This is a genomic window from Aeromonas sp. Marseille-Q5825 (assembly GCF_946892685.1).
GTDB lineage: Bacteria > Pseudomonadota > Gammaproteobacteria > Enterobacterales > Aeromonadaceae > Aeromonas > Aeromonas rivipollensis.
Map to the genome: position 1 here is coordinate 1 of NZ_CAMPOU010000005.1, position 57,671 is coordinate 57,671.

General features: G+C 51.4%; 49 protein-coding genes and 1 pseudogene (1 of these 50 running past the window's edge). 24 read left to right on the top strand and 26 right to left on the bottom strand.

The genetic code is table 11. The features are described from left to right. Positions 1-477: 477 nt before the first annotated feature. Positions 478-1,671 (top strand): NnrS family protein, encoded by a 1,194-nt coding sequence (locus OC537_RS14425; protein ID WP_262112256.1) that lies wholly within the window; start codon positions 478-480, stop codon positions 1,669-1,671. A gap of 3 nt (positions 1,672-1,674) precedes the next feature. Here the strand turns inward: OC537_RS14425 and OC537_RS14430 are convergent, their stop codons facing one another. Next, complete coding sequence (locus tag OC537_RS14430) at positions 1,675-2,244, bottom strand: helix-turn-helix domain-containing protein (protein ID WP_262112258.1); 570 nt, start codon at positions 2,242-2,244, stop codon at positions 1,675-1,677. Positions 2,245-2,360: 116 nt separating this feature from the next. Between OC537_RS14430 and OC537_RS14435 the strand changes: the two genes are divergently transcribed. Then, positions 2,361-3,512, top strand: a complete 1,152-nt coding sequence (locus tag OC537_RS14435) for a benzoate/H(+) symporter BenE family transporter (protein ID WP_163149467.1) — start codon at positions 2,361-2,363, stop codon at positions 3,510-3,512. A 147-nt stretch (positions 3,513-3,659) separates the two neighbouring features. Next, entirely contained in the window at positions 3,660-4,724 is a 1,065-nt protein-coding gene (locus tag OC537_RS14440) for a DUF3103 domain-containing protein (protein WP_262112264.1), read from the top strand. 66 nt (positions 4,725-4,790) lie between these two features. Here OC537_RS14440 and metF read toward each other — a convergent pair whose 3' ends face one another. Next, positions 4,791-5,687 (bottom strand): methylenetetrahydrofolate reductase, encoded by an 897-nt coding sequence (gene metF / locus OC537_RS14445; protein ID WP_025328549.1) that lies wholly within the window; start codon positions 5,685-5,687, stop codon positions 4,791-4,793. Positions 5,688-6,014: 327 nt separating this feature from the next. Here metF and OC537_RS14450 point away from each other — a divergent pair, with 327 nt between their 5' ends. Next, entirely contained in the window at positions 6,015-6,809 is a 795-nt protein-coding gene (locus OC537_RS14450; RefSeq protein ID WP_171276969.1) for a GNAT family N-acetyltransferase, read from the top strand. 77 nt (positions 6,810-6,886) lie between these two features. On the opposite strand, the gene OC537_RS14455 is transcribed toward OC537_RS14450, so the two are convergent. The 3 genes from OC537_RS14455 to OC537_RS14465 form a co-directional block, all read right to left on the bottom strand. Further along, entirely contained in the window at positions 6,887-8,332 is a 1,446-nt protein-coding gene (locus OC537_RS14455) for an ABC transporter substrate-binding protein (RefSeq protein WP_171276970.1), read from the bottom strand. Positions 8,333-8,340: 8 nt separating this feature from the next. Next, positions 8,341-10,320, bottom strand: a complete 1,980-nt coding sequence (locus OC537_RS14460; RefSeq protein ID WP_171276971.1) for a methyl-accepting chemotaxis protein — start codon at positions 10,318-10,320, stop codon at positions 8,341-8,343. 200 nt (positions 10,321-10,520) lie between these two features. Beyond that, on the bottom strand, positions 10,521-11,132 hold the full coding sequence (locus OC537_RS14465) for an OmpW family outer membrane protein (protein ID WP_025328553.1): 612 nt from the start codon (positions 11,130-11,132) through the stop codon (positions 10,521-10,523). A gap of 324 nt (positions 11,133-11,456) precedes the next feature. On the opposite strand from OC537_RS14465, the gene OC537_RS14470 reads away from it, so the two are divergent. Then, a complete protein-coding gene (locus OC537_RS14470; RefSeq protein WP_005328766.1) occupies positions 11,457-11,582 on the top strand; it encodes a hypothetical protein in 126 nt (41 codons plus the stop codon). 171 nt (positions 11,583-11,753) lie between these two features. Here the strand turns inward: OC537_RS14470 and uvrA are convergent, their stop codons facing one another. Then, positions 11,754-14,582, bottom strand: a complete 2,829-nt coding sequence (gene uvrA / locus OC537_RS14475; RefSeq protein ID WP_111911710.1) for an excinuclease ABC subunit UvrA — start codon at positions 14,580-14,582, stop codon at positions 11,754-11,756. 94 nt (positions 14,583-14,676) lie between these two features. Beyond that, the gene (locus OC537_RS14480; protein ID WP_162472085.1) at positions 14,677-15,315 is read right to left on the bottom strand and encodes a LuxR C-terminal-related transcriptional regulator; all 639 of its coding nucleotides are present in this window, start codon (positions 15,313-15,315) and stop codon (positions 14,677-14,679) included. 518 nt (positions 15,316-15,833) lie between these two features. On the opposite strand from OC537_RS14480, the gene OC537_RS14485 reads away from it, so the two are divergent. From OC537_RS14485 to OC537_RS14515, 7 genes are all read left to right on the top strand, one after another. Then, positions 15,834-16,409: a single-stranded DNA-binding protein gene (locus tag OC537_RS14485; protein WP_139744800.1), complete on the top strand. Its 576-nt coding sequence runs from the start codon at positions 15,834-15,836 to the stop codon at positions 16,407-16,409. 160 nt (positions 16,410-16,569) lie between these two features. After that, on the top strand, positions 16,570-17,763 hold the full coding sequence (locus OC537_RS14490; RefSeq protein ID WP_262112279.1) for a site-specific integrase: 1,194 nt from the start codon (positions 16,570-16,572) through the stop codon (positions 17,761-17,763). Positions 17,764-17,784: 21 nt separating this feature from the next. Next, positions 17,785-19,266, top strand: a complete 1,482-nt coding sequence (locus OC537_RS14495) for a tyrosine-type recombinase/integrase (RefSeq protein ID WP_262112281.1) — start codon at positions 17,785-17,787, stop codon at positions 19,264-19,266. Continuing rightward, the gene (locus tag OC537_RS14500) at positions 19,263-21,326 is read left to right on the top strand and encodes an integrase (protein ID WP_232038140.1); all 2,064 of its coding nucleotides are present in this window, start codon (positions 19,263-19,265) and stop codon (positions 21,324-21,326) included. The genes OC537_RS14495 and OC537_RS14500 overlap by 4 nt, the downstream gene beginning before the upstream one ends. Next, positions 21,323-21,742, top strand: a complete 420-nt coding sequence (locus tag OC537_RS14505) for a hypothetical protein (protein ID WP_005895563.1) — start codon at positions 21,323-21,325, stop codon at positions 21,740-21,742. The genes OC537_RS14500 and OC537_RS14505 overlap by 4 nt, the downstream gene beginning before the upstream one ends. Next, a complete protein-coding gene (locus tag OC537_RS14510) occupies positions 21,739-22,245 on the top strand; it encodes a hypothetical protein (RefSeq protein WP_262112284.1) in 507 nt (168 codons plus the stop codon). Before OC537_RS14505 ends, OC537_RS14510 begins: the two co-directional genes overlap by 4 nt. Then, positions 22,242-24,491 carry an ATP-dependent RecD-like DNA helicase gene (locus OC537_RS14515; protein ID WP_262112286.1) on the top strand — a complete coding sequence of 750 codons (2,250 nt, stop codon included), beginning with the start codon at positions 22,242-22,244 and terminating at the stop codon, positions 24,489-24,491. Before OC537_RS14510 ends, OC537_RS14515 begins: the two co-directional genes overlap by 4 nt. A 58-nt stretch (positions 24,492-24,549) precedes the next feature. Here OC537_RS14515 and OC537_RS14520 read toward each other — a convergent pair whose 3' ends face one another. Further along, positions 24,550-25,122 (bottom strand): hypothetical protein, encoded by a 573-nt coding sequence (locus tag OC537_RS14520; RefSeq protein ID WP_005895555.1) that lies wholly within the window; start codon positions 25,120-25,122, stop codon positions 24,550-24,552. Between the two features lie 118 nt (positions 25,123-25,240). On the opposite strand from OC537_RS14520, the gene OC537_RS14525 reads away from it, so the two are divergent. The 3 genes and pseudogenes from OC537_RS14525 (at position 25,241) to OC537_RS14535 (ending at position 26,976) form a co-directional block, all read left to right on the top strand. Further along, positions 25,241-25,447, top strand: coding sequence for a helix-turn-helix domain-containing protein (locus tag OC537_RS14525; protein ID WP_005895552.1), 207 nt, complete (start codon positions 25,241-25,243; stop codon positions 25,445-25,447). A gap of 401 nt (positions 25,448-25,848) precedes the next feature. Then, positions 25,849-26,082: pseudogene (locus tag OC537_RS14530) on the top strand (DUF4172 domain-containing protein); the annotation flags it as partial. Between the two features lie 66 nt (positions 26,083-26,148). Further along, positions 26,149-26,976 carry a Fic family protein gene (locus tag OC537_RS14535; RefSeq protein ID WP_262112404.1) on the top strand — a complete coding sequence of 276 codons (828 nt, stop codon included), beginning with the start codon at positions 26,149-26,151 and terminating at the stop codon, positions 26,974-26,976. A gap of 397 nt (positions 26,977-27,373) precedes the next feature. Here the strand turns inward: OC537_RS14535 and OC537_RS14540 are convergent, their stop codons facing one another. Next, entirely contained in the window at positions 27,374-27,784 is a 411-nt protein-coding gene (locus tag OC537_RS14540) for an H-NS family nucleoid-associated regulatory protein (RefSeq protein WP_262110628.1), read from the bottom strand. Positions 27,785-28,135: 351 nt separating this feature from the next. Next, on the bottom strand, positions 28,136-28,435 hold the full coding sequence (locus OC537_RS14545) for a hypothetical protein (RefSeq protein WP_005303889.1): 300 nt from the start codon (positions 28,433-28,435) through the stop codon (positions 28,136-28,138). A gap of 514 nt (positions 28,436-28,949) precedes the next feature. Between OC537_RS14545 and OC537_RS14550 the strand changes: the two genes are divergently transcribed. Next, on the top strand, positions 28,950-29,402 hold the full coding sequence (locus tag OC537_RS14550) for an antitoxin Xre/MbcA/ParS toxin-binding domain-containing protein (protein WP_262112288.1): 453 nt from the start codon (positions 28,950-28,952) through the stop codon (positions 29,400-29,402). A gap of 791 nt (positions 29,403-30,193) precedes the next feature. After that, on the top strand, positions 30,194-30,691 hold the full coding sequence (locus tag OC537_RS14555; protein WP_262112290.1) for a universal stress protein: 498 nt from the start codon (positions 30,194-30,196) through the stop codon (positions 30,689-30,691). 173 nt (positions 30,692-30,864) lie between these two features. On the opposite strand, the gene OC537_RS14560 is transcribed toward OC537_RS14555, so the two are convergent. From OC537_RS14560 to OC537_RS14600, 9 genes are all read right to left on the bottom strand, one after another. Continuing rightward, positions 30,865-31,539 (bottom strand): DUF3313 domain-containing protein, encoded by a 675-nt coding sequence (locus OC537_RS14560; protein WP_262112292.1) that lies wholly within the window; start codon positions 31,537-31,539, stop codon positions 30,865-30,867. A gap of 38 nt (positions 31,540-31,577) precedes the next feature. Beyond that, positions 31,578-33,806 carry a patatin-like phospholipase family protein gene (locus OC537_RS14565; RefSeq protein WP_262112294.1) on the bottom strand — a complete coding sequence of 743 codons (2,229 nt, stop codon included), beginning with the start codon at positions 33,804-33,806 and terminating at the stop codon, positions 31,578-31,580. Positions 33,807-33,835: 29 nt separating this feature from the next. After that, on the bottom strand, positions 33,836-35,095 hold the full coding sequence (locus tag OC537_RS14570; protein WP_262112296.1) for an anaerobic sulfatase maturase: 1,260 nt from the start codon (positions 35,093-35,095) through the stop codon (positions 33,836-33,838). Between the two features lie 116 nt (positions 35,096-35,211). Then, entirely contained in the window at positions 35,212-36,195 is a 984-nt protein-coding gene (locus tag OC537_RS14575; RefSeq protein ID WP_262112298.1) for a transporter, read from the bottom strand. 59 nt (positions 36,196-36,254) lie between these two features. After that, entirely contained in the window at positions 36,255-38,078 is a 1,824-nt protein-coding gene (locus OC537_RS14580; RefSeq protein ID WP_262112300.1) for an arylsulfatase, read from the bottom strand. Positions 38,079-38,162: 84 nt separating this feature from the next. Beyond that, on the bottom strand, positions 38,163-38,978 hold the full coding sequence (locus OC537_RS14585; RefSeq protein WP_262112303.1) for a hypothetical protein: 816 nt from the start codon (positions 38,976-38,978) through the stop codon (positions 38,163-38,165). A 294-nt stretch (positions 38,979-39,272) separates the two neighbouring features. Continuing rightward, on the bottom strand, positions 39,273-40,478 hold the full coding sequence (locus OC537_RS14590; protein ID WP_262112306.1) for a hypothetical protein: 1,206 nt from the start codon (positions 40,476-40,478) through the stop codon (positions 39,273-39,275). A 328-nt stretch (positions 40,479-40,806) separates the two neighbouring features. Continuing rightward, complete coding sequence (locus OC537_RS14595) at positions 40,807-42,132, bottom strand: hypothetical protein (protein ID WP_262112308.1); 1,326 nt, start codon at positions 42,130-42,132, stop codon at positions 40,807-40,809. Between the two features lie 60 nt (positions 42,133-42,192). Further along, complete coding sequence (locus tag OC537_RS14600; RefSeq protein WP_262112310.1) at positions 42,193-42,936, bottom strand: metallophosphoesterase; 744 nt, start codon at positions 42,934-42,936, stop codon at positions 42,193-42,195. Between the two features lie 92 nt (positions 42,937-43,028). On the opposite strand from OC537_RS14600, the gene OC537_RS14605 reads away from it, so the two are divergent. Beyond that, positions 43,029-43,736, top strand: coding sequence for a hypothetical protein (locus OC537_RS14605; RefSeq protein ID WP_262112312.1), 708 nt, complete (start codon positions 43,029-43,031; stop codon positions 43,734-43,736). Here the strand turns inward: OC537_RS14605 and OC537_RS14610 are convergent. Then, on the bottom strand, positions 43,728-44,924 hold the full coding sequence (locus tag OC537_RS14610; protein WP_262112315.1) for a hypothetical protein: 1,197 nt from the start codon (positions 44,922-44,924) through the stop codon (positions 43,728-43,730). The genes OC537_RS14605 and OC537_RS14610 overlap by 9 nt on opposite strands. Further along, positions 44,921-45,841, bottom strand: coding sequence for a serine/threonine-protein kinase (locus OC537_RS14615; RefSeq protein WP_262112317.1), 921 nt, complete (start codon positions 45,839-45,841; stop codon positions 44,921-44,923). The genes OC537_RS14610 and OC537_RS14615 overlap by 4 nt, the downstream gene beginning before the upstream one ends. Positions 45,842-46,736: 895 nt before the next feature. Here OC537_RS14615 and OC537_RS14620 point away from each other — a divergent pair. Further along, positions 46,737-47,507 carry a substrate-binding periplasmic protein gene (locus tag OC537_RS14620; RefSeq protein ID WP_262112319.1) on the top strand — a complete coding sequence of 257 codons (771 nt, stop codon included), beginning with the start codon at positions 46,737-46,739 and terminating at the stop codon, positions 47,505-47,507. A 48-nt stretch (positions 47,508-47,555) separates the two neighbouring features. Here OC537_RS14620 and OC537_RS14625 read toward each other — a convergent pair whose 3' ends face one another. Next, on the bottom strand, positions 47,556-47,678 hold the full coding sequence (locus OC537_RS14625; RefSeq protein WP_080675244.1) for a hypothetical protein: 123 nt from the start codon (positions 47,676-47,678) through the stop codon (positions 47,556-47,558). 351 nt (positions 47,679-48,029) lie between these two features. Here OC537_RS14625 and yjbD point away from each other — a divergent pair, with 351 nt between their 5' ends. From yjbD to OC537_RS14640, 3 genes are all read left to right on the top strand, one after another. Then, on the top strand, positions 48,030-48,314 hold the full coding sequence (gene yjbD / locus OC537_RS14630) for a DUF3811 domain-containing protein (RefSeq protein ID WP_162519186.1): 285 nt from the start codon (positions 48,030-48,032) through the stop codon (positions 48,312-48,314). Positions 48,315-48,707: 393 nt separating this feature from the next. Then, complete coding sequence (cspA, locus tag OC537_RS14635) at positions 48,708-48,920, top strand: RNA chaperone/antiterminator CspA (protein ID WP_025328559.1); 213 nt, start codon at positions 48,708-48,710, stop codon at positions 48,918-48,920. A gap of 307 nt (positions 48,921-49,227) precedes the next feature. Beyond that, positions 49,228-51,183 (top strand): ligand-gated channel protein, encoded by a 1,956-nt coding sequence (locus OC537_RS14640; RefSeq protein ID WP_262112324.1) that lies wholly within the window; start codon positions 49,228-49,230, stop codon positions 51,181-51,183. 72 nt (positions 51,184-51,255) lie between these two features. Here the strand turns inward: OC537_RS14640 and OC537_RS14645 are convergent, their stop codons facing one another. Continuing rightward, positions 51,256-52,641: an ATP-binding protein gene (locus OC537_RS14645; RefSeq protein WP_041204391.1), complete on the bottom strand. Its 1,386-nt coding sequence runs from the start codon at positions 52,639-52,641 to the stop codon at positions 51,256-51,258. A gap of 7 nt (positions 52,642-52,648) precedes the next feature. After that, the gene (locus OC537_RS14650; RefSeq protein WP_234570127.1) at positions 52,649-53,371 is read right to left on the bottom strand and encodes a response regulator; all 723 of its coding nucleotides are present in this window, start codon (positions 53,369-53,371) and stop codon (positions 52,649-52,651) included. A 200-nt stretch (positions 53,372-53,571) separates the two neighbouring features. Here OC537_RS14650 and OC537_RS14655 point away from each other — a divergent pair, with 200 nt between their 5' ends. Beyond that, positions 53,572-53,928: a hypothetical protein gene (locus tag OC537_RS14655; protein WP_106885609.1), complete on the top strand. Its 357-nt coding sequence runs from the start codon at positions 53,572-53,574 to the stop codon at positions 53,926-53,928. Positions 53,929-54,200: 272 nt separating this feature from the next. Continuing rightward, the gene (locus OC537_RS14660) at positions 54,201-56,195 is read left to right on the top strand and encodes a methyl-accepting chemotaxis protein (protein WP_262112327.1); all 1,995 of its coding nucleotides are present in this window, start codon (positions 54,201-54,203) and stop codon (positions 56,193-56,195) included. Between the two features lie 62 nt (positions 56,196-56,257). Here OC537_RS14660 and OC537_RS14665 read toward each other — a convergent pair whose 3' ends face one another. Together OC537_RS14665 and OC537_RS14670 are read right to left on the bottom strand one after the other, a co-directional pair. Then, complete coding sequence (locus OC537_RS14665) at positions 56,258-56,677, bottom strand: hypothetical protein (protein WP_106885607.1); 420 nt, start codon at positions 56,675-56,677, stop codon at positions 56,258-56,260. Between the two features lie 144 nt (positions 56,678-56,821). Further along, positions 56,822-57,671: the 3' portion of a sensor domain-containing diguanylate cyclase gene (locus OC537_RS14670; RefSeq protein WP_262112329.1), read on the bottom strand. It continues 152 nt past the right edge of the window; the window shows 850 of its 1,002 coding nt (coding positions 153-1,002); its start codon lies off the right edge, out of view; the stop codon is at positions 56,822-56,824.

Below are 57,671 nucleotides of genomic sequence, written 5' to 3' on the forward strand. Positions count from 1 at the left end.
TTCAGCGGCTCAATGAATTGCTGAAATAAACTGTGACAACCGAAGTTGTCTTGGTCACTTCACCAGACATTGAAAATCAACAAAATTGTTTGATGTTCGATGCTGTGAGTGCCCACACAGATTGCTTGATTCAAATTGTTAAAGAGCGTCACGCTTATCGCGTTGAGGAGGCGCATATTACGCCCCTCACTTCGAAAGTCAAGCGGTTGTTTTCGCTTTTCTTTCGGCGCCCACTTCGCTAGGAAGCTGGCTCATCAGTTCGGCGTGTTCCGCCGTGCTGGTAGGGGCGCATTATAGGGAGCCGCGCCGGGATGACAAGGGCTTTTTCACCTTCATCGCTCGTTCGCTCAGTTCTGCAGCAAGACGTTCTTTTTTTGCCCACAGCCCCGCCCGAAACACCATTCCCTGGATTTAAATTGAACATTTGAAAAGCCATTTTATAATTGGCTTTTCAAATGTTCAATTAAGGTTGCTCTCATGCACCAGATCCTCGATAGCCACAAGGAAGAGCAGATAGTCCCGCTGTTCCGCTTGGGGTTCCGCCCCTTCTTCCTGCTCGGAGCCCTGTTTTCCTGCCTGGCCATGCTGGGTTGGCTAGGACAGCTTAATAACTGGTTCGCCCTGCCCGGTATTGGCAATCCCATCTGGTGGCACGCTCATGAGATGTTGTTCGGCTTTGGCGCCGCCATAGTTGCGGGGTTTCTGCTGACTGCCGTCCAGAACTGGACGGCTCATCCCGGCGTTCGCAGCTGGCCATTGGCGCTGATCGTGGGATTGTGGGTGCTGCCAAGGTGCCTGCTCCCCTGGCTTGGAGAAGACAATCTCATCCTGATGGCACTGGATCTGGCCTGGTTGCCGCTCTGTGCCTGGTTCCTCGCCAAGCCCGTCATCATGACGCGCCAATGGCGCAACCTCTTCTTTGTCCCCCTGCTCCTCATATTGACTCTGCTCAATGGCGCCAGCTGGTTATGGCGAGATGAGTGGAGCGCAGTGGAACATCTGCTCATCACGACGGTACTGCTGTTCACCACCCTGATCGCCGTGATGGGCGGACGTGTCATTCCCTTCTTTACCGCCAGAGGCACGGGTCAGGAGAAGGCGCCTCCCAGCCCTTGGCTGGAGCGCGGGGCCTTGGCCTCTCTCTGGTTGATCCTGCTGCTATGGCTGCTGCCTGACTCATGGATCAACTCTCTATATATGGTGCCTCTATATATAGTGGCGGCCGGCTTGCACCTGGGCAGGCAACTGCGCTGGCGACCCGGCACCACCCTGGCACAGCCCCTGCTATGGTCGCTGCACCTGGCTTATCTGTTTATTCCCCTTGGCCTGCTCGCCCTTGCGGCCCAGGCTGCGGGGCTGTCCCTCAGCTTGTCGCTCGCCAGTCACCTGCTCAGTGCTGGCTGCATGGGGACCATGATCCTCGGGATGATTGCCAGGGTGTCACTCGGTCACAGCGGCAGGGCCCTGCACGTCGGGCGCAGGATAACCCTGGCATTCGCGCTGGTGATCTTCTCTGCCTTCGTGCGGGTCTTGCTCCCTCTGTATTGGCCCAGCTTGACGCTGACGGGATGGAACCTGAGCGGCTGGAGCTGGATAGCGGCCTATGGCCTGTTTGTCTGGGTTTACACCCCCATCCTGACCCGCCCCAGAGCGGACGGTCGTCCGGGTTAGCCATCAGGGGCGAGTGGCGGGATAGTGGATCAGGTTGTGGAAAACGGCCGGGGCTATTCCCAGATTGCGGTAACCGTGGGGACGGTCGGCGGCGAAGCGAACGGCTTCCCCCTGATCCAGTGAACGCCACTGCCCATCGACCAGCAGCTCCATCGCCCCGCTGATGACGATGACATGTTCGGTCACCCCGGGCTCATGGGGTTCAGATTCCCGCTGATAGCCGGGTAGCAGGGTCAACTCGAACAGCTCGAAACCGAACCGGCCTTCATAGGGAAACAACGGCGCCACCTGCATGCCTTCGCCCGCCGGTTGCTGGCGAATGTCATCGGCGATGCGATAGAGCGTCTCCCCCGTCACTGCCGGGGTCGGCTCGATAAAGCTGGAGAAGGAGACCCGAAATCCGGTGGCTATCTTCCACAGGGTCGCCACCGTCGGACTGGATTCCCCCCGCTCTATCTGCCCCAGCATGGCCTTGCTCACCCCGGTCTCGCGGGCAGCCACATCCAGACTCCACCCCAGTTCGGCGCGCAGCCCTTTCAATCGCTGAGCCAGATGCCGATTCATCTCCTGCATACGCCCTCTCCCGAATGCTGCATCTTCACCTTGTGCGCTATAACGCACGACGCTATAGTCAAAGCCATATTGTACGCAATAACGCACAAGCTATCAGCATACACAAGGATGTCGCTATGCCCTTTGCTCTCCCTCACCTGGTCGCAGGCCTTATCGCCGTCCTGGTTGGCTATACCAGTTCGGTCGTACTGATCATTCAGGCGGCTACCGCCGCCGGCGCCGATGCAGCCCAGGTATCCTCTTGGCTATGGACGCTGGGTATCGGCATGGGCGTGAGCTGCATCGGCCTCTCTCTCTATTACCGCATCCCCGTGCTGACCGCCTGGTCAACACCGGGGGCCGCCCTGCTTATCACCAGCCTGGGCAATTTCAGCCTGGCGGAGGCCATAGGCGCCTTCATTATCTCCTCATTGCTGATCACCCTGTGCGGCATCAGCGGCTGGTTCGACAGGCTGATGCGCCACATCCCGGCCCCCCTGGCCGCCGCCATGCTGGCCGGGGTGTTGCTCAGATTCGGGCTGGACCTGTTCAAGGTGGCCCCCCAGGATCCCCTGCTGCTTGGCGCCTTGCTGCTGGCTTTCTTGCTCGGCCGCCACCTCTGGCCCCGCTATACCATGGTGCTGGTGCTGGCCACTGGCATGCTGCTCTGCGCCCTGAGGGGTGAGTTGCAGCTGACTGAGATCCACTGGCAGCTCTCCAGCCCGGTGTGGATCTCCCCAACCTTTTCCATCAACGCCATGTTGGGGATAGCGCTGCCGCTGTTCCTGGTCACCATGACGTCGCAAAACATGCCCGGCATCGCGATCCTCCGTGCCCATGGTTATCAACCGGCCACCTCCTCCCTGATCGGCTGGACCGGCCTTACCGGTCTGCTGCTGGCCCCGTTCGGTGGTTACGCCTTCAACCTGGCCGCCATCACGGCCGCCATCTGCATGGGCAAGGAGGTGGATCCCGACGCCGCTCGCCGCTGGCCCGCCGCCGTGTGGGCGGGTTGCTTCTACCTGCTGACCGGTTGCTTCGGGGCGACTGTGGTCGCCTTGTTCAGCGCCTTTCCCACTGCGCTGGTGACCTGCGTGGCCGGGCTGGCACTGCTCGGCACCATAGGCAGCAGCCTGCACGGGGCGCTGCAGCAGGATGAAGAGCGGGAAGCCGCGCTGCTCACCTTCCTCATCACGGCCTCGGGGATCAGCCTGCTCGGTGTCGGTTCCGCCTGCTGGGGATTGCTGGTCGGCGTGGCGCTGCATCAAGTCAACCGACTCCGCGCCTGACCTGACCATCTGGGGAGACCCCAGTGAGACACAGCACATAATTCGGCAAGAATGGTTCACAGGCGAACCCCATTCCCGTCTAGTGAGGAGGAGGCGCAGATTCTTCCCGATACGCGCCTCTGTCAGACTCAATACTGGAGAAGAAGAATGAGGAATCAGGCTGTCATTTTATTGCTGACCCTGCTGGGCACCGCCAGTGCCCATGCCGCCGACACTGACAGGGAGCTGGCACGCCAGCTCGCACTGCAGCAGAAGAATCTGTTGCCCCTGCTCGCCAATCAGGAGTACCAGAGTCCGCTGCCCAACCTGCTGCAAAAGGCGAGCCCACGCCTCAAACGGCAGGCCACCGATGCCAATCAGGCCGCCATCAACCGGCAAGGACTGGAGGGTGAAGTCAAACAACTGATGCAGTTGCGACTGGCCAACCCCGAGCAGGCCAATGCGCTCAAGCAGGGAACAGAGCCGCTGATTGCCTACGTGCCGAGCGGCGATGAGAAGAGCTGGAGCGCCATCGAAGCCTTCGATGGCGCCGGCAATCCGGTCTACCTCGATGTGAACCAGCCACCGGCGCGACCCGTGCTGGTAGTGGAGGCCGATCCCGTCAAGGCCAAGAATGCCGGTCTGAAGGTGATGCGCAAGGCGCTGGCTGCCGCCGACATGCAAGTAGCCCCCCGTGCTGCCGGCAACACGGCGCCCCTCAAGACCAGCATTCTCAAGAAGATCAGGCTCAGCGATGATCAGGAGCCCTGGTTGCTCGGCACCGCCGAGGTCTACGCCGTCGTGGCCGGGGTCAATCCCGGCCGGGACGAACCCGTGGTGGACATAGTCGACATGCCCTACCTCGACTATGACAACACGGATTACAACCCGAACCAGATCCTGGTGTACTGGGATCGCTATCGCTGGGGCGCAGTCGACCTCGTCATGATGGAGCAGGATGACAACGTCAACTACAAGGAGCTGAGCGCCCTGCTGATCGAGGCGCTGAAGCTCGGCTTCACCGCCGGCGGCGTGCCGGAGGCCCTCCCCTTCCTCGATCTCGGCGGCCGCATCGTCAAGGCGCTGCCCGACTCCTGGATGACCAACAACGACGACTACCTGGACACCTTCTACACCCTGGAGCAGGACCAGAGCTACCACCAGTATCCCGGCGCCGCCGGCAATGCGGTCATCACGCTGGAGCCCAAGGAGATCCAGCCGACCAGACCCTGATCATCACCCATAGCAAAAAGCCAATGAGGCAACTCATTGGCTTTTCTCGTTTCTGACTGATGGGGATCAGGCCTGGCCTTTCGGCCTGACTCCCAGGGTATGGCAGATGGCGTAGGTCAGTTCGGAGCGGTTCAGGGTGTAGAAGTGGAAGTCCTTCACCCCTTCCTGACTCAGCACCCGCACCTGGTCGATGGCGATGCTGGCCCCCACCATGTTGCGGGTCATCTGATCGTTATCCAGCCCCTCGAACCGCTGGTGCATCCAGCGCGGGATCTTCACGTTGGTAAAGCCGGCAAACTTGTTGAGGGTCTGGAAATTGGAGACCGGCAGTATCCCCGGCACTATCTCGGCATCGATGCCGATGGCGGCGCAGCGATCACGAAAGCGCAGATAGGTCTCCACATCGAAGAAGAACTGGGTAATGGCACGGTTGGCGCCGGCATCTATCTTGCGCTTGAGGTTGAGCAGGTCGGACTGCGCGCTCCTGGCTTCGGGGTGGCCCTCCGGATAGGCGGCCACCGAGATGTCGAAGTCGGCCTCGGACTTGAGCAGGGCGACCAGATCGGTGGCATACATGTCCGGCTTGTCGAGTCCGGGGGGCAGGTCACCGCGCAGTGCCACTATGTGACGAATGCCGCTGTTCCAGTAGTCACGGGCAATGGTTCTCAGCTCGTCGCGGCTGGCATCGATACAGGTCAGGTGCGGTGCGGCGATAAGACCGGTGCGCTCCTTGATGTCCTTGATCACCTTGTGCGTACGATCCCGGGTGCCCGAGTTGGCGCCATAGGTCACGGAGACAAACTTGGGTTCCAGCACCTGCAGTCGTTCGATGGATTGCCAGAGGGTATTCTCCATCCCTTCACTGTTGGGGGGAAAAAACTCGAAGCTGACCGAAATGTTGTTACCCAAGTCAGCCAGACTCTGGTTGAGTGCCTCGACCTGACGCGCGCTGTGAAATCCCATCTGCTCTCTCCCTGTCCTACAACCGATTCCTGTACGTCAAAACGGATGTTTGGACGTCTAAACGTCTTTCTATCTTTATGAGAAAACGGATCAAAGTCAACATCGATTTGCCCACGAAGGCGGGATAAACGATTTTTTTTATTTTGCAATTCGACCCAAGTAACGGCGGGCCCCATCCCAAAATGGCCTCAGGCACGCTATGATGCGGGCGGATCGTCCTGGACGTTCTGAATCTGCGTGTGATTGTTTGGCCGGGTTTCCCGGCCTTTTTTTAACTTCTCTCCCTCCCTGCCGATAATCAATTCAAGCATTTGCAGGAGCCTTGTCATGGAAGATCACCCCGGTTTTGCCACCGATTTGCTGTTCGATCGCTATCAGGGCGAGGTGACGGACCATGAAGGGTTCTGGGCCGTGCGCACCCCGACAGCCCCGGATTACTACTTCGGCAACTATCTGCTGCTCCCCACTCCGCCCAGCGACCGCGACAAGGGTTGGCTCGAAGCCAGCTTCGACAAACTGATCGGCCAGGATCCCAAGATCCGCCATCGCACCTTCCAGTGGCCGCTGGCCGAGGGACAGAACAGCCGGGTCGCCGGCTTCGTGGCGGCGGGATACCAGTACATGGAGTGCGTGGTGCTGGCGCTGGGGGCGGTCGATTGGCAGGCCCCGAGCGACCAGGATCTCGCTCCGGCCCGCCCCTTCACCCCCGCCGACTGGGATGACTGGCTGACCCTGGAGCTCGATGACAGGGACTCGGGCCATGGGGAGGCGAGCTACCTTGCCTACCTTCAGTCGCGGCGCGACCTCTATCAGGCCATGATCGCCGATGGATTGGGACAATGGTGGGGGATCTGGCAGGGGGAGCGTCTGGTGGCCAGCTGCGGCCTCTTCTTCACCGGCACCATGGGGCGCTTTCAGCTGGTACGCACCCATCAGGATTGGCGCAACCGGGGCCTTTGCCGTCAACTGCTGAGCCAGGTCGCCCGCCAGGGGTTCGAGCGGGCCAGGCAGCTCATCATAGTGGCCGACGAGCACTACCACGCCCAACGGGTCTACCGCGCCCTGGGCTTCGTTCCGGTGGCGCGCATCGGCAGCCTGTGCCGCTGGGCTCAGCAGCCGTAGGTGTCTGACACAGTAGGCGTCTGGCGCAAATAAAAACGGGAGGCTGATGCCTCCCGTTTTTTTCATGGTACAGCCCTTCAGGGCTGCGGCGCTTCCAGCTCGCTGGCCAGCGCCTGCTCGACGTCGGTCGAGGCCGCCGCTGAGGGGGCAACAGCCGCGGGCACGGGGGACGCATTCAGCTCGGTCGAGATGGCCGCGGATGGCGCAGCGATGACAGACTCAACCGTGGCGGGAGCGGCAGAGACGGCGGCGGGAACCGCGCATTGGCAGTCCAGGGCCTTGGCCTGCTGGCCCTGATGAGGGGCGTACCAACCCTTCAATCCCTGCTCCAGCCGATCGGCGGCGGCTTGCGGCGCCATGGTGCCGAGCAGCACCCCCTGGCTCACCTCGGCCAGCTCATCCCCCAGCTTGGGGGTGCCGCGAGAGAGGATCTGGGTGGCGACCCGGATGGTGGAGTCACACTGATCCCGCCACTCCATCATCTCTTTGGCCGCCGGGTTGGTGGCCTCGAAGAAGTGGTTTGAGAGGGAGAAGAACCCCGGCAGCGAGTTGGTATAGAGCTCGGCAAACTGGGAGGTGGTCAGCCACTGCAGGAAGGTCATGGCGGCCTCCTTGTTCTTGCTGGCCGGGTTCATCCCCATGCCGATGTCGGTGTGATCGGTAAAGAAGCAACCATCACCCTGTTTGGCCACAGGGGGGCGCATGACACCGAAGTCCACCTTGCCGGTGAAGGGGGCTATCTCCCAGGAGCCGGCCGCATAGAAGGCGGCCTTGCCGGAGGTGAACAGCTCGTTGGTGGTGGCGTAGTCACGACCCTCGCCCCCCTCGCCGAGATAGGCACGCCAGCGGGCCAGTTCCTCGAACACCTTGACGTATTGCGGGTTGTCGAGCCGCTCCTGGCCCGCGATCAGCGCCAGCCGGCCATCCTCCCCTTTCCAGTAGTTGGGGCCTATGTTCTGGAAGCCCAGCTCGGAGGCGACCCAGCTCTCACTGCCACTCATGGCCAGCGGCACATAGCGGCCATCCGCCTTCACCTTGTCGAGCACGGCGAAGAACTGGTCCCGGGTCTGCGGCACCGCCAGCCCCAGCTCGCTGAAGATCTGCTTGTTGTAAAAGAAGCCGTGAATGACGGAGGCCATGGGCACGCAGAAGGTCTGGGCGCCGCTATCGGTCTGCCAGGGGGACTGGGCGAAGCTCGGGAAGTTCTCCATCCCGGCCATCTCGCTCAGCTCCGCCAGGTGGCCCGCCTTGAACAGGGCCAGGGAGTCGTCGAACGGACGGCAGGTGATGAGATCCCCGGCCTTGCCCGCTTTCAGGCTGGCCCAGAGGGTCGGCATGTATTCGACGTTCTGCACCCCGTTGAAGCTCACCTGGATGCCTGGGTGAGCGGCCTCGAAGGCGGGAATGATCTTCTCCTCCCACAGGGCCTTGTCATCTATCCGCCAGCTTTCGATCACCAGCTCGCTGGCCATCAGCTGGCCACACAACAGGAGACTCAGGGCCCCGATCCACTTGTTAGCCATAAGTCCTCCTACACCTTGAAATGAGCGATCAATTGCTGCTGCTTGGCGACCAGTTCCGCCAGCACTTCACTGCTGCCTGCCGATTCACGGGCCTCCCGTTCGGTCTCGTAGGCCACGTCCGCAATGCCGGCGATATGACGGGCCACCCCCTGACTGACCGAGATCTGTTCCTGGGCCGCATGAGCGACCTGATCCGCCATCGACTTGATGGCACTCATCCGCTCGGCAATGGATTGCAGCGCCTGATCCATGGCCCGGGTCTGCGACACGCAACCCTGGGTCTGCTCCTGGCTGCGGGCCATCACCTCCACCACATGCTTGCTGGAGCTCTGCAGGTTCTCGATCATGGCCTGGATCTCCTCGGTCGAGGTCTGGGTCCGGTTTGCCAGCGCCCTCACCTCGTCCGCCACCACGGCAAAGCCGCGGCCGGCATCACCGGCCCGTGCAGCCTCGATGGCCGCATTCAGTGCCAGCAGGTTGGTCTGCTCGGCAATGCTGCGGATCACATCCAGAATGCTGCCGATGTTGTTGCTGAACTCCCCCAGCTTGTGGGTGATGCCGACCGCCTCCTCCATGGCGCCCGCCAGCTGTTCGGTGATCTGGCGCGTGGTCGCCACCTGCTTGCGACCGGCGCGTGCCTCCTCGTCGGCCAGATCCACCTCGCGCTTGGTACCATCGGTGGAGCGGGCCACCTCGGTGGCGCTCACTTCCAGCTCGGTGATGGCGGCGGCGACCTGGTCGGTCTGGCTCTTCTGATCCTGTACCCTGGACATGGCGCGCTCGCTGATCTCGGCGGCGCGGCTCGCCTCCTCCACCAGATGGCGGGAACCGGCGTTGATCTGGGAGAGCAGCTCCCCCGTCTTGTCCGCCAGGGTGTTGATGGAGCGGGTCAGACTGCCGAATTCACAACGGCTCTGGTAGTCGATGCGCCTGGTCATGTCCCCGGTGGCCATGCGATCCAGTGCCCGATCGATCAGCTGCAACGGGCGCTGTATGCTGCGCGCCGTGGTGTAACCGATGATGAGCGCGGCGGCTGCGGAGATGGCGGAGACGATCAGGATCCAGAAGCTGGCACTGCTGACGGCGTCATCGGCCCCGATCCGGCTCTGGCTGGCGATGCTGCCCGCCGACTTGCCCATCTCGTCCAGCAGCGCCAGGCTGTTGACCAGGCTGGTATCGAGCTGCTGATTCAAGGTTTGCAGCGATGCCGCAAGCTGCTGGGCATGACGCATGGTGGCCAGCAGCCCCTGCGGGCCGAGCGCCAGCTCCTGCATCCTGTCCAGATTGACGACGAAGCGCTGCCTCACATCATCGGGCACCAGCACACGCTCGAGCCGCTTGCGCGCCATCTCTATATCCTTGGCGAGCACCTTCTCCAGTTCGTTGAGATCTGTCTTGGCGTCGGCCCGACGGATGTTCTTCAGATCCCGGGCTATGCCGGAGGTGATGAGTTCGGCCTTGTTACGCATGGAGCGCTTGCTGGCGGTCTGCTGCAACAGCAGATCGGCGGCCCACTGATAGGTATCTTCCAGCCGGATAAAGGCCAGCTCCAGCTCATGACGCCGATTGAGGGCGGCTATCCACTGGCCATGCTGGCTCAGCACCTGATCCGCCAGACCGTAGAACTCCCGGGTGGCCCCATCTACCTGACGAAAGCGCTCGCCCGCCTCGGCCACGTCGTTGAACCTGGCCATCTCCTGGCTCTGGGCCAGGAAGCGCGCCTGCTGCGCCTTGAACTGGCTGGCCAGCTGCGGCAATTGAGTGGCATCTTCGCTGGTCCTGTAGGTCAGCACCCAGCGGTTGCTGTCCTGAAGGGCTCCCTTGAGCCCGGCGACGGCGATCACCAGGGGAGTGGCACGATCCGATACCTGGGAGAGCCCCTCATTGATTCCCCGGATCTTCAGAATACTGATGAAGCCCAGCAGAACCAGCAGCAGCAACATCAGCACAAATCCGGCGATGATCCGCTGCACGATAGATAAACCCATGGAGACATCCTCACTCGTTGGGAAATAAAGGGGTGAACGCAGAGGCTATCGGCAAGTTGAGGCAATGGAAGAGCAATAAGTGACGCCATGAGGGGCCGGATCACGGTTATTTACCCGAGCCGGACAGAAAAGGGCCCGAACAGAGCCGGGCCAAAGAGACATGCTTGGTTGTCATGGCCTTGTGGCGGCCAACCTTGTCATCAGAAGCGGTAGCCGACGCCGAACATGAAGGCAACCGGATCTATGGAGGTATTGATGGTGCCCACTGCGGTGTGCACGTCGGTGTCGATGTCGATGAGCCAGGCGGAGGCGTTGACGAACCAGCGGTCGTTGATCGCCATGTCCAGGCCCACCTGACCCGCCAGCCCCCAGGAGGAGTCAACGCTCACATCCGTGCCCGCCAGGGCACCACGGCCCTCTTCATCGAAGAAGGTGGTGTAGTTGATGCCGGCACCGACATAGGGACGCACCTTGCTGTTGGCGTCCCCGAAGTAGTACTGCGCCATCAGGGTCGGCGGCAGGTGCTTGACCTTGGCGACCTCACCCAGCCCCGGGGTCGACACCGAGTGGGAGAAAGGCGTCGCCGCCAGCAACTCGACGCCCCAGTTGTCCGTCAGCATGTAGGAGAGGGTCAGCCCCAGCTGCATATTGCTGTCGATATCCAGTTCGCCGGTGCCCAGAACGTCGTCACTGCTGGTCTGGGGAGAGACGAAGGCCAGGCCGCCACGCACCAGGATGTCACCGGCCTGGTGAGCCATGGCGGCGGGGGAAGCAAAAGCGGCTGCGATCAGGAGAGGAAGCACTTTTTTCATCACATAATTCCTTTTTGTTTTCTTTCTATGTTGTAAGCCCGAAAACTATAAAAGGATGTGAATGGACGGTTATTGATTTAGCTCAATAGTTATCAAGAAATAGATGGATGTACACAGCAGCTTCAGATAACCAAAAAACTGACAAATAACACCTGAAAATCATTTAAATACAGACAGTTGAAATATAAATACGCAATGACATCCGATTTAAAATAGCAACCAAATACACCTTAAGGGTGCCCATATTCCCATTTCTCTGTTGTTTAATGATGCCGGCCAGCGTATTTTATTAAAGCAATGTAGCCATGCTGTAATTTAATCTTTATGAAACCACAAACACGCAAAGACAAAATCATCGGCATCCTGGCAGCCATCTGGGGCATAGGCTCCTTCCTGTTTATCCTGCTCGGTTTTCTGTTCGCCCTCGCCTTCCTGATGCTGGCCCACTGACACCCCAGAGTCACCGCCCGGTGACGGGCTTGCCCTGCCCGACCCAATGCGGCATTCAGCCAGTCTCAGTGTCTGCAACCGCCGCTGGCGGATCCCGAGAAAAGCTCCCTCCCTCCCACGGCGATCGCCCACAAAAAAGGGGCCGAGGCCCCTTGTCTGTCTGACTTGCCCTTACTTGTTCAGCAAGGGGGCCAGGAAGCGCGCCGTGTGCGACTCCTTGCAACGGCTCATCTCCTCCGGCGTGCCGGTCACCAGGATGCGGCCACCACCGGCGCCCCCTTCCGGTCCCAGATCAACGATCCAGTCGGCGGTTTTGATGACGTCCAGGTTGTGCTCGATGATGACTATGGTGTTGCCCCGATCCCGCAGCTGGTGCAGCACCTTGAGCAGTTGCTGGATGTCGTGGAAGTGCAGGCCCGTAGTCGGCTCGTCCAGGATGTAAAGAGTCTGGCCGGTATCGCGCTTGGAGAGCTCTCGCGCCAGCTTGACCCGCTGCGCCTCGCCCCCCGACAGGGTAGTGGCCGACTGGCCGAGCCGGATGTAGGAGAGGCCCACATCCATCAGGGTTTGCAGCTTGCGCGCCACCGCAGGGACGGGGTCGAAGAATTCGCGGGCATCTTCCACCGTCATCTCGAGGATCTCGTGGATGTTCTTGCCCTTGTACTTCACCTCCAGGGTCTCGCGGTTGTAGCGCTTGCCCTTGCAGACGTCGCACGGCACATAGACATCCGGCAGGAAGTGCATCTCCACCTTGATGACGCCATCCCCCTGGCACGCCTCGCAGCGGCCCCCCTTGACGTTGAAGGAGAAGCGACCCGGCAGGTAGCCACGTGACCGCGCCTCCTGGGTGCCGGAGAGCAGCTCGCGGATCGGGGTGAACAGACCTGTATAGGTGGCCGGGTTGGAGCGCGGAGTTCGACCTATGGGGCTCTGATCGATATCCACCACCTTGTCCAGGTGCTCCAGCCCTTCCACCTCGCGATAGGGTGCCGGGGTGGACTCTGTCGCCTTGTTCAGCTCCCGGTGGGCGATGCGGAACAGGGTGTCGTTGATCAGGGTCGACTTGCCGGAGCCTGAGACCCCGGTGACGCAGGTCATCACCCCTATGGGCAGATCCAGGTTGACGTTGCGCAGGTTGTTGCCGCTCGCCCCCTTGAGTTTCAACCACTTGCCGGTGAGCGGCGTGCGTTCATCAGGAATGGCGATCTGCTTGCGGCCGGAGAGGTAGTCACCGGTCAGCGAGGCGGGGTTGGCGATGATCTCCTCCGGCGTCCCCTGCGCGACTATGGCGCCGCCGTGTACGCCAGCCCCGGGGCCTATGTCGAGCACATGGTCGGCGAGGCGGATGGCGTCCTCGTCGTGCTCCACCACTATGACGGTATTACCCAGATCGCGCAGGTGGGTCAGGGTCTTGAGCAGCCGCTCGTTGTCCCTCTGGTGCAGGCCGATGGAAGGCTCATCCAGCACATACATGACCCCCACCAGACCGGCGCCGATCTGGCTCGCCAGCCGGATCCGCTGCGCTTCGCCGCCGGAGAGGGTCTCGGCGCTGCGCGACAGGCTCAGATAGTTGAGGCCCACGTTCACCAAGAAGCCGAGCCGCTCGACTATCTCTTTGAGGATCTTCTCGGCAATCTGGGCGCGCTGGCCGCTCAGGTTCAGCCCCTCGAAGAAGGCCAGCGCATCGCCGATGGACTGCTCGGCGATGGCCGGCAGATTGCGGTTGTCCACGAATACGTGGCGCGCCTCTTCCCGCAGCCGGCTGCCACCGCAGCTGGTGCAGGACTTGTTGGCGATGTACTTGGAGAGCTCTTCCCGCACCGAGTTGGATTCGGTTTCCCGGTAGCGGCGCTCCATGTTGTGCAGTATTCCCTCGAACGGGTGCTTGCGCACCACCACATCGCCGCGATCGTTCATGTAGCGGAACTCGATCTCGGTGCGGCCGGAGCCGCGCAGGATCACCTCCTGGGTCTTGACCGGCAGATCTTCCCAGGGCGCCTCCAGATCGAACTTGTAGTGCTCGGAGAGGGATTTCAGCATCTGGAAGTAATAGAAGCTGCGCTTGTCCCAACCCCGGATGGCGCCACCGGCCAGGCTCTGGCTCGGATCGTGGATCAGCTTGGCGGGATCGAAGTACTGCTGCACCCCCAGGCCGTCGCAGGTGGGGCAGGCACCGGCCGGGTTGTTGAAGGAGAAGATGCGCGGCTCCAGCTCCGACATGGAGTAGCCGCACTCGGGGCAGGCGAAGTTGGCGGAGAAGATCAGGGGAGCGACACCCTCCTCTCCGTCCATGGGAGCCACCAGGACTATGCCGCCGGAGAGGGTCAGTGCCGTCTCGAAGGATTCGGCGAGGCGCAGTGCCAGGTCATCGCGCACCTTGAAGCGGTCCACCACCACTTCGATGGTGTGCTTCTTGTGCAGCTCCAGCGAGGGAGGATCGGAAAGATCGCACACCTCCCCATCGATGCGGGCGCGGATATAGCCCTGGGCCGCCAGGTTCTCCAGCAGCTTGCTGTGCTCCCCCTTGCGATTGCGCACCACGGGAGCCAACAGCATCAGCTTGGTGCCTTCGGGCTGGGCCAGCACCTGATCCACCATCTGGCTGATGGTCTGGGCGGCGAGCGGGATGGCGTGGGTCGGGCAACGGGGTTCACCGACCCGGGCAAACAGCAGGCGCAGGTAGTCGTAAATTTCGGTGATGGTGCCGACGGTCGAGCGCGGGTTGTGGGAGGTGGACTTCTGCTCGATGGAGATGGCAGGCGACAGCCCCTCGATATGGTCCACGTCCGGCTTCTCCATCAGGGAGAGGAACTGGCGGGCATAGGCGGAGAGAGACTCCACGTAGCGGCGCTGGCCTTCGGCATAGAGGGTATCGAACGCCAGGGAGGACTTGCCGGAACCTGACAGGCCGGTGACCACGATCAGCTTGTCACGGGGCAGAGTCAGGTTGATGTTTTTGAGGTTGTGGGTGCGGGCACCCCGGATCACGATTTTTTCCATCTTGTTGCGCGCTCGATACGGGAACCAGAGCGGGCCAGTATGGCATAGAGACTACTGGATGAATAGACAGGCTTTTATCATCCCATCCCGGCTCTCAGAGATACTCCTTGGCCCAGCTCACCGCCTGCAGGCGGTTCTTGACGTTCAACTTCTTGAACACGTTATAGAGGTGGGACTTGATGGTGTGCTCGCTCACGAACAGGCTGTCGGCGATCTCGGTATTGGAGGCCCCGGTCATCAGGTGGCGGACTATCTCCTGCTCACGGGCCGTCAGCAACGTCTGGTTGCGCAGGGGCTGGCCGCTCCCCTTGCGGTAGTAATCCACCAGATCGCACAGCAGATGGCGCGGTATCCAGTACTCCCCCTGCAGCACCTTGCGGATGCCGATCACCAGCCGATCCAGGTTGTCCTGGCGGAAGAAGAGCCCGCTGGTGTGGGGCCACATCAGCAGCAGCTCCCTGTCCGTACTGGTCGGGGCGTTGAGCAGCACGGCACTGGCCTCGCCGAAGCGGCTGCAGATGGCCTTGCTCCAATCCGCCTGCTGGGCCGACTTCAGATAGTCCAGATCGATCAGCAGCAGCGTCTGGGCAGAGGTTTCGGCGGGTTCGGGCAGGGCCTCTATCTCCCCCACCAGCAAAATGGACAAGCCAAGCTGTTCGCTGAGGTGACGCTGGAAACTGCTGGCTTGTGCATTATTTTCGGTGATCAGCACTAAGGGGTATTCGGGCGTCATCAAGAGAACTTCCTTGCACATTCGAGTCGGGGCTTTTCGGCAAGGAAGAGTACCAATCCCCCTCCTGGCTGCAGCATTAAAAAAGTATTAGACGCCGCTGTGATTCCTTTGAAGCTCAGCAATTTTCCAACCAATACAAATGACTAGCACACCCCCCCCATTTGGGGGGTTAAGTAGTGCCGACCAGCACCATAGCAGGCCTTGGCCGTCGATGCAGCACTTGGCCCCGTCGTCCCCTTGCTGGTGGGGCCATACCTCGGGTAAGTTACTCGAACCCCAGCGGCGGGGTTTGGTGCTCGCCGGGACAGGAAGGTGTGCGCTCATCTCCGCCAACTGGTATTATTGCGGGCAAACGCTGCGGCGGATGGCCGATAAACGCGTCGGTTGAATCTGGCACAGCCGTGACATGCGTGAAGATGAGGTCCATCCGTGGCGCGCATCTCATTGCAAACAAACGACATATTGAATGGGACCAGGCATTTGGCCTGGCCGGTATACATAAGGGTGGAAGAGAGATTATGGCCAGTCGAGGCATCAACAAAGTCATTCTGATCGGTAACCTGGGGCAAGACCCGGAAGTGCGCTACATGCCGAGCGGCGGTGCCGTGACTAACATCACCCTGGCCACCTCCGACACCTGGCGCGACAAGCAGACCGGTGAGCAGAAAGAGCGTACCGAGTGGCACCGTGTGGTCTTCATGGGCAAGCTGGCCGAAGTGGCGGGCGAGTACCTGAAGAAGGGTTCCCAGGTCTATGTCGAAGGCAAGCTGCAGACCCGCAAGTGGCAGGATCAGGGTGGCCAGGAGCGTTACACCACAGAAGTGCTGGTCGACAGCTTCACCGGCGTGATGCAGATGCTGGGTGGCCGTCCGCAAGGCGGCGCCGGCCAGGGCATGGGCGGTCAACAATCCCAGGGCAACTGGGGCCAGCCGCAACAGGCAGCCCCCCAGCAAGCGATGCAGCGCCCGGCCGCAGCCCCGCAGCAGAATATGCAGCCACAGGGTGGTTACAGTCGTCCGGCCCAGCAGCCGCAGTCTGCACCGCCGGTCTACAACGAACCGCCGATGGATTTCGACGACGATATCCCGTTCTAGGACGGGTTTTTTTGAAATGTAAAGCATCATGTAAAGAAAAATGCCTAAAAACCCCGATATTTCGGGGTTTTTTCATTTTTAAACATGTAAAGATTGCTCATTCTGAAAGCTCGGAGTATACATTAGGGGTAGGTGTCTAAAAGTGTAAAGGAATGATGCAGTGAAGCTCAGAACCGTCAACATGAAGCAGTACAATGAACGCAAGTATTTAATCGTTGATGAGAAAGGACTCCCCATCCCAAGGCTATGTGAGTTCACTCTGACACACCTGTATGGTGCGGAAAAAACACAGGAGAATAATGCAAACCACCTAATCCATATCGAACGATGGGCAGCAATGCTAAAAGTAGATCTAGCGGAAATTGTTGCTGGCACAGGGTTTGCTGATACTGGCTTATACCAAAGTTTTCTCAAACACCTTGAGCATCACTCATACGATATCAACGGAGCAAGACCCCTCCGGCCAGATATTGTTAGTCCTGATTATTTCAATCAACGCCTTGACCTAGTATTGGTTTACTTTCAATTTTTAGCCGATAAAGCAATTTCCAAGCGCCGTAATACAGATCCTCTATTCCATCAAATACCCAAGATGATGGAAAGACTTCAAGCAAAACTAGCCAAGCTAAGAAGACCAAAGACAGATCCAGGCCGCGTCCTTGGATTGTCATTAGTCCAACAAGCAACACTGTATGATGTCATGGAAATGCCAAGTTTGCTTGGCTGGAATAAAGCTACTCAGTTACGTAACAAGCTCATTCTTAGGTTGCTTTTAGAAACAGGAATTAGGAAAGGTGAACTACTATCACTTACAACATCAAACTGCCATACGAGCAAGCTGGTTCATGGTGTTTACCCATTTATCCTGACACAGCAGAATGTCGAGCATGACGATCCTCGTGGTAGAACACCTCGCGAGAAAACAGTTGGCCGGATCATACCTATTTCATTTCCTCTAGCGTCACTGATTGATGAATATAAACAGGCCAGAAAATCTCTTGGCGACTCTGCCATGAAAAGCCCTTATTTACTCTTAGCGACAACCAAGCCACATAATCCGCTATCAATTGCTGCATTGGATGATGTTTTCTCAAGTATCAAGAAGAAGATTTTAGAGTTGTCAGATATTCACCCTCATAAATTAAGACATACTCTTTTTGAAAATCTTGACAGAATGCTCACCAAAATGGGAATTGATGCAGCTCAACAGAAAAAGCTAAAAAATAATGTTGGGGGGTGGACGTATAACTCAGATAGTAGTCTAATATATGAAGCTGGTTCAATAATGGAACAATGCAACCTAGTTCTAAACCAACTCCATGCAGAAATGGAATCACATAGAAAATTATCATAATAGATTGCCGAGGTGCTGGCTATGCCGACAAAAAAATTAGATAAAAACGATATTATGTTGGTACAAATAGACCAGCACCCACAATTTGCTTATGACCCATATCCTGTAAGCCAGTCAGGCCAACAACTGGATTTAACACAAAGTAAAATAGTTTTGGAACCGGAGAGGGAGACCATATCCTTTGACAAAATCCCTCACCAATTAAGAGAACATACCCGCGCATGGATTTCTTATGCTTCTCATATCTACTCTAACTATGCACTTCACTCACATCATGAGTGCTGGCGCTTACTAAGCATCCCTGACGATATTGCAGCAGAAGACATTGCTGAAAAAATTCAAGAAATCTACAGAGAACTTATGAGTTCTACTCGTAGTGTGAGCACTAAATCTATTTTAAGAATGATGTATAAATGGTGTGTTGAAGAAGGCCTCCCACACTTTGATGAAGATTTTTATGATTACTACCTAGCCAGTATAAAATTTGGTACAGACGCAGGTAAAGGTCTTGATGTCATTATGGAAATACCTGACCGTGGCCCACTCACGATCAAGGAAGAACGCATCTTCATCTCCACATTAAACTCCATTTCTCCAGAAACACTAACCACGCATGCATTACAGGGATTGGTGTCACTGAAATGTGCCCAGGTTCTTGGCATGAGAAATATCCAAGTGATGAGGCTAAAGTTCTCTGACTTGCAGCTCTCAGACAAAGGTGTATATACCCTAAAAGTTTTGAGGGCAAAACAAAGAGGGCAGGCCAATAACAATGTATATAAAATTCGCCCCATAACAAAAACACTCGCAAAACTACTTTCATTAATGAAAGCACGTTACGAAGATATACTAGGTAAAAAAATTACTGATAATTGGCCTGTCATCTCAGATTATTATAGTGTTAAAGATGTATTAGTTAAGCGCCAAGTAAGAATCACCACGATATCGTACATCACCAACCAGTTCAGAGTAGCTGTCGGATTGGACTTCAAGGTAACCAACCGTAGACTTCGTAAAACCTTCTGTTCACGGTTAATCGCCAAAGGCACTCCTATGTCTGTTGTTGCTGAACTAATGGATCATAGTGATTTACAACAACTAGAAGTTTATTATAGACAATCGCATACTGTTGCCAAAAAACTAGATGATGTACTGCGAAGTGAGGCCATGGATATACTCGATGCATTTGCAGGTAAAGTTGTCACGCCTGATAATGCCTCTAAGCGAGGACAAGGTATTTTCGCGCCATCGAAAAATCTAAATCTTGTTCAAATTGGTAGCTGCGGTAGCGCTACCCCATGCTCTCTGCAACCCCCGCTTTCTTGTTACAACTGCTCTTCTCTAGAAGCCTTTGAAGACGTTGACCATAAGGCAGTTGTAGATACGATGGTAGAGGAAGTAAAAACAGCATTTGGTGATGCTCACGCCATAAATATTCTTCAACATAAAAACTTTTTAGCTGCTCGCAAGTTTGCTGACATGTTTGACAGGGGTGAACTATGAATACCAGCCTACAATTATTACCATCAATTGGTGTAGATGCTGATAGCAATCTGGCTCAATTAGTTCACTTTTACAAAAAAAACACTCCCTTTGCAACATTAGAAGGTTGGGAATGGGATGCCTTTAGCTGGGATGCTAAGGGTATTTGTAAGACTCAAGCCAGAAAATCTGGAAATAATATATCCGTCAATTTTAGTCGAGATAACAATCTAGGTAAAAAAGTTAAGTCATCACGCGATGCCATGAAGGCGTTTCACAATCTGGATTTATCTGACATAGCTAAATGTCATATTTCAGCCTTGCAAATTGAGAAGCCAAAAGATGTAGGAACACTCAATTTCTATATTGTTGCATATCGGTATTTAGATAATGCGATGCTAAAAAGAAATATTACAGCAAGCACTCTTACTACTTATGACTTCAAAGTCGCAGAGGCGGAAGCACACGATAAACTAGAAAGTTCTACCTTTTACCGTATTGGTCAGAGACTTGAATCTATTGCGAAATTCATTAACCAAAAGCGGCTATCCATCCAAAAGATTGGATTCAAAAAGTCATCTAAACGCGGAGAAACCCAGACCGCTAGTGATACAAGAATCGATTTTGAGTCAACTACCAAACGGCATGAGAAGCTACCTACCCATGAAAGCCTCATCGCAGTAGCAACACTTTCTAACTCGAATCTAGAAGGTGACGATGCACTGTTTCAGGCTATGGTAGAAATCATGTTTGCAACGGGTCTGCGATTTGATGAGGTGATCTGCCTAGATGTCGATTGCTTACAGGTTAGGGAGGTTGAGGAGCAAAACGTCTTCACAGGTGAAATGGACATATTATCCATTAATGAGATCCGCTACCGAGCCAAAAAGGGGGCTGGATATCAAACCAAACCAATAACCGAAAGCCTGTTACCCATCCTAAAGAAAGGTCTGACTAGCGCCCTTGAAATATTAGCACCTGTACGTGACACGATTAAATGCGTTGCTAATGGGAAATACGACTTCTTCCCAATTATCACCGAAGATTGTGAGTTGTTTGTCACTGATATTTGGGAAAGATTAAATTGGTCATCACGTTCAAATCTCACATCCTATCTAAAGAAAAGAAATATCAACCTGACAAATAAACGGAATCCAAATACAGGTGCAATTGCGGGCACATTCCACCCATCAGACTTAAAGGGAAAGGCATTCTCATTAGCACAGGAGTCTATCGATCAGTTATGGAAACAGATTTCAGAGTTAACTGTGGCTGATTCCCTAGATAAACTAATATTTGTTACCCAACATCAGCAACATCATTCTGAGAAGAGAGCTGAGCCCTGGGAATTCACAATGATATCATATACTCAAATATATGACTATATAGCGGGTCGTCCCGACCTGGGTATAAAAAATGTTTTTGAACGCAAAAATCTGTGCTATCAAGGTGAACAGATCCGGCTGACATCACATCAATTCCGTCACTTTCTAGACACTATGCTGGAGCTCTCAGATTCAGTAACCCCTATAGAGATTGCTCGATACTTTGGGCGAAAGTATACTCTAGACAATGTAGCCTATGACCACACTAATCCAGCTAAAAGAGTCATGGATAACGCAGACATACTCTTTGCCGCCTCAAATATAACACCAGAGCAAGCAAAAGAGGCATCCGTGATCTTTACACTGGTTGACCGTGATGAGGTTCTTGAAACGATAGAAGATATTGGTACAACACTCATCACTGCAATTGGCTTATGCAAACATGACTATAGTGACTCTCCATGTGGAAAATACTATGCATGCGTCCGTGGATGCTCTGAGTATTATCGTATAAAAGGAAATCAGGAAGAGGTCATTCATTTACAAAAACTTCAAGCTGAACAAGAAACTCGAATTCAACATGTTAAAGCAGCAGTTGACGCTGAATATCATGGTTCCAATAACTGGCTACGTTCTCATGAAGAACTATTAAATGGTTGTCGTATAGCCCTCGCCATTGAGCAGGATAATTCAATTTCAAATGGTGAATTAGTGCAAGTTTTCCCTAATGGTAATAATGGGTGCGTTGCAATATGAAAAAAGAACAGAAACAAATTACAGCTGCACTAGAGCAAGACTTCTGCAAACTCATCGTAATCCTAGCTGCCCGCAGTGGGAAGAATAAAGTCACTTGGAAGGAACTAGAACAGGAGACAGGATTTACTCGGCAAGCATTGTCAAAAAAAGAAGCTATCGTTAAGGCTTATAAAGAAGCCAATCAAAGTAGCAACATATTAGAAGATATCGGCAGGCGTGCAGAAGAAACCCAATCAAAACTTGATAAAATAAAAGAAGAAAATATCAAGTTAAAAAAACTATTAGCTGACTATGATGAGACTTTTGTTCGCTGGTTTGCCAATGCTACAAGTAGAGGTATGTCCATTGAGGAGTTGGAAGCACCGCTCCCACACTCTATGAAGACAAAAGCCAGATTGAAAGATCTTAAAAAATGAATAAAGCATTCAGTATTAGCCATGAACTGGAAGATTTTGAACTTGATAAAATGCATGCCAAGGCGCGTGAAAATCTTATTAAGGTGGCTAATTTGGTCGGGCCACTTGACCTTGCTGAATGGCAAAACTTCATAGAAAATGGCAGTTTAAATGCAACTGCCATAATAAAAGAGATTGGTATATCTCGCTCTAGCTATTACCAAAATAAGTACATTGTTGCGTACCTTAAAAGTAAGGCACAATGGCTAGCTGAGCAGAATACCTTACAGGAACTTCCCTACCAGGCTAGGGATACTTCAAAAGCACCCGCAAAGCGATACAGCCCGCAAGAAAAGAGCATTCAAGAGAAAGATAAAATGATTCGCCAATTACAGCTACGGGTTGCAGAACTTGAATCTCATTTAGAAGGCTTAAAGCAAGAATATAAATCTCTTCAATCAAATTCACATCGAGAACAGCATCGTATGGAATTGCTAGAAATATTTAAGCGGGTGCCTAGATGAATGACTTCGAGCAAGAGAATTTTTTTCGCATCACGAGACCACCATATTCATCCAGAAAAGGTCGCTCATTTCATGCTGTGCAGATAGATCCTGACACTCTACGTAATTGCAATTACAAGCGCAATTACATCATTCACATAATTGAAAATAACAGTGATCGCCTGTCACTAATATTAGCGAAGGGTGCATTGGTTAAATTAGCTGTCAAAAAGCAGTATAGTAGACGTGTAGAGCACGGAGGCATTCTCACTGTAATCACCCCTCAATACCTAGATCTAATTAGGCCATCAGGGGAGCAAATCGTAATCATGTTAGGCAGTCACGCCAAATTTAAAGGTGTTGGCCCAGTAAAAGCCCGTACATTATGGTCTACATTTGGTGAGTCCTTATTTGAAATCTTGGACAATGGTGATATTGTAAGCCTGCGTAAGATATTAAGTGAAAACACCGCAAAAAATACTATCGATGCATGGCGTAGCTATATAAATATTGATGCTATGCGTTTCTGCAATGCACATTTGGGATTATCAGTATCCACCTCATTTTTGGTATCAGATTATTATCAACAGGAAACCATAAGTAAGGTAAGCGAAGACCCTTACCGATTATTAGCGTTTGGTGTTGATTTTAATGAATGTGATCGAATCTCAGTGGCTCTAGGCTTTCAATTGGATGCTCCTATTAGGCTCGCAGCAGCAGCCGAGGAGGCATTGTACTGTCACCTTTCTAGCGGGAGTACATTAGCAACACGATATGATCTAGACATATGGCTGAAACAGCTCTTACATATCCCCAATAATCAAGAGAAAACAGAGTGCTATGTTAATCAAGCATTCGCACTCGCCACATCGTGTGAAAATATCCTTGATGTTGGTGACAATGAATTACAGAGCGCAGGTGCTTTCACCATGGAAGCATATGTTGCTCAGCGATTGGTGAACCTCATCACAAACCCAAGTAAATTATCCATCGATGAAAAAAGGATAAACTTTTATATCAATCAATACGAAAGTAAAAAGTGTTTTAACTTAAACTCTCTTCAAAAAGAAGCTATCTTTGGGGCTATAAAACATCGCTTTTTAATTATTAATGGTGGTGCAGGTGTAGGTAAAACTACATTATTAGATGCGCTTTATTCAGTGTTTCATAAGTTAGATATAATACCAGTACAAGTCGCACTTGCAGGCAAAGCAGCAAAAAGGATGGCAGAGGCAACAAATCAAGAGGCTCATACTATCGCAAGATTTATTAAAAACTTCAATGCTAATAATTATGAAGGCAGACAACTTGTTATTGTTGTCGATGAAAGCTCAATGGTAGACTTGCCTAGTATGTACCGCCTATTGAGATGTGTTCCTAATTCTGCACATGTAATCATGTTAGGCGATATTGGGCAGCTTCCACCTGTAGATTTCGGTCTTGTTTTCCATGAACTAGTGCCAATGCACGATATTCCAAAAATCACATTAACAGAGGTTCGTCGACAAGATAAACACTCAAACATCCCTGCTATTTCAGCTTCTATCCGTAATGGTATTCTTCCAACATTTAGCTACGATGATGTCGTCCATATCGATATCAATGGAGCCAATGCAATTCAAAAGAGAGCAGTCTCATTATATTTAGAAAAACCTGATGAAACACAAATAATTTGCGCTACAACTAAAATGGTTAATGATATCAATAAACGCTGCGTAGCATTGAATAACAGTAAACCATTAAAGGTATTTATAGAAGAAGCAAATCACTATTTAGATACTGAGTTTAAACTACATGACAAAGTAATGTGTTGCTCCAACCTTTATGCTCATGACCTGATGAATGGTTCCATAGGAACCATTTGCCAAGTTTACAACGTAATGAAAATTATAAATAATGATGACAATGATGAGCCTTTGTATAGCTTTGGCAAGATTCTATGGGATGACGGCATAGAACGAGAGATCTCGTTGGATATCATCAATGCCCTTCGCCATGCTTATGCTATGACGATTCACAAGAGTCAGGGTTCACAGTTTAAGCAAGTCATCATTGTTCTGGATAAGGCCCCAAATATTGATCGAACAATGTGTTATACCGCGATTACACGAGCCGTAGAAAAGGTCTACTTGATCGGGCCTCTGAATATTCTGAGCCAAGCACTAACACATGAGTCAGCGAGCAAACGAAATGTTGATCTTGGACATAAGGTTAAAGCGTTGCTAATACAAGCAATGGCTGATTCTCCTTTAGATGCTGATAGATAACGGCTTGAAATTACTAGCCCTTTGATTCTGAGACACGTCTATCGATTCTGGCCGTTCATCAAGAGGCACTTCTAAACGCAATCAACCCCCTCAAAAGCCTCTCCACGGCCTCCAGCCTGCCCCGCAAATCGCGTTTCTCTGCAACGGTATTGCTGATGGCACTTTCAATCGCTGGATCCAATATGGAGAAGTCCACTCTTAATTGCTGGTACTCAGCGAGCATTGAATCACATTCCTGCAACCCCTTACGGTAGTGCTGTGCTCTCGCGATCAGTCCTTCCAGGACGGATTCATACGTTTCCGACTTACGCTCCTTACCCGATTCCGTTACAAGCGCACAAGGCCCAATAAATTCCTCTTTGAAATGCACTTCATCGAACTTGGGAGTCCTGATGAAATGAGAACAGCGCTTCCCATCATCAACATGCTTCCTTTTTAGAAGTCCCTTATTTACGAGCTTGATCAGATGCCGATAAATGAAGGTATAACGATAACGCCGCTGACGTATCTGCGATTCTGCTTTGTCACCAAAAATGGCATTTACAAATCCTATCGCAGTGAAGTCATCCATCTGCCATCGAATGAGTGCGGTGTAGAGCGCGGTTGGTAACCACACGGTCTGGGAGCTCATAAGTAATCCTGGGCCTCGAACGAAAACACTTAGTGGAAATCTAAACTCGTTTGCGGATTATAATCCGTGGTCGTTAGCCAGACAACCAGAGATAGTGCTCGCCAGCGAGAGGCGAGACATGCAAGAGCTAGCAAAAAAATTTGGTGATGCTGTACGTGATAGACGGCTTCAATTGGGCGTATCGCAAGATGCACTCGCATATGCGGCCGAAATTGATAGAAGCTACGTAGGACGAATTGAGCGTGGTGAGGTCAATGTCACCCTGGAAAAGGCTTATCGTCTTGCCAGGGTTATGGGGTGTGACATTCGCGATCTGCTGCCATAGATATATTTGCCAAATAATTATCTCTTCACCCAGATAAAACTAAATTTCCCTATAATTATTCACAGTGATGGCATAGCGAGTACCATCAGGCATATGAGTGAGCAGACCTAAGGGCATCTGCGTGTGCGTGGCTTCATGCAGCGCAAGCTGCAAGCTCCCAAAAAGCATTCGAAACGAAAACGAGCTCCCGCCTTGTCTATCTACTGGTTGCTGTAGCGCCACACAGCATCAATAAATCCAGTTTTTCATTAGCTCCGGTCTGAGATTTTCAACCTAGATCTCCATCCTCATTACCAGCTCTGCTGGTCTGCTGCATGTGTTATATTCGGCTCAAACATTGAGCTGAATGATGGGCTGGGTCGGCTCATTATTGAGACCCTAGCACGTTGGATGAGGAAATAATGGAACCATTTTGGATTTGGCAACAAGCCGACTGGCCCCATTTTCGTTGGCAGGATAGCGAGATATTGCCCAGATTACGGCAGGTTCAACGCAGGCAGGGAATTCTAATCGGTAGTCATTTCAGATTGGGGAACTCCGACCAAGCGTTAGATACGTTACTGGCTAACATCATCTCCTCATCCGCTATCGAAGGCGAACGTCTCAATGCCCAATCCGTGCGATCTTCCCTGGCTAGGCGGTTAGGGAGCTCACAAACTCAGTCCTATCCAGTATCAGAGCGCTCAGAGGGGCTCGCGGCAATGATGCTGGATGCCATCGACAACCATGAACAACCACTGACAATTGAACGACTTTACCAATGGCATCGTTGGCTGTTCCCCGCCAACGAATGGTCGGTGCAGCGACTGAACGTAGGGCAGTTGCGAGGAGATGAGCCGATGCTGGTTGTCTCTGGGCGTGTTGATCGCCCTACCGTGCATTTTGAGGCTCCACCCAGAGCTGCCCTTGACGATCAACTGGCCGAGTTCATCCCCTGGTTTAACCAGACTCAGCATGACCCCACGATGGATCCACTGCTTCGTGCGGCGATCTGTCATTTCTGGTTCGTGACCCTGCATCCCGTTGATGATGGCAATGGGCGGCTCACGCGGGCATTGACCGATCTCGCGCTGTCACAGGCTGACAGCCAAAGTATCCGGCTGTATGCCATGTCAGTTGCAATTCTCGAACGGCGGGATCACTACTATCGGGCGCTTGAGTCAGCGCAGAGGGGCCCGCTAGATATTACCTCCTGGATCTGTTGGTTCCTCGACACACTGGATTACGCCATAGAGCTGGCATTACAGGTTATTGATCGTTCTCTCGCCAAGACATTTTTCTGGTTGCGGCACTGTAATGACGCTCTGAGTCCAGAGCAAACCAAAGTGCTGAATCGTTTACTGGATGGCGGCGAACAGGGTTTTGAAAATGGCATCAGTGCCAGTCAATATCAAAAAGTCGCCGGAGTCAGCAAGGCGACTGCCACACGCCATCTGGCTGAACTGGTGGAGAGGGGATGCATTGAGAAATTACCTGGTGGCGGACGCAATACACGCTATCAGATCTGCTTGCACACCGAGGGAGTTTGAAAAAGCATCGCCATGGGGCGTTAATTTCATCTGGTAGATGAGAGCTGCGATTGGTGTACAAATGACGCTATTTAGTTAAATGTTGACGCCATGATGTGTGCCGTCAGGCATATGAACGAATAGACTTAACCGACACTCATGGCTCTCAACTAATCTTTTGAGTGATAACAAACTATCGAGAACATCGGGATCTATTGCAGGAACATCACCAGGCCCGAGATTTGAAAGCAGTTTGGTCACACTGAGACGTACCAGTTGCTCTTCGGCCAGCGCCTTGGCTCTCTGGACAACCTCGGGTGATTCGGATGAAATCATATCCTCCAATGTCCTCCCCATACGGTGCTCCTACTACAGATAGAATTAAAGGCCCACGCCGAGCAGGCATGGGCTCTCAGCATTAGATCAAGAAGTCATCCAGTGCTTTTCCAGCCGCAACAGCGTCTGCAATGGCCTTGGGCATGCGCCCCTGGCCAGTCCATGTCTTCTCCTGACCGCCTTCGGTGTACTTGTATTTTGCAGGACGGGGAGCGCGTTTGACTTTGTTGGCTGAACCATCAGCTTTCGCTGGAGCCGCAGTGCCAACCAGCTCACTCGGATCTATGCCCGCTTGTTTCAGCAGCTCGGTAAACTCAGCCAGTTTTTGCAGGCGTTCAGCTGACTCTTCTCTCAATTTGCTCTCTTGCTGCTCACGTTCGGCATAGATTTCGTCAAATTTGTCTTTAGCCTCGACCAACTGCTCATAAGACAACTCACGCAGTACAGCTCGCAGACTACGAATATTCATCAGTGTTTTCAAAAAATCGTTCATTGATAGCCTCATGTATCACATTTTTATATCATGAAAATTATCTCTCAATCTCAGCATCAGCTCCACTGTTTTTTGCACCAAGATAGTTTGGAAATAGCATCATTCAAAAATCGTGAGCTAAATTGCGCTTGAATCTATTTAATAGCCTAGCTCCAATCTGCTATGAAACTATGTAGCCAAAAATTAAATCTAGGTGGTAGTGAGCGTTGAGACCATCTCACCAGATGAGCCGATGAAGGATCTTGTTCGGCTCACGAAATGAGCCGATTGAAAAGTATCATTGGCTCACAGAATGAGTCGATGATAAGAGATTTTTATCTCCACACAAACTAGAGTATGGGAGCATATTACTCATATTATTTCCCTATTAGAATAATCACGCCCAAATGTGTCTGGGTTTGCAGCCTCATAGTCATCGTCAAACATATGTTCCCCGCGATGCATCTCCCTCACTGTTGCGAGTGTACCGAAAAAGCACATTTCACACAGATGCACCTTATAACGTTCACCATCGTGACGGGAACCATAGCCAAAATCCGCCGATAACGAGCCGTATTGATTGGTTCCAAAATTCGTTTTTGTACTACGACCACAGACATCACAGAGAATGTCAACGACCTGCTCTGTTGGCACAATTTCTTTTACGAGCATGCTACGCTCCTAATCTGATGAGAATAGGAGTTATCATACGCGGACACACTATATATATTGCAACTTGTTTTGGTTACTTTCTGGTATCCATGCGAATGAGAGCTTTCACTTCGACAACAGTGGCGCCGATAGGAACACCTATCGAACTCAATAACTCGCCATTTTCAGTTCTGGTAACCTCGGGATCACCCTTATACCAACACCATTCTCGGCCAGTTTTTGTGTCGGCTGCCTCTAAGATGCCACAACGATAATCAAAATTGATGGTCACTGAATGTTCTCTCGGCTAGCTAGTGGTTATAGCATAGTAAATATATGAGAATTCAAGTCTCATAAAGACCCCAGATAGAATTATGCACAGAGATTCACGAAAAAGTTGGTATTGCCCGAATGGGGCGCTTCAACCTCTGTATCCTGTGCCTCATCCAACAAAGTCCTCAGACCCATCGCCATCGCCACATGGAACAGATAGGATAAGGTAATCTGGTATCGTAGGTTCAGGGGAGATTTCATCATGTCCTATGCGAGTTATCATCCAGGTAAGGCTACGGCCTCTACTAAGACAATATTTGACTCTCTTGGCATACCGAGTGACCCGTTGGGGGCACATCTATGGATCGTGGCTGGCGTAGCTCCTGGCATCATTCATCGACTAGCTGAATTGATGAACACACACTCAGGTTTGATATGCCGCTTAGCAGGCATTAGCCGGAGCACTGTTGCTCGCAAGCTGAGGATTGAGGCTCCCCTATCAATCTCGCAGGGCACCAGGGTATACGGCGTTGTACAGGCCCTAGATGCGGTGCTCTCCCTCCATGAGCACGACACCACCAGAGCGATTTCATGGTTAAGCCGCCCAGCCTGGGGCCTCGGTGGCGTGGCTCCAGCCACATTGCTGAATACACCGATGGGGGTTCAGGCTGTTGTTGATTTGGTGGGACGGATTCAGCATGGGGTTTGCATATAAGCAATAAGTCGGGGGCTGTGAGGATAAAGCCATCTCAATTGGTTAAACATCCACCAAACAGAATGATTTTCAAAATTTTTTCACATACCCCCACTTGAAAAACTCGGAAAACTGTCCATTTACTAATTATGAGAGCTATAAATAAATTTTTACCATTTCAACATTCCGCTGCTGCGCAGCGAAGAGAAACCAGCTTTACTACCCCCCCTATAAATTATTTTTATTAAATCAATGAAATTTAAAGAACACTGATAAATTAAAGTTCCTTAACTTGGCTTAAGACATCAATGCTCCATCACTCAGTAATAAATTAAATTCCTATAAATAGAAAACAGAAAACAGAAAACAGAAAACAGAAAACAGAAAACAGAAATGTAACCTCAGTGAAGATATGGTTATATTCGCCCTGTAGGGCGGAAAATTAAAAAGGTGCTTTTTTGCAAAGCATTTTTGCATGTATCGATGGCTCCCCAGCCATGACAGCCGTGTGTGATGCAGCGGCATGGGCCGCTACCAACACCGGGTTACCCGTCACCCTGCTGCACGTATTGAAATAGAACGAGTTTGCAGGACAAGCCGATCTCTCCGGCAACATCGGCCTTGGCAGTCGCGAGCATCTGCTCAAGGAGCTAGCCGAGCTGGATCACCAATGTAGCCGTCTCGCCCATGAACAGGGGCGGATGCTGCTCAACAGCGGCAAGGAGTATCTTGCTGACTTGAGCATGACAGGAGTCGAGACCCTGCAACGCCACGGCCAGCTGGTAGAGACGATCCAGGAGCTCTAATCCGGTATGCGGATGTTGAACATGGGCAAGCAGGGCACGGCCCATGCCCACGACCTGATTGGCAGCAATATCGAGAACGTCATCCGCACCCTGCCCAACCCCATCATGGTTGTGCAACTAGGCTTTCAGGCCCCAAGCCGCTTCCTGTTTGCCTATGACGCCAGCCCGACCGCCAAGAAGGTACTGGTGTTGATCGCAAGCAGCCCGCTGCTAAATGGACTTGAGTATGACTTGGTGATAGTGGGCGAACCGAGTGACGAGCACGAACGCCAGCTGGCGCAGGCCAAGCAGGTGTTGAAAAGTGCGGGTACCATGGGTGAAGCCAAGCTGCTACAAGGAGAGGTGGTGCCAGTTATCTGCCAGCATGCTGTCGAAGTGGAATGCGACCTTATCGTAATGGGGGCTTACGCTCACTCACGCATTAGGCAATTCATTGTGGGCAGCACAACAACTGGCATTTTGAAAACTACGAGAACATCGATGCTTTTGTTACGTTATAATTGATGTCTTATAAAATCCATACAAATATGTTGCTCATTGTGTTTGTATGAGTTTTTCAAAATTCTCCAGGAGATAGCCTTTACTATTCAATACCTATAAATATTAACTATAGTTATTCTTTATAGAAAAAAGACCCCAAAGCATTGCTTATGCTGGGGTCTTTTAAAAATTAAAAATCATCGAAACTTAGATGCAAATGAAGCAGCAATTTTGACCCATTCATCAAATAAAGCTTTTACATGTTCAATCTGTAATTGTTGCTTATCATCAGTGAGACTTTCACCAACACCCTGGCGCAATCCTTTACCCATGACCTCGTTGGTCATTGAGTCTGTGAAGATACCCTCTACAGAAATGGTTACAACTTTATCACGATACCCAAGCGCAGTTGAGGCTCCAGCCAATACTAATGCTACAGGTACGACCTCGTAGGCCTTAAGACTTTCGACGCTCGTTGCAACGCCAGTTACTGCAAGTTTAAAGTCCAGCGTATCTGCACCAGGTGTATTCGTTAATTCATAGCTTTTGCTAATTTCTTGTTTGAGTTGCTGTGTAAGATATGCAGATATTTTATCGAGGTTTTCCTGTTTAACCTGAGAACCTTCTTTTGGTGTTGGGTAGAATGTCACTGGATGAATAATAATTTTTTTATACTTCCCTTTAACCATTGCAGGATTAATCCAGCGTAACGTCTCACCTTGATAGTCACCAGGTGCTTTCGTCAACATTGAGTAATCACCAAGATAACCAGAGCGAGGAATATCGCCACTTGTTGAGTTTGACGACCCAGACCCAGCACAAGCTGTCAGCATTATAGCGGAAAGTAAAACTGCGACCTTCGTATTTTTCATTATGTATTCCTGTTGCCAATATAATTAAAAATATAGTTCTAGTAAAATCGAGGTTTACCTAAATAAAAGAATACGGTTTTGTTATCACTTTCTCCGTAACCATAACCAATATAGACTGGCCCAAGTGGAGTGTTCGCACCTAAAAACAAGCTACCAGCCAACTCAGAACTTGAACCGATATCTTTCCTATTATCCCATACGCCACCATATTCTACGGTAGTCCCTAAGTACCAAGAAAGAAGTGGTATTATTTTGAATTGATGATAGTAAATACCTGATATAACCCCAGCCTGCTGACCAGAAAGAGAGTTTTCCGTGTAACCTGATAAATTAAGAAATCCTCCAAACCGATACAGATCCTGTATGGGGGCGGTTCCATCGATTGTTGTCATAGCCACACCGGATAATCCAAGTACATGACCACCATAAACAGTAGTGAACATACCCCCACTTGCAGTCAGTTGATCAAACTGGCTATCACTACCCCATGATGGATCTGACTTGGCATACTCAACTAGACTAAGCCAACCTGAGGTTGGAAAATTAAGGTCATCAAGCCTATCAACGGAGAGTCTCGTATAGAGTTGAGCTGTGTCATAATTAAAAGAATCCCAACCAGGTGTTCCTGTTCTTAACTCACCATCACCAGTTCGATAACGATAACCAATACGAAAGTCCCCATAGCGTGGAAATTCTCGCCCCAGGGCTGCATCCAGTTTCGCTTCATTTACTTGGTAAACAGCGAGATGATTACCATCATCGTCATAAATACCTACGTCATAAGAACCGTAAGAGCCACCCGCCTGCCAGAAATAAAGCCCCTGCATATCAAATGGTTGGAACCACTCAATACCTATTCTTGGTTCATTTCCGAACTGAACGCTACCACGAACCTCACCTCCCAATGAGTTTATATCGGTACGCTGGTAAGAAAGCGCCAAATTGTAGCTATCATCCTTCTGTACAGAGCTAGATAGTTCCAAGCCAAACTGCATATAGTTAGGCCCCCAACTTTTTGCCCTAGCGTCAACCTCAAGTCCTTTCTTACCATCTTCTTCGATTATGTCATAACTTACCGACTGAAATAAGCCAAGACCATAGACAGCTCCAATGTCTTGCTCCAATATCCCTCTGTTGAGTGGCTTTCCTATTTTCTGATTGATTCGTTGTGCAATAATTTCATCATCAGCATTAGCATTGTTTTTTATTCTAATGAAATCAATTGTTGGCTCACTTTTCCCAGGATGAGATCTAGAGAGCAGCATATTATTATATGCAGATTCAGATAGGCTCAATGCCTTAAGCTTGCTATTTACCTGAACTGCACTTTTATAACCAATTTTCACAGCATCCTTTGTTCTATCAAAGTCACCGCTTCCAATATCACCAAGCGCGGGTTCAATGAGTATATCTTGCTGATGCAAAGAGGCAATTTGACGATCAGCATTAGTTCGCGTCATGATGGATGTCATCTGAGCGGTAATAGCAAACATATCTGTCACTTGATCTGCTGGCATGTATGGTGAACTAATATCGACCGCAATGACTATATCAGCACCCATGCTACGAACAACATCGACCGGAAGGTTGTTGGTCAAACCACCATCAACAAGTAAGTGATTACCCTGCTGCACAGCAGCAAATGCACCAGGAACAGCCATACTTGCTCGCATTGCTGTCGCCAGGTCTCCGTTAGCTATAACGACTTCACTGCCATTACCAATATCAGTGGCTATAGCTCTAAATGGGATTGGTAACTTATCAAAGTCTGTGACTGTACTGACAGGCAGTGTTAACTCTCTCAAGACAAGTGAAAACTTTTGCCCTTGTATGGCGCCTGTTGGAAATTTAAGCTCACCCTTATCGGTAACGCCAGGCCTTGCGTCAATCAAATAAAGCCGCTCTTCTTGCTTTCTGCGAAGCGGAAGATCTTGCCGTGCAGGATCATCATTAAAAATGTATTCCCAATCCATCGCACCAAGGGCTTTATCTATTTCATCAGCTGTTTTTCCTGATGCATAAAGACCGCCAACAATAGACCCCATGCTGGTGCCAGCAATACAGTCAACAGGTATTCTCATTTCCTCAAGCCGTTTTAGAATACCAATATGAGCCGCACCTCTAGCCCCCCCCCCACTCAATGCCAAACAAACTTTAGGTCTTTCATCTGCATGCCCAACGCGAGGGAGAATGCAGTAAAATACTATAGATAGCAGAATTACTTGGTAAGAGTATTTTAAAAATTGGCACTTAAAATAACTTATCATTTTGATAACCTCCCTATTATCGATAGCGTTTATCTAGCTTTAAGCCTTCTTAAAATAACAGGTAGGTCGGTCAGCGTTTTTTTATAAAAAATTTTGAGACCTGGGCAAAGATAATTTAGCCCAGCTTCGCCATCTGGTGTTCTGACAAAACGGTTCTTAGGACATTCTCCCCAACACAATTTCAAGTATGAGCAGGTCTTACAATATTTTGGAAGAGACTTGTGTTTGGCATATCCAAACTCCTTTTGACGCTCAGAAAATGCCATCTCTCCTTCATGAACATGCAATATATTTCCTAGTCGATATTCTGGATACACAAAGCGATCACAACTATACACATCACCATTATGTTCTATCGCAATAGCTTTTCCACAAATTTGCCCACTAACACATGACTGGGCTCCTCTGCCGAGCATTTGACTAATCACGTTCTCAAATTGGTCAACAAATACTGAGCCAAAGTCCTCTGAAAGCCATACATCCCAAATTTTTGTAAGAAAATGTCCCCAATCATCAGGACTGACTGACCACTCTGCTACAACAGAGTCAGGCTGACCAGGCTTAGCTTGGCTTGTCCCGCTGATAGGAAGTGCTGATACATCCCAATACCCAGGTGCTGTGTTTTTAAAGTTAACAGGCTCGACAGCTGGGAGAAATTGCATGACGTAAGGACGCACCTGGTCTCGTAAAAATTGATAGACTAGAAGTGGGCTGTTAACATTCTTGTTATTTACGACACATAGTGCGTTGAACCGAATCTTATACTGGTGTAATAATTCTACTGCATTCATAACTCTATCAAATGTAGGTTTCCCTCCCTTGCTATATCGATATATATTGTGCAGTTCTTCCGGCCCATCAATTGAAAGACCGACAACGAAATTGTGTTGCTTTAAAAAAATACACCACTCAGAAGTAAGTAGAGCCCCATTGGTTTGGAGATCATTTTCAACTTGCTGGCCAGCACGAGCATATCGTGTTTGCAATTCAACTATACGATGGAAGAAATCCAACCCCATTAATGTTGGTTCCCCTCCCTGCCAAGTGAATACTGCAACGGGACCCGTCTGAGCAGCTAAATATTGACGAATATGAGCCTCCAGAAGTGACTCACTCATGCGTGGCACTTTCCCTTGTCTCAATAAGTCTTCTTTGTGTAAATAAAAACAGTATGCACAGTCTTGATTACATTGAGCACCACTAGGTTTTATCATTGTATGAAAAGCATAATAATCACCATCAGAGAGCTGTGGCAGTGATAGCGGTGGATCTACTTCATTAGAATACATAGAGAGAGCTCGCGTTTAGTTAAACACACAAATACTCTTCGTGAAGAATAAGGTCGTATTTACTATAAGGGGATTTTAAAGTAGTAAATACAACCCTATTCGCTCATCTCATGGAATTACTTTCCATGATTAAGTCTTTTTGAGCCTTCAATTAATGGGTGCCAACCATAAATAAAGGATATCATGAAACTATCCATACTCATTTCGGCTGGTGCATCGTCATTGATTGTTGACATATAGCCGACAGTCAGGCTCATATTGTCATCAATGTTATAACCAAGCGTCAACCCGACTGCGGTACTACTCATTTTGTCGCCATCAACACCATCAATTGATGCCTTTGCTCCATTGTACAAAGAAAGATCGAACGAGCCCCACAAGCGCTCATTAAAATCACGAGTAAGATGAGCATCGAGCCTATACATGGGATCTGTTTCCAGTGATTTACCCATGAAGTCATCATTTTTGCCAAAGACCCAAGCCGCAGGGAGCAATTCGAACGTAGTTCTTTCGCCAGGAACCCAAGAGCCAATTTGCCAAGTCAAGGGAAAGCCGATACGGCCATACCAGCGATTTTGTCCCAAGTTCAGAGGCTTATCGCTATCATACTCACCAATGGGCAATGCCAGATCGACCAAAACATCCATCGAGAATCCTGGTTCATAACGTAGAGCAGCAGGAAGATCTGTCTGGGCTTTAGGCCCGATCAGATTGACATCAAATTCAATCATCGGATCACCAAACCCTTTAGCGGATTGGTGGATCGTGTTCCCTCCAATATTGACATCACCTGATATTCTGCCCATAGGCACAATAAACGCAACTAAAGCAGAGCGATCCATGATTGAGAGTGTTTTGGCATAGCCAGTAAGCAACATCGATGCTTCAAAACTGGCTCCTGGAGTTACTGTATGGGAGAGGTCGAATGGATTGGTATTACCTGAAATGTTTTTATAAATAACAGGCACAGCATTACCACCTGCAAGGCTTTTAAGGTAAAAACGAGCAGGAACCTCCTGTGCATATGACATGGCAGGCACAGCCATGAAGGTGGTAAACATTGCACTCATAATCAAGTTAGACAGATGTTTTCTTTTCATAATATCCTTCCACCACTGTATATTTTACATTCACACATTTCTGATGAATGCTGTCATGTTTATTTATCTTGTTTCTCCACCATCTCAGGAGGGGGAACAAACTGCTTCTTATAGAGCAATGGTGGGTAACCCGCCTCTACTGGGGTTCGCATTGGAAGCACATCATCCAATGTTTCGAATGGGGATCTGCTTGGAATGATGACATTATTTTCCTTCACATAATGATCCCAAAGTTTTAGCATCTCATTGAGCTTTGCTGGCTCCTTAGATGTCAGATCTATGCGCTCAGCAGGATCATTAGCTAAATTGAACAGCTCCCATTCGCCTTTGCCAAATGGCTTAAATTGCCAACGAATTTTCCAGTCTCCTTGCCGTAATGCTCGATTGCCAAATACTTCCCAGGCAATATAATCCTGCGCTGTTCGAGGTGATTCAGCTTTTCCTGCCAAGGTTGGCAGCCATGATTTTCCAGCTAAGGGTGGCAGTTGATGGCCTTGATATGAGTCTGGATATTTAGCACCAGCAACCTCCAGCAAGGTTGGCATCACATCAGCTACGTGCATTATTCCATTATTGATGCTGCCATTCTGCCGTTTAACTACTGGCCCCTTAACGATCAATGCATTATGAATACCGCCTTCCGCGACCCATCCCTTATATTGACTAAATGGTGTCATCGATACCTGAGCCCACATTGACCCATAAGCCACATATGAGCCAGGGTCTCCCCATGAATTGGGATGAGTCTGTGACCAGTTTATTGCCGCATGCAAGAAATCTCGCGTCCCTGGAGTTCCAGCAATCTGTTCAAATAGATCAGTCCCCTCGGCACCATTGTCTCCAAAGACAATGAATATTGTATTCTCATATTCACCGATATCCTTGAGATGCTGTATCAGCCGTCCAGTATGATGATCGAGGTTTTCGACTAGCCCTGCATAGAGCTCCATTTTTTTACCTAGCAGAGCTCGACTTGCCGGAGCTAAAACTATGGGGTCTGGGACGAACCACATTCTCTCGGCAAGATTCGTTTCTGCTGGCATAACACCAAGTTCTATCTGTTTATTGAGGCGTTGCTCTCGAACGGCATCCCACCCTTTATCGTATTCACCGACATGACGATTTCGCCAGTCCTTTGGAAGGTGATACGGGTCATGAGGGGCTTGATGTGAAACATATGCAAAGAATGGTTTATTACTATCCTTATTTGAGTCAATAAACTCAATCAATTTATCTGTATATGTTTTCGTTGCATAGTAATCATCCGGCAACTCTTTAAGGTATTTACCATCCTCAGTAAACACTGACTTGGATGAAGCTGCTGTAAAATTAGTCATATCCCAATAACTACCAGCTCCATCTAATAGCGAGAAATCACGCTCGAAACCTCTGGCCGCAGGGATGAGATCCGGGGTTTTCCCTAAGTGCCACTTACCAACCATGTAGGTGTGATATCCGGCATCTTTGAGCAACTGTGGAAGCGTGACGAGTTGCTTGCTTAGATATCCCTCGTATCCAGGCACTCCTTTCTGATTCGGAGCTGTCCATTCATCCATATTGCCCAGACCATTAAGATGTGTGTCTATACCTGTGAGCATTGTGGAGCGAGTAGGAGAGCTGCTTGGATTTGTATAAAAATTAGTGAATCGAACACCTTCATTTGCCAAAGCATCAAAATTGGGAGTATTGATTTCACTCCCAAATGAACCAAGATCGGAAAAACCGAGATCATCACCTAAAATGACTACAATGTTTGGTCTTTTAACATCTGTTTCAGCTGCGACTGCATCAACACCTGCATATGCTGAAAGTAAAAAAAATGAACCAATCAATAGACTTATTTTACTTCTCTTGGTTAGTATTCCACTTACCTGTTTCGACATGATTAGAGTCCTTCTTAATGTCGATTGCTTTAAATACACCTTTCAATAGTCACAACACAATAGTCCTAAACGGTAAATCCGTTACTACTTAGGAAATAACAGGGTTAGCTGTCCTCTAATGCCCCAACCCTCATATCCATTTTCTGGTGACTCAGCCCAATATTTGCCTGCAATAGCAAATTGCATGATCTGAGATCCTATTTTAAAAATCTGCCCAGCTTGTACGATCACAGGCACTGACCACTGACTTGCATGCCAGTCATAGGTTGATTCCGTATACATACCGATGGTTGTATGTGTCTCAGTTGTATAACTAAAAAAAGGTTGTAATGATAAGACATTCAAATCGTCTCTATCATTATCGCCAGCCACAGACCAAATTTGGCTAGCTAGCAGTCCAGCAGTCCAGGGCCCAGACTGCTTGAGCACCACACCCGTTGGTCCTAAACCCCATTTCTCTGTACCAAGGACGCTTTCACTCGCAGTGGGCAGCAGCTCAACTGGGCCTACGCCCCATATCAAGCCTCCGTCAGTAGGTTCTTTAGGAGAGAAAAATTGGCTTGCAGTGCTATCACCTGTACCTGACTCGTTTAAAATGTCTGATTTAAAGCCATGTTGTTCGACACCTTGAATGATCGTCCTTGTGATCAGGTTCCAATCCTCAGTGAGTGAGAATGGGATTACGGGTTGAATGAACAGCCGACTAACAGCTGCACCAGAGTTTGAACCGCCTAGCTCGTCATCGTTGTACTGAATTGGGACGCTGATCAGTGAAGCCACAGGATTTGCGAGCTTCTTTGCTAATTCAGTCGCAGACTTGCTATCCGAGGTCGCGGGGCTATCAACAGCCCATGTAGAGGCTGCTATGCCAAAGAAAAAGAGATATCCATAATTTTTCATATTGCATGCTCCATGCACGCCATTCAAAGCTGATTTTCAGCTAAAACGCAAACTCTGTGTTTTATTTGCCACTTGACGACATAAAAACCATACAGGCTAACTTTAATTGAATGAATAATTACAGTGTAGAGCGTAACAGACCAGTATAGTGTGACGCTTTTACCATTTTTGGTGTGCCGTCATGAAGCTTATGAGCGGCAAGCCTGTACAACTAAATAATAACTATTCGTGATAAAATTAAGACTGCAAGATATGAGGCCCTGTTTGTGCTTATGGTGACATGAGTAGTGCACTTTAGAGAATGATTCCTATTACTCTGTCGAGAATTACTTCGAACGAGAACAAGGTAAAGAGAAGAGGTATAAAGGGTATCAACGTCGCCGTGATAAGCTGCATGATCATATCGCGACTAAATGGAAGTGGACGAATTTCTTTTATCACCGCATAAGCATTACCTAGATCTGCCAGAGACTGAATATCGGCAGAACCCAATAGTGTCTCATTGTCTCGACTATTACTATGCAACCATCGATGCTCAAAATCTCGGGTATATTCAGCGGCCAAAACACCGTATTCACGTAGCCCTTGTCGCTTGGCTTGCATGATCTGGGTGGCAAAAACAGTAAGTGGAGCAAGCACGAGCACTAAACCAAACACCACAATCAGAGCAATCTCCGGTTTATAGGCCGTGAGCACGGCACCATCATGCAGAATGCGATTTAAGATATAACCCGCTAGTTGTACGCCAAAGACCATCAGCAGCGGGGAGTAGGCATAAGCTGATGTCCCTAGAAAACCGAGTCCAGCATTACGGTCTGGATGTGTTGGGATGAGCTCAAGGGGAATGCGTGACAGTTGCCACAGTAGGCGACCCCAGATGAATATGCGGTAGAACCAGCGCAGCATAAGAAACTGGGTGATAGGGATGCTAATCCAGAAAAACCAGATACCAGCGAAAGATAGATGCTCCTTACCATCACTTAGAGTGATGTACCAGGTTGATGCTTCCATCACAAAGGTGCTGGTGCGAACGAAATAGCCACTAGAGAATACAAGTAACAGCAGGATTAATTCAGCAGCCACAGAGTTACGCCACGCCATCGCATTGCTTATTACACGGTGAAAATCAGCAAGATTTGGCTCTGGAACAAGGCGGCGTTCCAGAAACTGGGCGACGATGCTACGTATACGCTGGTGTACGATCAGCTCTGCAAAAACCAAGAGCGGGACACTAATCAGAAAACGGGTCTGGGATTCAATGTCCAGTAAGAAAGGAACAGCAACCCCACTAAGCAAGGTGCCTTCCCAGGTGCAGAGCAGCAGAAGTGGGATCCAGCACAGCCCACTAAGCACCAAAATCCTTAGTCGGAGATGGGATGTTACATCGCCAAGATGAGCGCGATTTAACAATTGGTAAAGTGGACCACCCAATACCAGAGAGAATTGCTCCAGTGTTGTCGTGGAGGAGGAACGGTCTTCTGTTGGCTGTTGTGAAGACATGATTGTTCACCTTGTTACTGTACACGGCGGGCGAGACCGAGCTCCTCTCAGCGCTAGCATGCAGCAGTGCAGAGATACCCACATGGGGACTTCCACCCAACTACGTTCAGTTATAACGCTCTCAGAAGGCTATAATCAATGGTGTAAATGACTGAATTTTTTCTGTTTTGTGCAGAGTGTCAAATATGTGTGGTTGATATAGGTCGCTACTGTTCAAGCGGACTGATGCTCTTGAGGTCAAAAAATACCTGGCAGTGCTGTCAGTTGATGGTTGAATAGGAGGCGGTTCTCAGGTGAGAAATGGATATGTACAATCTGTATATGCAAATCATGGTATTTTAATAAAAGAGCCATATTTTCGTCTTAAATCATCTATGGCTTTAATTGCCTTCCTTTCTTTTTCCTCTAGCGTTTTTATCTCATTTGATTTTTCTTTTAGCCACTGTGAAAGCATTACTTGAGCCTGTTCTCTTGATTTAACATCAACGATGTTGGCCAAGTTTTTGTATCTTTCTGTTAGAGCATCCTCTCGTTCTTGTATTGAAATGAGACTATCATTTAAATTTTTCTGTATCAGATCTAAGGAGACTGAACGGCTACGTATTTCAACCTCTCCGGCATCAAACCGAGCTTCTTTGTCTCTAATTGTTCTATTTATATCGTCAACCTGTGAATAAAACTCTGCCTTAAGTTCATCTAAATTGAGAAGTGCGGTTAGTAAGTCTTGCTTTTTATCAATTTCATCTTGTATATGATAGAGACGGTCTTTTAATTCCATTTCAAAGCTTCTGTATTGATCTTCCAATAGGATCATTCTTTCCTGTGCCTCTAAAATGGACGACTCTTTATCAATCCTTATTCTATCCCACTGTTTAAGAATTGTGTTTGCATTACTTTCTGCATACCGAGCCTGCTGAATCACTTTTTGCATATCGCTTAGTTCTGATTCTCTCGTATTTTTTATCGCATTGTATTCTACATTAAGTCTTTTAACCTCTGCATGATGCTTTGAACTCAAAGATGAATACTGATGCTGTAAAGATAATAACTGTTGTCTATTATGGGGGTATATCATTTCGGAGAAGTAGCCAACAGGGGCTACTGATATCCATTTTTTTGGGCATTTTTTTAAATAATCTCTGATCTCTTCTTTTGAGATTATCTCTCCTTTCACACGAAATCCACTCAGGTCAAGTTCAACGCAGGTTGCATTCACCCTCTTTAGTTCTTTAATTTTCCATCTATCACAAAAGTGCGTAACTGCAACTTCGATGAGAACCTTCTCTCCCTCGATGAACCCAATTACATCAGGTATAACTCTGCCCTCATAAACCTCACATACCATCTCATCAAAGACTATGTTTTTATGTATGGGGTTTATAGTTCCAATAGGCAGTAACAACTGCCTATCCGTTGCTAAAACCTCTTTAGCCAAGATATGTATTTCTGTTTCTGGCTTCCAGCTACAGGCATTCTGTTCGATAGAATTAGGCTCATGAGAAAAATAATGGGCTTTAACTTGCCCTTTCATTGCCCAGACAGCTCCCTGGCAACCGATGCATGTGCAATTACATGCTTTTCCACTAACAACGTCTTTGACATCAACGATATGACCTTTGTCATCAAGGGCGCGAGTCATCAGGATTCTTGCCATCTCTATCTATCCACAAAGGAAGTTATGAACTAAAAAATGTAGTTTAATAATGATATCACTTTAGATTAAAAAAATTTGTGAAGTTGTACACGTGAATGCAGTGGCATGTATGAACTCAAACTCTCCTTTCCTAATTTTACAAGCCGTGAGATGTGGATTGTTAATGCGTTCACTTGGAGAGTAACCAGAACCCGTATCTAGAAATAGTTGATTCCCTACAAATCGTGGGTAGTCCACAGGGGTATGTCCAGCAATAATATAATCAATTCCTGAGATGGAATTTTCTTCCTCAGATGAAATGACACTTCGCCCCCACAGGATCTCACGCCGACATTCATTTAAAACAGAGTCACAGATCGGCCATGTCTTCATTGGAACCTCAGAGTGAATAACCCCAATATGATAATCTTCAAGCTCTACTGATAAAGTAAAACTCAAATTTTTCACAATAAGGTCTCTACACTCCTGGCGCTCCTCGTCCGTAAGGGAAAACCACCATTTTCCACCATTCCTTTCCCAAATAGAGCGTTTATATGGCGATGAATTATCTTCATCAAGAATGAACTCTTCATGGTTACCGACAACAGAATAAAACCAACCTTGCTCAGTTAACCTCAAACACTCTAGTGAACATGCTCCACGGTCAACTAAGTCGCCAGTGCAAATTACTCTATCAATATCAGGGTTAAATTTCACAACAGACAAAATTCGTTTCAAAGAAGTAATTTGCCCATGTAGGTCGCCAATAAAATAATCTGTTCCCAACATATTTTTCTTGAGTATCTTGTGAGTTGTAATATTCATTCCGCTCATTGCAGCCACCAAAAAAATATGGAATACTTAAACATAATACCCTATAATGTTTTATTGTATATGATAATGAGAAAGAGTTGAATATGAGTCCACTAATTACAATAAAATCAGCTTCATTGGCGAACATTGATAGTTCGCAAGATGCTTTCGACTCAGAGTTTGCTCTTGTAAACAGCTTGCAATCTCTTGTGAGAAAGCAATTCAAGAAAAATATTGGTTTTGAAAGAGAGTTCGACTGTGGTTTTGGCATAGCTGATGCAATCATCTTCGAGTATAGGAAGAGAAAAGCAGCCTTAAACTTGGGGCAGATCACACCTTCTTGGGCATACACGCTTAAACAATTGCCCTTAAAAACTAACTTTGATGCTGAGCACATTTCTAAAATTTCAGGTGCATCTCTCTCACTATCGAAAAAAGCGATCAAGGAATTTGTTGATGCAGGTTATTGCAAGCAGAAAGAAAATGGCATTTATGTAAAAGTAAAAGAGCCTGAAAATATTGTAGATACTATAAAGGCCGTAGAAGCAAAGCTAAAGGATTGGAAACGAGCTCTTTGGCAAGCGAGTCGTTATAAAACTTTTGCTAATGAAAGTTGGGTTGTACTTGACAAAAAACATGCAAACCCTGCAATAAAAAATATTGATGAATTTAAACGTTATAATGTTGGATTGGCAACCATCTCTATAGAAGGTGATTACTTAGTGCATTTCTCCCCTGTTGAAGAAACGCACTTTTCTGAAATCGCCTACTGGAAAGCGAATGCGATGATTGCTCAATCCTTATTAAACTAAATCATTGGATTGTGCAAATATGCGAATTGCATTGCTCCAAGTGCTCAGATGATCCCCATTGCCGTGTTTATCAAGCCTCAATGCATGGCTACTGATTTCATCATGTAGGTCTATAGCTTCATCAATCCACTCATTCAGCTTTTTATACCGTCCTTGAATGCTCAAGGATGAAAGCTCATCTATTTGGTCACTAAACGCTTTAAAATAGTGCTTATACAATATTGCCGAATTAAATGCAGGGTCTTTTGTCAGTTCAAATGCCTCATCAGATTCATCTGATGCGGTATATATCTTACTCCAAATATGAGGGTATCTATCCTTCAGAATTTTAGCCTCATCAAAGTTGATCCAGTTCAACAGTTTAGGAAGATAAATCCTAGCTTTTGGCCCTCTTCTATCCCCATCTGTGACGATGAATTTATCTAGAGAAAACATTCTAGTATTCTCGAATGCACCTATAGTTAAACTGATTTCACCAGCAAGTGTATACAGCAATGACTCAGTATTTGAATACCCAACAAGAACCTCTAAGTCTGCATCATAAGATGCCTTAATAACATCCATGTACTGAGTCAAAAACGTCAGGTCATTTATTTGCTTTGTACCCCTATCATGTTGACAAAACATATATACGCCATCAATTTCAGGGTAGCTTGTAATCCAGTTTAGAACCTTATTTCGATACTCATTGCTATTCACCATTGATGAAGTCATGGGAACAGTCAGCAATACCTTTTTACTACCAAGTGGATCTTGTTTCTTGATCTGCTCAAGAAATGGATGTACAAATTGTTGAGATTGACCATCGATATACTTGTCATCAAAGTATTCATAAAATCTTGCTGGTATGATGAGTTCCAAAAAATCATTTTCCAACTGAAACTCAATACATCTTTTCGCTGCTTCATAAGATACAGCCATAAAATCAATTGTTGAAAAGCCTTTTTCCCCCATAATCGAATTTGGAAAGAAACTATATGATTGTAACTTTTGTTTTTGAGAGCTAGGTAAGTAAAATTGCGGATCAAACAATGATGCTGACTTTAGTTTATTACTGTAATCAGACACATTTTTACATGTCTCATGAACTGGACTAAAAATTATTCCATCACCTATCTTATCCTTCTCGAAAGAATCTCTATTCCAGTTAGCACAGTGCCCTGATTGATGAAACAATCGTAAACTCATACCCGCTCCTTAATTGCATTCAATTCATTGGTGATTTTACTTGGAACACGATATCTCAGATATGGTTCTTTGCTCATCATCTTTTCAATTATATTCGATAAGTCTCTATCAACCCCCTTTTTATGTAACGCATCAGGAGTGTGCCTGCATACTCGATCTAATATTTCATCATTATAGTTTGTGCCATCAGAAACCATAAATGGGTGCTGTCCAGTTAGCATCTGGTAACAAATAATACCGATAGAAAATAGATCACTCTTGAATGAGATATCTCTCTTTGCATTTTTAGCTTGCTCGGGGCTCGCATAGGCAGGTGTACAGGGCCCAAAATCACAGAAGCTATACGTTACGCCAGCAGAGCCTTCTTGCCGTAATAGACCAAGATCTATAATGACAAGAGAACCATCATCTTTAACTAAAATGTTGTCTGGTTTTAAGTCCCTATGTACTAATTTTTGTGGATGGCCCCATAAACACTCCATTGCAATAAGTATCTTTTCTAAAAATGAGATAACTGCTGACTCATTATTATAGCAACTCATTAAATTCGTTAATGGCTGAGCATTCATTCTTTGCTCTATACTCACGAACTTAATCGGGTTCAGTGGCTCCTCAGTTTCTGGGTGGAGAGTGATTGCTTCATGAAAAAATAGTCGAGGAAATGATTGACTTCGGATTTGATTAAGAACTTCAACTTCTTTTTCCATGTATGAGATGGTTGTTCTTGATGTCACACTCGACATTTTAAGAACAACCTCTCCCCACTTATCACAATTTTCAGGTTCGATATCTGAGCATCCAGTAAAAATGCCAAAGTATACAGCCCTTTGACCAGATGCCTTAGGTACACCGGTTATTTCGAAATTTGGGTACAAGGCCCTTATCAATTCGATGGAGTCTTGATTTCCTTCTAGCATTAGCAAATCCCTCGCAAGGCTGAATAGAAAAAGATCTACTACAATATTTTTGTATAAAAATATATAATTCTGTTTGCAGGCTTTGATCTTCGTCAAGATTCAATTAGAACTAATGGGCGGGCTCATCTTTTCACTTGACTATTGTTTGAACTATCACTGTTTTACCCCATGGGCGACACGCTCTGATAGCATGTACCAATCCAGTAGGCCATGACTTCATTCTGGAGGTACGCCTGATGGTGAATACATGTCGTGGGGTGATTACAGCTGCTATTGTGCGGTGGGGTTAAACTCCAAGCAGCAGTCTGTTACTTTCCAACTCACACAGTCATAGGTCATTCCGCGAGTCGCTGACGTTATCTCATGCGTTCACTTGCTATTCGGTTCAGCTCGGTGTCTTCGACCAGCGCCTGGTTGCAGACAAAGAGATCGGGTGACATGCATTTGAAGGCAGGGTAGTTGTCGCTAAGGATGACAACATCAGAGCCCCGAGACATCAGAACTGGTGTAGTATGACCTCTATAAGCAGAGGAAGACGTTCGAAAAGTTGTGTAAACTTTTTTATCGTAAATGCATCAGATATTGACACAAACTGCATTAATGATACGTTTACTGCGATTTAAGGACATGTGGGTTAGATAGCAAAGTAGATAGAAGCTGTGGTTACTTGCCTTGCACTCAACCAACTCACACACACAGTGGAATTTACACTGAAAAGTTCCTGCCCTTCCGTTCTAAATCGACACCTAGGCCCTGATGACTCAGGGCCTTTTTGTCTGTTTCTGACGCATTCATCCCCTCCCTCATCATGTTGTTGCGACGATCCACACCTTACCCTCTCCCTCGCCCTGACTTGTGGCTATTCTCGGGACGAGTCACTTCCCCGAGAACCTGCATGAATCACCTTGGTCGCCTGCTGTGCCTCATCTTGCTGGTGTTTGCCGCCCCTCTGATCGCCAAGCCGCTGCGAGTGGGGGTGAGCTTCGCCATCCCTCCTTATGTAATCACGCACGAGAATCGCGGCATCGAGCTCGATCTCATGCGCGAGGCGTTCGCCGGCAGCGATCATGAGCCCGAGTTCATCTATCTGCCTCTGGAGCGGACCTTCCGCATGCTGGAGGAAGGCAAGCTGGATGCCATTATCAACGTCAGACCCGGCATGCTGAGCCGCGCCCACCTCTCCCAGGCGGTGATCACCTTTCACAACCGGGTCTTTACCCTCGACAAGACGGCGTTCAAGAGCATGAGGGATCTGCAGACGCTGCGAGTCAGCGCCTTCCAGCGGGCCAGGCAGATCCTGGGAAAAGAGTTCGCTGGCATAGTCGATCAGAACCCCCACTACGAGGAGGTGGCGAGGCAGGAGGGGCAGGTTCAGAAGTTGTTGCTGGGGCGCACGGATGCCGTGATCCTGGAGCAGAGGATTTTCTACTACTACATGGCACAACTGCTCGGGCAAGCAGAGGGCGGCGAGCGCTATCAAGCCGACCGGATCCGACAGCATGATCTCTTCCCCCCCACCCGGTACCACTTCGCCTTTCGCCAGGCGGCGCGGCAGCAGTGGTTCGATCGCCAGTTGAGCAAGATGAAGGAAGATGGCCGCTATGAGCAGATCTTTGCCGACTATGGCACTGGCTCATCCGACAGAAACATAAAAGCCAGCCCATGACGGACTGGCTTGATACTGGCTCCAGAGGAACAACAGTGTAGTGGAGCGTTACTTCATCGCGCCGCCATTTTTCAGATCAGCTTTCTGACGTTTGGCCTCGCGCTTCTCTTTCAGTGACATCTGCGGTTTTTTCTTGGCATCTTTGCCGTGATGCTGTTCTTTGTTGCTCATCATCAGACTCCAAAAATGTTACCAGGACAGTTGGAATCAAGATTCCAGCATGCCATCCGAATCATAGATCACAGTACGCTAGCAGTGACGATCGAGGATCGCACTGGCACCAGCATACCCCCAGCCTCCACCGGGATCCAGCCTCGCCGGACAACGGCGCCACACAGGGTATGGACCTCGTCATCCACGCCCCGACAATCTGGGACAAACCGCCACAACCGGCTCGCATCAGGGCGAAAACCGGCAGGAAAACGCACTCAACTTGCCCTTTTGGGGTCAAGAGGACGATTACATAAGAGTCGGCCCCCGGAGTGTGTTAGGGTGAACCATCACCTGCCGCAGGAGTGCGCCATGAAAAAGCTGGAAATGAAAGATCTTACCGAGGCCGAAAAAGCCGAGATCACCCTGTTGTTGCAGAAGGCCCAGGCCCATGCCGATCACACCCTGACCAATGGGGAACGTAACAAGATCCGTGAGGAAGGGCGCCTGAAAATCGCCGAGGATCGCGCCAAGGCAGCCAAGGCGGCCTCCGCACTGGCGCGGGAGAAGGCCAAGGAGCGAGCCAAGAATCAGGTGCTGCCCGAGACCTTCAACTGGGCAGACTCTGTCAGCAACAAGTACCGCAGCAAGCGATAATTTCTGTCTCCCATGTCCGGATGCTTTTGCTGCCACCCGGACATGGACCTGCATACTTCCCTTTTCCATACCGGAAATTGTTAGATAACCTTCTGGTATAAAACGATTTTATCAAGATAACACGCTACCACCTCCTCGCCTGGCAGGAATTAATACCAAGATAAAGATTGCCATGGCGGAGTGAGCGTGTTCTAATCGATTTCGATGGTTCGGTAGTTCAGACCTGATTATGTTAGGCAGTCATTTTAAAGCAGTGATTTGTGCATAGAGTTGTCCCAGATGATTCTCGCCAAATAATTCTCCTTCTTTAGTGCTCCCCATACGTATTGCTGACGAAAAATCATGGATTGCTACACACGTAGCGTTTCAACATCACTATTCAAGGAAATTATTATGTCTAACAAAATGACTGGTACCGTAAAGTTCTTCAACGCTGAGAAAGGTTTTGGCTTCATCTCCCCGGCTGACGGTGGCAAAGACGTGTTCGTACACTTCTCCGCTATCCAGTCCACCAGCTTCAAAACCCTGGACGAAGGTCAGCGCGTTGAGTTCACCATCGAGCAAGGCCAGAAAGGCCCGGCTGCTGCCAACGTAGTTGGTCTGTAATTCAAGCCAGGAAGCCTTTTCGTCAATCGAAAAGTCCTTCTGCAAGAATTGAAAAAACCCGCCTCGGCGGGTTTTTTGTTATCTGAATTCCCATCATTACCTCTCTCCCCTGCCAAAACTGCCCCCTCTTACCGAACAAAATACAAATGATAACCAATATCAATTGCATTTGATTCTTATTTGCCTAGAATGCCTGCCGACAAATGTCATCCATTTGAGGCTCAGCTCCGCCGTCCCAGTGCGACACCAAGATCCCGGGACACTAAAGCGGGTTGAGAAACTTTCCTTCCCAGGAGTTCAGGTTTTCATGACTAACATCCCCATTACCCCTCTCGCCACCCTGATCGTCGCCGCACTGGCCAGCCAGGCCCACGCCAGCCAGAACGAAGTCATGGTGATCACCGCCTCGGGTTTCCAGCAGAAGATCGAAGACTCTGCCGCCTCCATCTCGGTCGTGACCCGGGAACAGCTGGAGAAGCGCGCCTACCGTGACGTGACCGACGCCCTGAAAGACGTCCCCGGAGTGGTGATCACCGGGGGTGGCAGCAGCAGCGACATCAGCATCCGCGGCATGGGAGCCAAGTACACACTGATGCTGGTGGACGGCAAGCGGGTCGACAGCCGTGGCACCCGTCCCAACAGCGACGGCCCCGGCATAGAGCAGGGCTGGTTGCCGCCGCTGCAAGCCATAGAGCGGATCGAGGTGGTGCGTGGCCCCATGTCCTCCCGCTACGGCTCGGACGCCATGGGGGGCGTCATCAACGTCATCACCCGCAAGAGCACCAGCATGACGGCATGGCAGGGGTCGGTGCATGCCGACAGCACCTTCCAGGAGAACAAAGCCTCAGGTGATCTCTTCCAGAGCGATGCCTACACCGCCGGCGCCCTGGTGGACGGGCTGCTGGGGATGCGCCTGAACGGCCAACTCTCCTATCGCGGCGAAGATCAGTTCGAGAATGGCTTCGCCGAGCAGGAGATGCGCAGCGGCACCGCCGTGTTCAGCCTGACCCCGGACGAGCACAACAGCGTCGACTTCGAGGTGAGCCGCGGCCTGCAGGACAGGGATCGCACGCCGGGTGAGTCCATTTCGGCCAAGGCCAAACCCAACCAGAGCACCTACGAGCGCACCAACTACGCCATCACCCACGACGGTCGCTACGACTTCGGCTCCTCCACCAGCTATCTGCAACGGGAAGAGAGTACCAACCCGGGTCGGCAGATGAAGATGATCAACACCATAGCCGACACCCATACCCAGATCATCCTGGGGGATCACTACCTCAGCGTCGGCGGCCAGTACCGCTACGAGGATCTGCAGGATCAAGGCAACCAGCTGAATGTGGCCAACCGCGCCGACCAGCTGACCCGCTGGAGCTGGGCCCTGTTCGTGGAGGACGAGTGGGCCCTGACCGACAGCTTCGCCCTCACCGGCGGCGTGCGCATGGACAGGGATCAGAACTACGGCAGCCACTGGAGCCCGCGTCTCTACGGGGTCTGGCACCCCGCCGAGTTCTGGACCCTGAAGGGCGGCGTCTCCACCGGCTACCGCTCCCCCGATCTGCGCATGTCAGCGGCCAACTGGGGTCAGGCCACCGGCGGCGGCACTCAGGATGGCATGCTGGTCGGCAGCCCGGCCCTCCAGCCGGAGAAGAGCGTCAGTGAGGAAATCGCCCTGCTGTGGGATGGCAGACAGGGGCTCAACGCCGGGCTGACCCTGTTCAATACCGACTTCAAGGACAAGATTGCCGAGACCCGTCGCTGCACCAGCAAGCAGGATCCCGCCTGCACCCTGAACGGTCACAGCTATGACTTCATCAGCGATCGCATCAACGTCGACGAGGCCAACATGCGCGGGGTGGAAGGCACGGCCAACTGGGCCATCAACCAGCAGTGGTCCCTGGCTTCCAGCTACACCTTCACCCAGTCCGAGCAGAAGAGCGGCCCCATGGCGGGCCTAGCACTGAACCAGATGCCGCGCCACATGTTCAACACCACGGTCGACTGGCAGACCAGCGAGGCGGTCGGCCTCTGGTCCAGGGTCAACTTCCGCAGCAAGACCTCGGACTACCTGAGCCGGGTCAAGATGGCCGAGGGCACCCCCTCCTACACCTTCTTCGACACCGGCCTGGTCTACAAGGCCAATCAGGCGCTGAGCGTCACCGCCGGCATCTACAACCTGCTGGACAAGAGGGTGGATTACGCCAGCTATGGTACAGTGCTGGATGGACGCCGCTACAACCTGGGGCTGACCTACCAGTTCTGATCCTCTCGGGTGCGAGAGACGCAAAAGGCCCGCCGAGTGCGGGCCTTTTCATGGGCGACGGAATAGGAACTGTCAGCGCGGCAGGCTGATCCTGGCCTCCAGGCCGCCCTCGGCACGGTTGTGCAGGGTCAGCTCGCCGCCGTGCTGATGCACCAGGGTGCGGGCGATGGCGAGCCCCAGCCCCACGCTGCCCGACTCCGTATTGCGGGCCTCGTCGAGACGCACGAAGGGTTTGAACACCTCCTCCAGCTGGCCCTCGGCTATGCCAGGCCCCCGATCGCAGACCAGGATCAGCAGCTCGGATTCGGTTCGCTCCAGGGACACCTCGGCCCCGCCCGCATACTTGATGGCGTTGCCGATGAGGTTTTGCAGCACCCGGCGCAGGGTATTGGCGCGGCAGGCATAGACCTGCTTGCCCTGTGCCAGGCAGATGACGGGTTGACCGGTATCCGCATAGTCATCGCACAGGCTCTCCAGCAGGCTGACCAGATCCAGCTCCCGGGTCGCCTCCTGCTGCCCCTCCTCCCGGGCGAAGCTCAGAGTCGCCGCCAGCATCTGCTCCATCTGTTGCAGGGTCTGCTGGAATCGCTCCTTGTCCTCGCCGTCTGCCAGAAACTCGCTGCGCAGCCGCAGGCTGGTGATGGGGGTACGCAGGTCATGGGAGATGGCGGCCAGCATCCGGGTCCTGTCCTGCACGAAGCGATCGAGCCGGGTGTGCATGCGGTTGAAGGCCTGGATGGACTCGCGGATCTCGGTGGGCCCCTCCTCGCGCAGGGGCTCTATGTCCTCCCCGCGCCCCAGCCTGTCGGCGTTGGCGGCCAGCTGTTTGAGGGGCAGGGTCGCCCGGCGGAACAACCAGATCATCAGGCCTATCACCAGGCTCGCCACCAGCAGCAGGTTGAGGGTGGTCTGCCAGGACCAGCTCACCGCCTCCTTGTCCACCAGGGAGCTGAACTGCAGCCAGCCCCCGTTGGGCAGCTGGATGGAGCCATAGAGCCGCATGTCCTGGGGCGGCGGCATGCCGTTGCGATCCTTCATCATGCGGTTATGGTGCTGCCAGGCCCGGCTGCGCTGTATGTCCTGCTTCAGCTCGGCGCTGATCTCCACCGACAGGGACGACGGATACCCGAGCTTGGCCCGCACCAGCTTCTCGAAGCGGGGGCTGCGGTTGTCCGGTTGCAGCGGCTCGTCGGCCAGACGCAGCAGCAGGGTCTCGCTGCGGCTCGCCTTGAGGATCTCGTGATAGAGGGAAGGGGGGGAGAGGGAGAGCAGGCGCACCACAGAGATGATCCGCTGCATGGCGTTGCGGCTGTTGACGTAGCCGAGCGCCTCCTCCCGATCCGAACGGTAGATCTGGATGCTGAGCAGCTGGATCAACACCAGTCCCGCCAGGGCCACCAGCACTATCTGGCCGGTCAGCCCCTTGGGCAGCAGCCTGGCGAAGAAGCCCTTGATCATGCCGGCCTCACTCCTGGGTCACGTCGGCGGCGAACAGGTAACCGCCGCCCCAGATGGTCTTGATGAGCTCGGGATTCTTGGGATCCCGCTCCAGCTTGCGGCGCAGCCGGCTCACCAGCGTATCGATGGCGCGATCGAAGGCGACCGCCTCCCGGCCACGGGCCAGATCCAGCAACTGATCCCGGCTCAGCACCCGCTGGGGCCGCTCCAGAAACACCTTGAGCAGATCGAACTCGGCGGTGGAGAGGCTCATCCCCACCCCCTCCTCGTCCACCAGCTCGCGGCGATTGATGTCGAGCAGCCAGCGATCGAAGCGCAGATCCCGGGTCAGGGTCTCGGGGACGGGCTGGCTCTCCACCTGGGTGCGGCGCATCACCGCCTTGATGCGGGCCAGCAGCTCGCGCGGATTGAACGGCTTGGCGAGGTAGTCATCGGCCCCCATCTCCAGCCCTATGATGCGGTCCGTCTCCTCCCCCATGGCGGTGAGCATGATGATGGGCAGACGGGACTTCACCCTGAGCTCGCGGCACAGAGTCAGGCCATCTTCCCCCGGCATCATCAGATCCAGCACCAGCAGATCGAACTCCCGCTCATCCAGCAGCCGCTTCATCTCCTTGCCATCCCGGGCACAGCTGACGCGCATGCCGTGTTGTTCCAGAAAGCGCTTGAGCAGATCGCGGATCTCGCTGTGATCGTCGACCACCAGAATATGAGGGCTGCCTTGGTTCATCATTGTCTCTCCCGTTATCGAGCTGGGGCGATTATACGAGAATCAATCGGGCGGGTTGTGTCAAAGTGTGCCAGAGCGCCAAGATGCCACACTCTGCTACAAAATAGGCTTCAACTGGCAAAATTCAGACACTTCCACGGTGTTTACTGGATACCAAGGCGAAACAGCCTCTACCCGTATTCATCCGACAGGAGTTACCCATGAAAAAGCTGACCAAGACCCTGCTGACCGCCACCCTGATCCTCGGCCTGCCGCTCGGCGCCTATGCCGCCAGCGAGGCTGTCTCCACCGCCCAGCCGACCCAGGCCACGGCGGCCGGTTGCCCCATGGACGGTTCCGGCATGATGGGCGGCAAGCACCACGGCGGTCGCCACGACAAGATGGCCCGCATGAAGAACATGACCCCGGAACAGATCCAGGCTCACCTGCAACAGCGCTACGACAAGATTGAAGATCCGGCCAAGAAGGCGGAGTTCGTGAAAAACCTCGGCCTGCGTGCCGACGGCATGATCAAGCACGCAGAGGTGATGAAGCAGTTCGCAGAAGCAAATCAGTAAGTCGAGGCGATGAAGCAGTTCGCAGAAGCGAACCAGTAAATCGACGCAAACCAGCAAGCAAGATAACGACAGGGTGGCCATGGCCACCCTGTTTTTTTCGTGTCCGCTCAACTGCCCTGCCCTGCGGCTGACGCCGCCATGACGCCACTTTTCTGCCTCCCTGCACCGGGATATGTGAGCGATAACAAACGTTTTATTTTCGAAATAGCTAATAATGGCGGCTCAAATAACAGGATCGGGCAAGGCCCCGGCCACAGTGGACAGGAGTCGTTATGGGATGGAATCTGGGCACAATCAAGGGGCGTTATACCGCCGTCTTCCTGGGGTTCATGGCGCTGGTGTGCGCCCTGACGGTGATCGGCATCCAGCTCTGGATCAAGCCGGCGCTGCAGAAGGCCGGTGAGCAGAATGTGGCGCTGCGGGTCAGCGAGATAGCCACCGACATCCGCGACCAGCTCAACGGAGTGCAGAGCCAGTCCCGTAGCATCACCCAGCTGGTGGCCCAGCTGCCGAGCGAGCAGATAGACGCCCTGCTGCCCGCCCTCATCGATCAATACGGCAACGCCATGGTCTTCGGCGGCGGCATCTGGCCCCTGCCGGAGAAACGCGAGGCGGGCCGCGCCAAGTTCAGCACCTTCTATCACAGGGACGCGGCCAACGCCCTCATCCCCAACACCTACTGGAACTCGGCCGAGGCGCCGAACTACTTCGAGCAACCCTGGCACAAGGCGGGGCAGCAGGCTCCCCGCGGCATGTGCGTCTGGGCCGCCGCCTACAAGGATGGCGCCAGCCAGCAGCCGAGAACCAACTGCGCCATGGGGATCTACCGGGACGGCGCCCTCTACGGGGTGTCGACCATAGACGTGACTCTGGGGTTCTTCAACGAACTGGTGGCCAGGAAGGAGCAGGAGATCGGTGGCCAGGTGATGATAGTCGAGGCTAACGGCAAGATCCTGAGCAAGAACGCCCGCCTCGGCGGCGATGTGGTGCTCGGCAATCTCTCCGCCCACGCCGACTACCCCTTCGCCGGGGCCATCGCCGGCCTGCTCGGCCAGGACGCGAGCAAGGGCTTGCTGCGCACCACCTTCCAGGATCAGGGGGAGGAGCAGACCCTGCTGATGGAGGCCATAGAAGGCACCCCCTGGCTGCTCGCCACCGCCCTGCCGACCCGCATCCTGACCCAGGACAGCCGGGACGTGCTCGCCACACTGGCTGCGATCCAGCTGCCCCTGGTGGGGCTGCTGTTCGTGCTCATGGTGCTGGCCATCAGCCAGCTCGGCAGCCGGCTGCAGACCCTCAAGCTCAACATAGATGCCCTCAGCGCCGGCGATGCGGACCTGACGGCCCGTATCCAGGTGAAGGGTCATGACGAGCTGGACAACATAGCCCTGTCGGTGAACCGCTTCATCGCCTACCTGCAGCAGATGATGGTGCAGGTGACGGACGCCACCGACCTCATCACCCGGGAGCTGGCACAGCTCGATCAGCAGACGGGTCAGGCCCGACGGATCCTGGGGGAACACGCCAGCGAGACGGATCAGGTGGTCACCGCCCTCACCGAGCTCAGCTCCACCGCCGACAGCGTGGCCCAGCACGCCAGCGACTCGGCAAGCTTCACCGAGGCCGCCAATGGCCAGGCCGCCAATTCACGCAAGGTGGTGGGCTCGGCCTCCGCCAGCGTGGTGGCCCTGATCGATGAGGTGGATCTCGCCGCCGCCAAGGTGCTGGAGATGCAGGAGGATGCCAAGCAGATCGGCAGCGTGCTCGGGGTGATAGGCGGCATCGCCGCCCAGACCAACCTGCTGGCACTCAACGCCGCCATCGAGGCGGCCCGGGCCGGGGAGCAGGGGCGTGGCTTCGCCGTGGTGGCCGACGAGGTGCGCGCCCTGGCGGCCCGCACCCAGAACAGCACAGCCGAGGTGGGCAGCATGCTGTCGCGCCTCACCCAGGGGGTGGCCGAGGCCGTGGTCGCCATGGAGCAGACCAAGCGCAGCTGCCAGGCCGCAGCCGACACCACGGGTCAGGTCACAGGCGGGCTCGACAGCATGGCCGACTCTGTGGTGCAGATCCACGATCTCAGCAGCCAGATCGCCACCGCCGCCGAGGAGCAGAGCCGGGTGACCGAGGAGATCAACCGCAACATGGTGAGCATTCGCGACATGCTGAACCTGCTGGTGCAAAACGGCAGCCAGACCGAGCAGAGCGCGGCGTCGCTGCTCGGCTCCAACCGCCAGCTGCTGGCCCTGGTGCGCCGCTTCAAGGTGTGATGGCAAACGCCAGCCAGCAAAAAGGGGCCCGCGGGCCCCTTTTTCATGCACGTCGTTCAGACTCAGGCCTTGGCTTTGTCGGCCAGGTTCAGGGTCTTGACGGTTTCGCCTTCGAACTTGATGACGACGCTCTTCTGAGCGGCTTCGGTATCCTTGAACAGGGTCTTGGAGGTCTCTGCCAGCATGGGAGATACCTTGTTCAGGGCGCTCAGGTCATAGGTCCACACTTCCAGACCGGCTTCGGTCTTGGTGCTGGCCGGGGCGCCCAGCTTGTCCTTGATGGCCTGCTTGTTGGAGCCGCCTTCCTTGATATCCAGGGCCGTTTTGATCGCTTCGTTGGAGGCGCTGTCCACGGCAGTACCGGCCATCTCTTTGGCGGTGCTGGTGACGCTGCTGGTCACGGAATCGGTCAGGGAATCCATCAGGCCGGCGTGGGCAACCAGGGGCAGGGCGGTCAGGGCAATCAGAAGGCACTTTTTCATTAAGATACATCTCACAGGAATGAAAGAGCGCGCATCAGACCAGTGAGCTCGATTGGAGTCAAGATGATCCCAAGGTCAAGCCGCATTCGGGGGGGAAGAGGGACTAGAGGCTGGACAGGGCGGCCGGGGACGGATAGCGGCCCCCTAGCCAGAGAGCTGATCCTTGCCCGCCAGCTTGGCCCGGTAGAGCGCCCTGTCCACCCTCGCCATCAACTGGTTCAGGGGTTCGTCCGGCATGGACTCCACCAGACCGAAGCTCAGGGTGATGGGCTCCACCCCCTTGACCCTGGCATAGCCCAGTCGCTGTCGCAGCTTTTCGGCCACCACATGGGCCTCAGCCAGCCGGGTGTTGGGCAGCACCAGCATGAACTCGTCACCTCCCCAGCGGGCCAGCAGATCGATCTCGCGGATGGAGCCGCGGGTCAGGCACACTATGTCGATCAGGGTCTGATCCCCCACCCCGTGGCCGTGGCGATCGTTGATCTGCTTGAAGTCGTCCACGTCCATGGCGATCACGGCGAAGGGCTCCTTGAAGCGCCGGGCGCGCTCATACTCCAGCCGGACGGCCTGCTCCAGCCGATAGCGGCTGGCGGCCCCGGTCAGGGAATCCGTCTCCGCCAGGCGGCGGTTCTCCTCCACCTGATGCTGGAGCGCCAGGTTGAGCCGCTCCAGCTCGGCGGTGCGCTCCGCCACCTGCTGCTCCAGGGAGCGATTGTGCAGCTCCAGCCGGGCATAGAGCTCCCGCTGGGCATGAATGTCCCGGTGCGCCCCTATCATCCTGGCCACTGAGCCATCCGGGTTGCGCGCTATGATGCGGCCACAATCCTCTATCCAGATGAAGTCCCCGTTGCGACAGCGACAGCGGTACTCGGCCCTGTAGTCTGGAGACTGGCCGCTCAGATAGGCATCGAAGCGGGCCATCACCCGCGCCAGATCGTCCGGGTGGATCAGGTTTTCCCAGGTGAATACCGTGTTGTCGAGGGTGTGCGGCTCA

Bases quoted from the DNA above. Each gene is read 5' to 3' on its own strand.
- OC537_RS14425 (WP_262112256.1), top strand. From the start codon at position 478: ATGCACCAGATCCTCGATAGCCACAAGGAAGAGCAGATAGTCCCGCTG.
- OC537_RS14430 (WP_262112258.1), bottom strand. From the start codon at position 2,244: ATGCAGGAGATGAATCGGCATCTGGCTCAGCGATTGAAAGGGCTGCGC.
- OC537_RS14435 (WP_163149467.1), top strand. From the start codon at position 2,361: ATGCCCTTTGCTCTCCCTCACCTGGTCGCAGGCCTTATCGCCGTCCTG.
- OC537_RS14440 (WP_262112264.1), top strand. From the start codon at position 3,660: ATGAGGAATCAGGCTGTCATTTTATTGCTGACCCTGCTGGGCACCGCC.
- metF (WP_025328549.1), bottom strand. From the start codon at position 5,687: ATGGGATTTCACAGCGCGCGTCAGGTCGAGGCACTCAACCAGAGTCTG.
- OC537_RS14450 (WP_171276969.1), top strand. From the start codon at position 6,015: ATGGAAGATCACCCCGGTTTTGCCACCGATTTGCTGTTCGATCGCTAT.
- OC537_RS14455 (WP_171276970.1), bottom strand. From the start codon at position 8,332: ATGGCTAACAAGTGGATCGGGGCCCTGAGTCTCCTGTTGTGTGGCCAG.
- OC537_RS14460 (WP_171276971.1), bottom strand. From the start codon at position 10,320: ATGGGTTTATCTATCGTGCAGCGGATCATCGCCGGATTTGTGCTGATG.
- OC537_RS14465 (WP_025328553.1), bottom strand. From the start codon at position 11,132: ATGAAAAAAGTGCTTCCTCTCCTGATCGCAGCCGCTTTTGCTTCCCCC.
- OC537_RS14470 (WP_005328766.1), top strand. From the start codon at position 11,457: ATGAAACCACAAACACGCAAAGACAAAATCATCGGCATCCTGGCAGCC.
- uvrA (WP_111911710.1), bottom strand. From the start codon at position 14,582: ATGGAAAAAATCGTGATCCGGGGTGCCCGCACCCACAACCTCAAAAAC.
- OC537_RS14480 (WP_162472085.1), bottom strand. From the start codon at position 15,315: ATGACGCCCGAATACCCCTTAGTGCTGATCACCGAAAATAATGCACAA.
- OC537_RS14485 (WP_139744800.1), top strand. From the start codon at position 15,834: ATGGCCAGTCGAGGCATCAACAAAGTCATTCTGATCGGTAACCTGGGG.
- OC537_RS14495 (WP_262112281.1), top strand. From the start codon at position 17,785: ATGCCGACAAAAAAATTAGATAAAAACGATATTATGTTGGTACAAATA.
- OC537_RS14500 (WP_232038140.1), top strand. From the start codon at position 19,263: ATGAATACCAGCCTACAATTATTACCATCAATTGGTGTAGATGCTGAT.
- OC537_RS14505 (WP_005895563.1), top strand. From the start codon at position 21,323: ATGAAAAAAGAACAGAAACAAATTACAGCTGCACTAGAGCAAGACTTC.
- OC537_RS14510 (WP_262112284.1), top strand. From the start codon at position 21,739: ATGAATAAAGCATTCAGTATTAGCCATGAACTGGAAGATTTTGAACTT.
- OC537_RS14515 (WP_262112286.1), top strand. From the start codon at position 22,242: ATGAATGACTTCGAGCAAGAGAATTTTTTTCGCATCACGAGACCACCA.
- OC537_RS14520 (WP_005895555.1), bottom strand. From the start codon at position 25,122: ATGAGCTCCCAGACCGTGTGGTTACCAACCGCGCTCTACACCGCACTC.
- OC537_RS14525 (WP_005895552.1), top strand. From the start codon at position 25,241: ATGCAAGAGCTAGCAAAAAAATTTGGTGATGCTGTACGTGATAGACGG.
- OC537_RS14535 (WP_262112404.1), top strand. From the start codon at position 26,149: ATGATGCTGGATGCCATCGACAACCATGAACAACCACTGACAATTGAA.
- OC537_RS14540 (WP_262110628.1), bottom strand. From the start codon at position 27,784: ATGAACGATTTTTTGAAAACACTGATGAATATTCGTAGTCTGCGAGCT.
- OC537_RS14545 (WP_005303889.1), bottom strand. From the start codon at position 28,435: ATGCTCGTAAAAGAAATTGTGCCAACAGAGCAGGTCGTTGACATTCTC.
- OC537_RS14550 (WP_262112288.1), top strand. From the start codon at position 28,950: ATGTCCTATGCGAGTTATCATCCAGGTAAGGCTACGGCCTCTACTAAG.
- OC537_RS14555 (WP_262112290.1), top strand. From the start codon at position 30,194: ATGCGGATGTTGAACATGGGCAAGCAGGGCACGGCCCATGCCCACGAC.
- OC537_RS14560 (WP_262112292.1), bottom strand. From the start codon at position 31,539: ATGAAAAATACGAAGGTCGCAGTTTTACTTTCCGCTATAATGCTGACA.
- OC537_RS14565 (WP_262112294.1), bottom strand. From the start codon at position 33,806: ATGATAAGTTATTTTAAGTGCCAATTTTTAAAATACTCTTACCAAGTA.
- OC537_RS14570 (WP_262112296.1), bottom strand. From the start codon at position 35,095: ATGTATTCTAATGAAGTAGATCCACCGCTATCACTGCCACAGCTCTCT.
- OC537_RS14575 (WP_262112298.1), bottom strand. From the start codon at position 36,195: ATGAAAAGAAAACATCTGTCTAACTTGATTATGAGTGCAATGTTTACC.
- OC537_RS14580 (WP_262112300.1), bottom strand. From the start codon at position 38,078: ATGTCGAAACAGGTAAGTGGAATACTAACCAAGAGAAGTAAAATAAGT.
- OC537_RS14585 (WP_262112303.1), bottom strand. From the start codon at position 38,978: ATGAAAAATTATGGATATCTCTTTTTCTTTGGCATAGCAGCCTCTACA.
- OC537_RS14590 (WP_262112306.1), bottom strand. From the start codon at position 40,478: ATGTCTTCACAACAGCCAACAGAAGACCGTTCCTCCTCCACGACAACA.
- OC537_RS14595 (WP_262112308.1), bottom strand. From the start codon at position 42,132: ATGGCAAGAATCCTGATGACTCGCGCCCTTGATGACAAAGGTCATATC.
- OC537_RS14600 (WP_262112310.1), bottom strand. From the start codon at position 42,936: ATGAATATTACAACTCACAAGATACTCAAGAAAAATATGTTGGGAACA.
- OC537_RS14605 (WP_262112312.1), top strand. From the start codon at position 43,029: ATGAGTCCACTAATTACAATAAAATCAGCTTCATTGGCGAACATTGAT.
- OC537_RS14610 (WP_262112315.1), bottom strand. From the start codon at position 44,924: ATGAGTTTACGATTGTTTCATCAATCAGGGCACTGTGCTAACTGGAAT.
- OC537_RS14615 (WP_262112317.1), bottom strand. From the start codon at position 45,841: ATGCTAGAAGGAAATCAAGACTCCATCGAATTGATAAGGGCCTTGTAC.
- OC537_RS14620 (WP_262112319.1), top strand. From the start codon at position 46,737: ATGAATCACCTTGGTCGCCTGCTGTGCCTCATCTTGCTGGTGTTTGCC.
- OC537_RS14625 (WP_080675244.1), bottom strand. From the start codon at position 47,678: ATGAGCAACAAAGAACAGCATCACGGCAAAGATGCCAAGAAAAAACCG.
- yjbD (WP_162519186.1), top strand. From the start codon at position 48,030: ATGAAAAAGCTGGAAATGAAAGATCTTACCGAGGCCGAAAAAGCCGAG.
- cspA (WP_025328559.1), top strand. From the start codon at position 48,708: ATGTCTAACAAAATGACTGGTACCGTAAAGTTCTTCAACGCTGAGAAA.
- OC537_RS14640 (WP_262112324.1), top strand. From the start codon at position 49,228: ATGACTAACATCCCCATTACCCCTCTCGCCACCCTGATCGTCGCCGCA.
- OC537_RS14645 (WP_041204391.1), bottom strand. From the start codon at position 52,641: ATGATCAAGGGCTTCTTCGCCAGGCTGCTGCCCAAGGGGCTGACCGGC.
- OC537_RS14650 (WP_234570127.1), bottom strand. From the start codon at position 53,371: ATGAACCAAGGCAGCCCTCATATTCTGGTGGTCGACGATCACAGCGAG.
- OC537_RS14655 (WP_106885609.1), top strand. From the start codon at position 53,572: ATGAAAAAGCTGACCAAGACCCTGCTGACCGCCACCCTGATCCTCGGC.
- OC537_RS14660 (WP_262112327.1), top strand. From the start codon at position 54,201: ATGGGATGGAATCTGGGCACAATCAAGGGGCGTTATACCGCCGTCTTC.
- OC537_RS14665 (WP_106885607.1), bottom strand. From the start codon at position 56,677: ATGAAAAAGTGCCTTCTGATTGCCCTGACCGCCCTGCCCCTGGTTGCC.